Source organism: Citrobacter sp. Cpo100, assembly GCF_030332595.1.
Lineage (GTDB): Bacteria > Pseudomonadota > Gammaproteobacteria > Enterobacterales > Enterobacteriaceae > Citrobacter > Citrobacter portucalensis.
Genome location: NZ_JAOWHM010000025.1, coordinates 56,642 through 114,312, shown reverse-complemented (window position 1 = coordinate 114,312; position 57,671 = coordinate 56,642). Strand labels below are relative to the sequence as shown.

The 57,671-nt window shown below is 52.2% G+C and carries 54 protein-coding genes and 1 other annotated feature (1 of these 55 cut by a window edge); of the genes, 35 read left to right on the top strand and 19 right to left on the bottom strand.

Features of this window, described 5'->3' with window-relative positions; all coding sequences use genetic code 11:
* From rbsB to kup, 5 genes are all read right to left on the bottom strand, one after another.
* Window positions 1-673, bottom strand: partial view of a ribose ABC transporter substrate-binding protein RbsB gene (gene rbsB / locus OGX96_RS03480; RefSeq protein WP_003023760.1) — the 5' portion only. Its footprint begins 218 nt before the window's first position; only the first 673 of its 891 coding nucleotides appear in the window; it begins with the start codon at window positions 671-673; its stop codon lies beyond the left edge, outside the window.
* A gap of 24 nt (window positions 674-697) precedes the next feature.
* Window positions 698-1,663 carry a ribose ABC transporter permease gene (gene rbsC / locus OGX96_RS03475; protein ID WP_045449027.1) on the bottom strand — a complete coding sequence of 322 codons (966 nt, stop codon included), beginning with the start codon at window positions 1,661-1,663 and terminating at the stop codon, window positions 698-700.
* Between the two features lie 5 nt (window positions 1,664-1,668).
* A complete protein-coding gene (gene rbsA / locus OGX96_RS03470; protein WP_003023764.1) occupies window positions 1,669-3,174 on the bottom strand; it encodes a ribose ABC transporter ATP-binding protein RbsA in 1,506 nt (501 codons plus the stop codon).
* A gap of 7 nt (window positions 3,175-3,181) precedes the next feature.
* On the bottom strand, window positions 3,182-3,601 hold the full coding sequence (rbsD, locus tag OGX96_RS03465; protein WP_003827001.1) for a D-ribose pyranase: 420 nt from the start codon (window positions 3,599-3,601) through the stop codon (window positions 3,182-3,184).
* Window positions 3,602-3,793: 192 nt separating this feature from the next.
* The gene (gene kup, locus OGX96_RS03460; RefSeq protein WP_003827003.1) at window positions 3,794-5,662 is read right to left on the bottom strand and encodes a low affinity potassium transporter Kup; all 1,869 of its coding nucleotides are present in this window, start codon (window positions 5,660-5,662) and stop codon (window positions 3,794-3,796) included.
* Between the two features lie 329 nt (window positions 5,663-5,991).
* On the opposite strand from kup, the gene ravA reads away from it, so the two are divergent.
* A complete protein-coding gene (gene ravA / locus OGX96_RS03455; protein ID WP_020996042.1) occupies window positions 5,992-7,488 on the top strand; it encodes an ATPase RavA in 1,497 nt (498 codons plus the stop codon).
* Entirely contained in the window at window positions 7,482-8,933 is a 1,452-nt protein-coding gene (gene viaA / locus OGX96_RS03450; RefSeq protein ID WP_008786554.1) for an ATPase RavA stimulator ViaA, read from the top strand. Before ravA ends, viaA begins: the two co-directional genes overlap by 7 nt.
* 3 nt (window positions 8,934-8,936) lie before the next feature.
* On the opposite strand, the gene asnA is transcribed toward viaA, so the two are convergent.
* Window positions 8,937-9,929 carry an aspartate--ammonia ligase gene (asnA, locus tag OGX96_RS03445; RefSeq protein ID WP_003827009.1) on the bottom strand — a complete coding sequence of 331 codons (993 nt, stop codon included), beginning with the start codon at window positions 9,927-9,929 and terminating at the stop codon, window positions 8,937-8,939.
* A 151-nt stretch (window positions 9,930-10,080) separates the two neighbouring features.
* Here asnA and asnC point away from each other — a divergent pair, with 151 nt between their 5' ends.
* From asnC to phoU, 20 genes are all read left to right on the top strand, one after another.
* Window positions 10,081-10,539, top strand: coding sequence for a transcriptional regulator AsnC (asnC, locus tag OGX96_RS03440; protein WP_198802952.1), 459 nt, complete (start codon window positions 10,081-10,083; stop codon window positions 10,537-10,539).
* An 88-nt stretch (window positions 10,540-10,627) separates the two neighbouring features.
* Window positions 10,628-11,077, top strand: coding sequence for an FMN-binding protein MioC (gene mioC / locus OGX96_RS03435; protein ID WP_003827013.1), 450 nt, complete (start codon window positions 10,628-10,630; stop codon window positions 11,075-11,077).
* 372 nt (window positions 11,078-11,449) lie between these two features.
* A complete protein-coding gene (mnmG, locus tag OGX96_RS03430) occupies window positions 11,450-13,339 on the top strand; it encodes a tRNA uridine-5-carboxymethylaminomethyl(34) synthesis enzyme MnmG (RefSeq protein WP_003827014.1) in 1,890 nt (629 codons plus the stop codon).
* A 102-nt stretch (window positions 13,340-13,441) separates the two neighbouring features.
* On the top strand, window positions 13,442-14,065 hold the full coding sequence (gene rsmG, locus OGX96_RS03425) for a 16S rRNA (guanine(527)-N(7))-methyltransferase RsmG (RefSeq protein WP_003827017.1): 624 nt from the start codon (window positions 13,442-13,444) through the stop codon (window positions 14,063-14,065).
* A gap of 614 nt (window positions 14,066-14,679) precedes the next feature.
* A complete protein-coding gene (gene atpI, locus OGX96_RS03420) occupies window positions 14,680-15,060 on the top strand; it encodes a F0F1 ATP synthase subunit I (protein ID WP_003827019.1) in 381 nt (126 codons plus the stop codon).
* A gap of 7 nt (window positions 15,061-15,067) precedes the next feature.
* Entirely contained in the window at window positions 15,068-15,883 is an 816-nt protein-coding gene (gene atpB, locus OGX96_RS03415) for a F0F1 ATP synthase subunit A (protein ID WP_003023792.1), read from the top strand.
* A 46-nt stretch (window positions 15,884-15,929) separates the two neighbouring features.
* The gene (gene atpE / locus OGX96_RS03410; protein WP_003023794.1) at window positions 15,930-16,169 is read left to right on the top strand and encodes a F0F1 ATP synthase subunit C; all 240 of its coding nucleotides are present in this window, start codon (window positions 15,930-15,932) and stop codon (window positions 16,167-16,169) included.
* 59 nt (window positions 16,170-16,228) lie between these two features.
* The gene (atpF, locus tag OGX96_RS03405) at window positions 16,229-16,699 is read left to right on the top strand and encodes a F0F1 ATP synthase subunit B (RefSeq protein WP_003827022.1); all 471 of its coding nucleotides are present in this window, start codon (window positions 16,229-16,231) and stop codon (window positions 16,697-16,699) included.
* A gap of 14 nt (window positions 16,700-16,713) precedes the next feature.
* On the top strand, window positions 16,714-17,247 hold the full coding sequence (gene atpH / locus OGX96_RS03400) for a F0F1 ATP synthase subunit delta (protein WP_003827024.1): 534 nt from the start codon (window positions 16,714-16,716) through the stop codon (window positions 17,245-17,247).
* 12 nt (window positions 17,248-17,259) lie between these two features.
* A complete protein-coding gene (atpA, locus tag OGX96_RS03395) occupies window positions 17,260-18,801 on the top strand; it encodes a F0F1 ATP synthase subunit alpha (RefSeq protein WP_003023802.1) in 1,542 nt (513 codons plus the stop codon).
* 50 nt (window positions 18,802-18,851) lie between these two features.
* Complete coding sequence (gene atpG / locus OGX96_RS03390; RefSeq protein ID WP_006687765.1) at window positions 18,852-19,715, top strand: F0F1 ATP synthase subunit gamma; 864 nt, start codon at window positions 18,852-18,854, stop codon at window positions 19,713-19,715.
* 26 nt (window positions 19,716-19,741) lie between these two features.
* On the top strand, window positions 19,742-21,124 hold the full coding sequence (atpD, locus tag OGX96_RS03385; RefSeq protein ID WP_003023806.1) for a F0F1 ATP synthase subunit beta: 1,383 nt from the start codon (window positions 19,742-19,744) through the stop codon (window positions 21,122-21,124).
* A 20-nt stretch (window positions 21,125-21,144) separates the two neighbouring features.
* Complete coding sequence (locus OGX96_RS03380) at window positions 21,145-21,564, top strand: F0F1 ATP synthase subunit epsilon (RefSeq protein WP_286582263.1); 420 nt, start codon at window positions 21,145-21,147, stop codon at window positions 21,562-21,564.
* A gap of 675 nt (window positions 21,565-22,239) precedes the next feature.
* Window positions 22,240-23,610, top strand: a complete 1,371-nt coding sequence (gene glmU / locus OGX96_RS03375) for a bifunctional UDP-N-acetylglucosamine diphosphorylase/glucosamine-1-phosphate N-acetyltransferase GlmU (protein WP_286582260.1) — start codon at window positions 22,240-22,242, stop codon at window positions 23,608-23,610.
* Between the two features lie 225 nt (window positions 23,611-23,835).
* A complete protein-coding gene (glmS, locus tag OGX96_RS03370) occupies window positions 23,836-25,665 on the top strand; it encodes a glutamine--fructose-6-phosphate transaminase (isomerizing) (protein WP_167820546.1) in 1,830 nt (609 codons plus the stop codon).
* 333 nt (window positions 25,666-25,998) lie between these two features.
* Window positions 25,999-27,039, top strand: a complete 1,041-nt coding sequence (pstS, locus tag OGX96_RS03365; protein WP_003827033.1) for a phosphate ABC transporter substrate-binding protein PstS — start codon at window positions 25,999-26,001, stop codon at window positions 27,037-27,039.
* 143 nt (window positions 27,040-27,182) lie between these two features.
* Entirely contained in the window at window positions 27,183-28,142 is a 960-nt protein-coding gene (gene pstC, locus OGX96_RS03360; RefSeq protein WP_008786549.1) for a phosphate ABC transporter permease PstC, read from the top strand.
* Window positions 28,142-29,032, top strand: coding sequence for a phosphate ABC transporter permease PstA (pstA, locus tag OGX96_RS03355; protein ID WP_003827037.1), 891 nt, complete (start codon window positions 28,142-28,144; stop codon window positions 29,030-29,032). Before pstC ends, pstA begins: the two co-directional genes overlap by 1 nt.
* Window positions 29,033-29,078: 46 nt before the next feature.
* Window positions 29,079-29,852, top strand: a complete 774-nt coding sequence (gene pstB / locus OGX96_RS03350; RefSeq protein WP_003023821.1) for a phosphate ABC transporter ATP-binding protein PstB — start codon at window positions 29,079-29,081, stop codon at window positions 29,850-29,852.
* Between the two features lie 14 nt (window positions 29,853-29,866).
* Window positions 29,867-30,592 carry a phosphate signaling complex protein PhoU gene (gene phoU, locus OGX96_RS03345; RefSeq protein WP_003023824.1) on the top strand — a complete coding sequence of 242 codons (726 nt, stop codon included), beginning with the start codon at window positions 29,867-29,869 and terminating at the stop codon, window positions 30,590-30,592.
* Between the two features lie 121 nt (window positions 30,593-30,713).
* Here phoU and yieH read toward each other — a convergent pair whose 3' ends face one another.
* Window positions 30,714-31,379: a 6-phosphogluconate phosphatase gene (gene yieH / locus OGX96_RS03340; RefSeq protein WP_198802954.1), complete on the bottom strand. Its 666-nt coding sequence runs from the start codon at window positions 31,377-31,379 to the stop codon at window positions 30,714-30,716.
* Window positions 31,380-31,546: 167 nt separating this feature from the next.
* Here yieH and adeP point away from each other — a divergent pair, with 167 nt between their 5' ends.
* The gene (gene adeP, locus OGX96_RS03335; RefSeq protein ID WP_003827042.1) at window positions 31,547-32,884 is read left to right on the top strand and encodes an adenine permease AdeP; all 1,338 of its coding nucleotides are present in this window, start codon (window positions 31,547-31,549) and stop codon (window positions 32,882-32,884) included.
* Between the two features lie 56 nt (window positions 32,885-32,940).
* Here adeP and OGX96_RS03330 read toward each other — a convergent pair whose 3' ends face one another.
* The 10 genes from OGX96_RS03330 to OGX96_RS22650 all read right to left on the bottom strand — a co-directional run bounded on the left by OGX96_RS03330 (window position 32,941) and on the right by OGX96_RS22650 (window position 40,909).
* Window positions 32,941-33,507 carry an NADPH-dependent FMN reductase gene (locus tag OGX96_RS03330; RefSeq protein ID WP_003827046.1) on the bottom strand — a complete coding sequence of 189 codons (567 nt, stop codon included), beginning with the start codon at window positions 33,505-33,507 and terminating at the stop codon, window positions 32,941-32,943.
* A 30-nt stretch (window positions 33,508-33,537) separates the two neighbouring features.
* Window positions 33,538-34,284, bottom strand: coding sequence for a 4'-phosphopantetheinyl transferase family protein (locus OGX96_RS03325; protein ID WP_198802956.1), 747 nt, complete (start codon window positions 34,282-34,284; stop codon window positions 33,538-33,540).
* 166 nt (window positions 34,285-34,450) lie between these two features.
* Complete coding sequence (yidZ, locus tag OGX96_RS03320) at window positions 34,451-35,410, bottom strand: HTH-type transcriptional regulator YidZ (protein WP_003827051.1); 960 nt, start codon at window positions 35,408-35,410, stop codon at window positions 34,451-34,453.
* Complete coding sequence (locus tag OGX96_RS03315) at window positions 35,379-36,560, bottom strand: MFS transporter (protein WP_048215234.1); 1,182 nt, start codon at window positions 36,558-36,560, stop codon at window positions 35,379-35,381. The genes yidZ and OGX96_RS03315 overlap by 32 nt, the downstream gene beginning before the upstream one ends.
* Before the next feature lie 182 nt (window positions 36,561-36,742).
* Window positions 36,743-38,107 (bottom strand): tRNA uridine-5-carboxymethylaminomethyl(34) synthesis GTPase MnmE, encoded by a 1,365-nt coding sequence (gene mnmE, locus OGX96_RS03310; RefSeq protein ID WP_032945460.1) that lies wholly within the window; start codon window positions 38,105-38,107, stop codon window positions 36,743-36,745.
* A 105-nt stretch (window positions 38,108-38,212) separates the two neighbouring features.
* On the bottom strand, window positions 38,213-39,859 hold the full coding sequence (gene yidC, locus OGX96_RS03305; protein ID WP_003827058.1) for a membrane protein insertase YidC: 1,647 nt from the start codon (window positions 39,857-39,859) through the stop codon (window positions 38,213-38,215).
* A gap of 2 nt (window positions 39,860-39,861) precedes the next feature.
* On the bottom strand, window positions 39,862-40,119 hold the full coding sequence (gene yidD / locus OGX96_RS03300; protein ID WP_003023846.1) for a membrane protein insertion efficiency factor YidD: 258 nt from the start codon (window positions 40,117-40,119) through the stop codon (window positions 39,862-39,864).
* Entirely contained in the window at window positions 40,083-40,442 is a 360-nt protein-coding gene (rnpA, locus tag OGX96_RS03295) for a ribonuclease P protein component (protein WP_003844432.1), read from the bottom strand. Before rnpA ends, yidD begins: the two co-directional genes overlap by 37 nt.
* 17 nt (window positions 40,443-40,459) lie before the next feature.
* The gene (rpmH, locus tag OGX96_RS03290; RefSeq protein ID WP_003023858.1) at window positions 40,460-40,600 is read right to left on the bottom strand and encodes a 50S ribosomal protein L34; all 141 of its coding nucleotides are present in this window, start codon (window positions 40,598-40,600) and stop codon (window positions 40,460-40,462) included.
* Between the two features lie 228 nt (window positions 40,601-40,828).
* Window positions 40,829-40,909 (bottom strand): hypothetical protein, encoded by an 81-nt coding sequence (locus tag OGX96_RS22650; protein WP_418221920.1) that lies wholly within the window; start codon window positions 40,907-40,909, stop codon window positions 40,829-40,831.
* 297 nt (window positions 40,910-41,206) lie between these two features.
* Between OGX96_RS22650 and dnaA the strand changes: the two genes are divergently transcribed.
* The 8 genes from dnaA to OGX96_RS03250 all read left to right on the top strand — a co-directional run bounded on the left by dnaA (window position 41,207) and on the right by OGX96_RS03250 (window position 51,687).
* A complete protein-coding gene (dnaA, locus tag OGX96_RS03285; RefSeq protein ID WP_003827078.1) occupies window positions 41,207-42,610 on the top strand; it encodes a chromosomal replication initiator protein DnaA in 1,404 nt (467 codons plus the stop codon).
* A gap of 4 nt (window positions 42,611-42,614) precedes the next feature.
* Window positions 42,615-43,715 carry a DNA polymerase III subunit beta gene (dnaN, locus tag OGX96_RS03280; protein ID WP_003023863.1) on the top strand — a complete coding sequence of 367 codons (1,101 nt, stop codon included), beginning with the start codon at window positions 42,615-42,617 and terminating at the stop codon, window positions 43,713-43,715.
* Window positions 43,715-44,788, top strand: a complete 1,074-nt coding sequence (gene recF, locus OGX96_RS03275; protein ID WP_103284540.1) for a DNA replication/repair protein RecF — start codon at window positions 43,715-43,717, stop codon at window positions 44,786-44,788. The genes dnaN and recF overlap by 1 nt, the downstream gene beginning before the upstream one ends.
* Before the next feature lie 28 nt (window positions 44,789-44,816).
* Window positions 44,817-47,231 carry a DNA topoisomerase (ATP-hydrolyzing) subunit B gene (gene gyrB, locus OGX96_RS03270; protein WP_008786542.1) on the top strand — a complete coding sequence of 805 codons (2,415 nt, stop codon included), beginning with the start codon at window positions 44,817-44,819 and terminating at the stop codon, window positions 47,229-47,231.
* A gap of 210 nt (window positions 47,232-47,441) precedes the next feature.
* The gene (gene yidA, locus OGX96_RS03265) at window positions 47,442-48,254 is read left to right on the top strand and encodes a sugar-phosphatase (protein ID WP_008786541.1); all 813 of its coding nucleotides are present in this window, start codon (window positions 47,442-47,444) and stop codon (window positions 48,252-48,254) included.
* 171 nt (window positions 48,255-48,425) lie between these two features.
* The gene (locus tag OGX96_RS03260; protein WP_286582253.1) at window positions 48,426-49,436 is read left to right on the top strand and encodes a hypothetical protein; all 1,011 of its coding nucleotides are present in this window, start codon (window positions 48,426-48,428) and stop codon (window positions 49,434-49,436) included.
* Window positions 49,433-50,563, top strand: a complete 1,131-nt coding sequence (locus OGX96_RS03255; protein WP_374214046.1) for a BamA/TamA family outer membrane protein — start codon at window positions 49,433-49,435, stop codon at window positions 50,561-50,563. The genes OGX96_RS03260 and OGX96_RS03255 overlap by 4 nt, the downstream gene beginning before the upstream one ends.
* Window positions 50,560-51,687 carry a DUF4056 domain-containing protein gene (locus OGX96_RS03250; RefSeq protein WP_286582252.1) on the top strand — a complete coding sequence of 376 codons (1,128 nt, stop codon included), beginning with the start codon at window positions 50,560-50,562 and terminating at the stop codon, window positions 51,685-51,687. The genes OGX96_RS03255 and OGX96_RS03250 overlap by 4 nt, the downstream gene beginning before the upstream one ends.
* Here the strand turns inward: OGX96_RS03250 and cbrA are convergent.
* Window positions 51,676-52,821: a colicin M resistance lipid reductase CbrA gene (gene cbrA, locus OGX96_RS03245; RefSeq protein ID WP_032945448.1), complete on the bottom strand. Its 1,146-nt coding sequence runs from the start codon at window positions 52,819-52,821 to the stop codon at window positions 51,676-51,678. The genes OGX96_RS03250 and cbrA overlap by 12 nt on opposite strands.
* Before the next feature lie 99 nt (window positions 52,822-52,920).
* Between cbrA and OGX96_RS03240 the strand changes: the two genes are divergently transcribed.
* Entirely contained in the window at window positions 52,921-54,147 is a 1,227-nt protein-coding gene (locus OGX96_RS03240; RefSeq protein ID WP_286582249.1) for a YidR family protein, read from the top strand.
* Between the two features lies 1 nt (window position 54,148).
* On the opposite strand, the gene OGX96_RS03235 is transcribed toward OGX96_RS03240, so the two are convergent.
* The gene (locus OGX96_RS03235; protein ID WP_003023879.1) at window positions 54,149-54,481 is read right to left on the bottom strand and encodes a YceK/YidQ family lipoprotein; all 333 of its coding nucleotides are present in this window, start codon (window positions 54,479-54,481) and stop codon (window positions 54,149-54,151) included.
* 238 nt (window positions 54,482-54,719) lie between these two features.
* Window positions 54,720-54,792: a sequence feature (ROSE (Repression Of Heat Shock gene Expression) occurs in the 5'-region of heat shock genes and acts as an RNA thermometer to modulate expression.), on the top strand.
* Between OGX96_RS03235 and ibpA the strand changes: the two genes are divergently transcribed.
* The 3 genes from ibpA (at window position 54,786) to OGX96_RS03220 (ending at window position 57,505) form a co-directional block, all read left to right on the top strand.
* Window positions 54,786-55,199, top strand: coding sequence for a small heat shock chaperone IbpA (ibpA, locus tag OGX96_RS03230; protein ID WP_003023882.1), 414 nt, complete (start codon window positions 54,786-54,788; stop codon window positions 55,197-55,199). It overlaps the preceding feature by 7 nt.
* A 92-nt stretch (window positions 55,200-55,291) precedes the next feature.
* Window positions 55,292-55,720 (top strand): small heat shock chaperone IbpB, encoded by a 429-nt coding sequence (ibpB, locus tag OGX96_RS03225; RefSeq protein ID WP_003827096.1) that lies wholly within the window; start codon window positions 55,292-55,294, stop codon window positions 55,718-55,720.
* Window positions 55,721-55,843: 123 nt separating this feature from the next.
* Complete coding sequence (locus OGX96_RS03220; RefSeq protein WP_071444544.1) at window positions 55,844-57,505, top strand: putative transporter; 1,662 nt, start codon at window positions 55,844-55,846, stop codon at window positions 57,503-57,505.
* Window positions 57,506-57,671 lie beyond the last annotated feature (166 nt).

Sequence of the window (57,671 nt, the reverse complement as noted above, 5' to 3'; positions counted from 1 at the left end):
CGCGCAGCGCACCCAGCGCCATTTCATCGTTCTGGGCAAATACGGCCTGCACATCAGGATGCGCGGTCAGCAGGTTCTGCATGACGTTCAGACCTTTGGTGCGGTCGAAGTCTGCCGGCTGGCTGGCCAGTACGTTAAATTTGTGTGCCGCAACGGCCTGCTGGAAACCTTCGCCACGCTCACGCGCCGCTGAAGTTCCGGCAATCCCCTGCAGTTCGATAACTTTCGCGCCTTCACCTGCTTTCTTCGCGATGTAATCACCCGCAATTTTGCCACCCAACACGTTATCAGACGCGATGTGGCTTACCACTTCGCCTTTGGAGGCAACACGGTCAAGGGTAATAACCGGAATTTTTGCTTGGTTAGCCATCTTCACAGCATTACCAACGGCATCAGAGTCAGTCGGGTTGATCAGCAGAATTTTAGTTCCACGAACCGTTAAGTCCTGAACGTTAGCCAGCTCTTTCGCCGGGTTGTTCTGCGAGTCCAGAATCACCAGGTTGTAACCCAGCTTATCCGCCTCTTTTTGCGCCCCATCCTTCAGAGAAACAAAGAACGGGTTGTTGAGGGTGGAGACCACCAGCGCAATGGTATCTTTCGCCATCGCATTCGCGCTCACGGTGGCGCTCAGCGCAACAGCAGAAACCAGGGTAGCCAGTTTTTTCATGTTCATATTTAAGATGTCCTGTAATCGTTGTTACTGCTTTTTGTTGTCTACCAGTACCGCCAGCAAAATCACCACCGCTTTGACGATCATCTGGTAATAGGAGGATACACCTAACAAATTCAAACCATTATTGAGGAAACCAAGAATCAATGCGCCGATCAGCGTCCCAACAATACGTCCTTTACCACCCGCCAGGCTGGTACCGCCTAACACCACCGCTGCGATAGCATCCAGCTCATAGCCAGTACCTGCCGTCGGTTGTGCGGAGGAGAGTCGCGCGACTTCAATGATGCCCGCCAGCGATGCCAGCAGACCGCACAGTGAGTAAACGATAATTTTGATTTTACTGACGCTGATACCAGACAAACGCGTTGCCGCTTCGTTACCGCCCAGCGCGTAGATATAACGGCCCAGACGAGTGTGGTGCAGCATGTACCACGCCGCGAGGAAGACAATCCCCATGATCCACACTGGCGTAGGGATGCCTAACGGACGACCAATACCAAACCAGCCAAACACATCGGCATTGTCAGTAAACCCGGTATTAACCGGACTGCCGTTGGTGTACACCATGGTCACGCCGCGCAGCAGCAGCATCATCACCAGCGTTGCAATAAACGCCTGCACCCGGCCTTTCGCAACAATCACCCCGGTGACTGCGCCAATGGCAGCGCCGAGCGCCAGGGCTGCAGCAACAGCCACCAGCGCATTGACCTCAATCCCTACAATTGAAGCTGCAACCGCGCCGGTAAGCGCCAGCAAGGAACCGACTGACAGATCGATACCCGACGTCAGGATAACCAGCGTCATGCCGACGGCCATGATGGCGTTCACCGACGTTTGCTGGAGAATGTTGAACAGGTTATTAACGGTAAAAAAGTTAGGGCTCATGGTAGAAACAATCGCGATCAGCACTAGCAGAGCGATGAGCGACTTTTGCTCCAGAAGCCATGCTTTAGTGAAATAACGGCGACCAGAAACAGCCTGGGTAGTCATCTTTTTTACTCCTGATTCACGCGATTAAGCTTGCCCACAGCGGCAGCCATTAATACTTCCTGAGTGGCCTGCTCGCGAGTGAACTCACCGCCGAGATGCCCTTCATGCATAACGATAATTCGATCGCTCATGCCCAATACTTCTGGCATCTCAGAGGAGACCAGAATGATACTCAGCCCGTCAGCCTTAAACTGGTTGATAAGCTGATAGATTTCTTTCTTGGCTCCAACGTCAACGCCGCGCGTTGGTTCATCAAGGATCAGCACTTTTGGCCGGGTCATCAGACCGCGCGCAATCGCCACTTTCTGCTGGTTACCACCGGAAAGCAGGCCGATAGCCTGTTCCATTGATGGTGTTTTAACATTGAACAGACGAATAAAATCACCCACCGCCTGCTGCTCATCTTTATGTTTCAGGCTTCCACCGGCGCGGCTGAAATAACGCAGCGCGGTCAGTGACATGTTCTCTTTCACCGACATGCCCAGCACTAAGCCATCGCGTTTACGGTCTTCAGAAATATAGACGATGCCGTTAGCCAACCCATCCTGCGGCGAACGGGTAACCACTTCATGGCCATCAAGCGTGACGTAACCGCTGGTGCGCGGCAATGCGCCGTACAACACTTTCATCAGTTCGGTACGTCCGGCCCCCATCAGCCCGGATACGCCAAGGATCTCGCCTTTACGCAGCGTGAACGAAACATCGTTTACGCCAGGACCGCACAGGTTATCGACCTTCAGGCGAATATCACCCGGCGCTTTTTCCAGGCGCGGGTACTGATCTTCCAGCTTACGTCCCACCATCATTTCAATCAGCGAGTCTTCAGTCAGCGAGGCAACTTCACGTTCGGCAATAAACTGCCCGTCGCGGAAGACGGTTACGTCGTCGCAAATCTCGAAGATCTCTTTCATACGGTGAGAAATATAGACAATGCCGCGTCCCTGGGATTTCAGTTCGCGGATGACGCGGAACAGGGATTCGGTTTCAGTGTCGGTGAGGGCATCCGTCGGTTCATCCATAATGATGACCTTCGATTCAAAGCTCAGCACTTTGGCAATTTCGACCATCTGCTGATCGCCAATCGACAGCTCACCAACCAGTCTGTCGCTTTTAAAGCGCAGATTCAGTTTGGCGAGCAGCAGATCGGCTTCGGCGTACATCTTCTTCCAGTCAATTTTGCCAAAGCGATTCACAAACTCACGGCCAAGAAAAATGTTCTCGGCGATAGTGAGTTGCGGGATCAGGTTCAGCTCCTGGTGGATGATACCGATTCCGGCTTCCTGGGAGGATTTCGGGCCGTTAAAGGTGGTCTCTTTCCCCAGCCACAATAAAGAACCGGCATCACGGGTATAGATCCCGGTCAGCACTTTCATCATGGTGGATTTGCCCGCGCCGTTTTCGCCCACCAGCGCCATTACGCGGCCAGGGTAGACATTCAGCGCGGCGCCGGATAGCGCTTTTACGCCCGGGAACGCTTTATCGATCCCTTTGAGTTGCAGTAATGCGTTCATGATGGCCTCAGAACGTGACGCCAGCACAGAGAATGATATTCGCATACGGAGAACATTCTCCGCTGCGAATTACCGCCTGACTGTCTGCGGTTTGTTTTTTGAATTGTTCATGCGTGGTGTAACGAATTTCTATGGTGTTTCCCTGGTGTTGTTGCAGTTGCTCAATGTGGCTGAGCAACGTTTCGTGGAGTTGCGGATTATGTTGTTTAATTTCCGACGCGAGAATGGCTGCCTCGACCTGCATTTCACGTGTGACCACATCCAGTACCTGCATAAAAGAAGGTACGCCCTGGGTTAATGCCATATCAATACGCGTTGTGCTGTTCGGGATGGGTAAACCTGCATCACACACCACCAGCGTATCGGTATGCCCCAGACGGGAGATCACCGTTGAAATTTCAGAGTTGAGTACCGTGCCTTTCTTCATTTTCTTTCCCCACTAGCGAAACGTTTCGCTGGAGATAAGTGTAGTGCGAAGAGTGGACAGAAAACCACCGCGACGTTACGAAAATGTGATCGCCATCGAAACGTTTCGCAAGGATTATCATTTGATGAAATGAAAACTGAGAGGGGCAAAACAAAACGCCCCCTTTCGCGATGAAAGAGGGCGTCGATGAGATTAAATCTCTACCTGAGTACCAAGCTCAATAACCCGGTTCGGTGGGATTTCAAACTGGTCCGGCGCGCGCAGCGCGTTGCGCTGTAGCAGCAGATACAGCTTGCCGCGCAGACGCAGGTACCATGGCCGCTTGCCTACAATCAACGACTCATGCGACATGAAGAAGGACGTTTCCATCATCCTACAGCTTAAGCCTTCCAGACCGCAGCGATGGAACACTTCCTCCACGTTCGGCGTTTCGCGCCAACCGTAGCTGGCCACCACGCGCCAGAAGGTGGGCGATAACTGCTCAATCTGCACTCTACGCACGTTGTGAACATAGGGCGCATCTTCCGTACGCAGCGTCAGCAGAATAACGCGCTCATGCAGCACCTTGTTATGCTTGAGGTTATGCAGAAGCGCAAACGGGATGACGTTCAGTGCGCGGGACATATACACCGCAGTTCCCGGCACGCGTACCGGTGGCGATTTCTCCAGAGAAGCAATCATCGCCTCCAGAGAGTTACCGTGCTCATGCATGCGACGCAGCAGACGGAAGCGTTCGCTTTTCCAGGTGGTCATGATGGTGAACATCACCAGACCCAGCGTCAGAGGCAGCCAACCGCCGGAAATAAGCTTATCGAGGTTCGCGGAGAACAGCGGAACATCGACGCACAAGAACGCCACCAGGATCAGGAAGACGAAGTATTTATTCCAGTGCCAGTTTTTGCGCGCCACGGTGGTCGACAGAATTGAAGTCAGTACCATCGTCCCCGTTACCGCAATCCCATACGCCGCGGCAAGGTTACTGGAGTGTTCAAAGCTCACTATCACGATAACTACCGCAAAATAAAGCATCCAGTTAACGAAAGGAATGTAAATCTGGCCCGATTCCATTTCCGAGGTATGGATGATACGCATCGGCGATAAATACCCCAGACGTACGGCCTGACGCGTCAGCGAGAAGACGCCGGAGATAACCGCCTGAGAGGCGATGACCGTTGCCAGCGCGGCGAGGATCAACAATGGAATTAATGCCCAGTCCGGCGCCAGCAGGAAAAACGGGTTTTTGATCGCTTCAGGATGCTTTAACAGCAACGCGCCCTGCCCAAAATAGTTCAGCACCAGTGAAGGCAATACCACGGAGAACCATGCCAGACGAATCGGCAATTTACCGAAGTGGCCCATATCCGCATACAGCGCTTCAACACCGGTAATCGACAGCACCACCGCACCCAGCGCGATAAAGGACAGCGTTTTGAATTCGAGGAAGAAATGCACCGCCCAATACGGATTGAGCGCCTGCAGCACTTCCGGATTGCCAATAATACTGCGCACACCTAATACCGCGAGCGTCAGGAACCATAGCAGCATAATCGGCGCAAACAGCTTACCGACCATGCCGGTACCGTGTTTTTGAATCAAAAACAGCAGGGTCAGCACAATTATTGAGAGCGGAACAATCCAGGTATCCAGTTGCGGGGCAACTATCTCCAGACCTTCAATTGCAGACATCACCGAAATGGCTGGCGTAATCACCACTTCACCATAGAAGAAGCTGCCGCCTATCAATCCCATAATGACCAGCATGGAGGTTGTTCGCGCCGAGGTATTGCGCCCGGCCAATGACATCAGCGTCAGGATCCCGCCTTCTCCGGCGTTATCTGCGCGCATGACAAACGTCAGGTATTTAATGGAGACAACAAAGATCAGCAGCCAGAAAATCAGCGAGAGAAAACCAAATACGGCATCACGTTCAACGCCAAAACCAAACTGGCCGGACAAACATTCACGAAGCGTATAAAGTGGGCTGGTACCAATATCACCGTAGACAACCCCAATGGCCGCAAGGGTAATCGCAGACAATGATTGTTTATTATCAGTGCTCATAGACTCGTCTTTCGTTTATACACATCATCTTTCAAGTCACTCCGTGTGGGCTGCATTCGTTATTCCCCCCATCCCAGAAGAAAACTCCATTGCCGCCTTGGTGCAGCTTGATTGATTTGGTGTATATATAAGAAATGTGTGCGTCGTCCCTTGGCCCACAAAAAGGCGCACAGTATGCACGATTAATCACAAAATCGTACCCCTAAATGAGACCAGATTAATCTGGCTCAAAGAAAAATAAGCGCACCTTCAGTCTATTACTGCAATGGTGTGAAGCATCTATACTCGCAGTTTATGCAGTACATTTGGCGAAAGGACGCCACTTCATTATGGCTCACCCACATTTATTAGCGGAAAGAATTTCCCGTCTGAGCAATGCGCTGGAAAAGGGACTTTATGAACGTAGCCACGCCATTCGTCTGTGTCTGCTGGCAGCACTCAGCGGCGAGAGCGTTTTCTTATTAGGCCCCCCTGGGATCGCAAAAAGCTTAATTGCCCGCCGACTGAAGTTTGCCTTCCAAAACGCACGCGCTTTTGAATACCTGATGACGCGCTTCTCTACGCCCGAAGAGGTGTTTGGTCCGCTGTCCATTCAGGCGTTAAAAGACGAAGGTCGCTATGAACGCTTAACGGCGGGCTATCTTCCTGAAGCTGAAATCGTTTTTCTCGATGAAATCTGGAAAGCAGGCCCGGCAATTCTTAACACCCTGTTGACCGCCATTAACGAACGTCACTTCCGTAACGGCGCGTATGAAGAAAAAATTCCGATGCGTCTGCTGGTGGCGGCTTCCAACGAACTGCCTGAAGCCGACAGCAGCCTGGAAGCGCTGTACGACCGTATGCTGATTCGTCTGTGGCTGGATAAAGTTCAGGACAAGGCCAATTTCCGCTCCATGCTGTTAAGTCAGCAGGATGAAAGCGACAATCCGGTCCCGGCATCATTGCAGGTGACGGATGAAGAGTATCACCAGTGGCAAAAAGACATTGGTGCGATCAAGCTTCCCGATCGCGTGTTTGAGCTCATTTTCACGCTGCGCCAACAGTTGGACGTGTTACCGAATGCTCCTTATGTGTCCGATCGTCGCTGGAAAAAAGCGATCCGCTTACTCCAGGCCAGCGCTTTCTTTAGCGGACGCGATGCGGTAGTACCTATCGACCTGATCCTGCTGAAAGATTGCCTGTGGTACGACGCACAAAGCCTGAATCTGATGCAACAGCAGCTTGAAATATTGATGACCGGACACGCCTGGCAACAGCAAGCCATGCTGACGCGCCTGGGCAGCATTGTGCAGCGCCGCATTCAGCTCCAGCAGCAGCAAAGCGATAAAACGGCGTTCACGGTGATCCGCCAGGGCGGAATGTTCAGCCGTCGTCCTCATTATGATTTACCGCCAGAAGCCTCGTCTTCTGTCGTGACATTACTGCTGCAAAAGCCTTTAAAACTGCATGATATGGAGGTTATCCATATTGCTTTCGAACGTGGCGCGCTGGAACTGTGGCTAACAAAAGGCGGGGAGATCCGCGGAAAACTAAACGGGATCGGCTTTGCCCAAACGCTGAATATGGAAGTCGATAGCGCACAGCATCTGGTTGTACGCGATGTCAGTTTACAAGGTTCTCGCCTGGCGCTGCCGGGTGCTTCGCAAGAGAGTATGCCCGCAGAGATAAAACAGGAGCTTGAAGCGCTCGATAATGAGTGGCATCAGCAGCACAGCGCATTCAGCGAACAGCAAAAATGCCTGTTTATTCATAGCGACTGGTTAGGCCGCATTGAGGCCAGCCTGCAGGATGTCGGGGCGCAAATCCGCCAGGCGCAACAATGCTGACCCTTGATACGCTCAACATCATGCTGGCAGTCAGCGAAGAGGCGATGATCGAAGAGATGATCGTCGCCCTGCTGGCTTCCCCAAAGATGGTGGTATTTTTTAAAAAATTTCCTCGCCTTAAAAAAGCGATCACTGACGACATTCCCCGCTGGCGTGAATCATTGCGTAGCCGCCTCAAAGATACCCATGTACCGCCGGAGCTGATGGAGGAGGTTATGTGCTATCAACAAAGCCAGCTCCTCTCTCATGCGCAGTTTATCGTTCAGCTACCGCAAATATTATCCCTATTGCACCGCCTCCATTCGCCTTGGGCCGGACAAGCGCAGCAACTGGTCAATGACAACAGCACCTTTACGCCCGCCCTACATACGCTTTTTCTCCAGCGCTGGCGCCTGAGCCTGGTGGTGCAAACCACAACGCTGAATCAGCAACTGCTGGAAGAAGAGCGCGAGCATTTGCTCAGTGAAGTACAGGAACGTATGACCCTTAGCGGACAACTGGAACCTGTACTGGCAGAAAATGACAACGCAGCAGGCCGGTTGTGGGACATGAGCGCGGGCCAAATCAAGCGCGGTGATTATCAGTTGATGGTGAAATACGGCGAATTTCTGACGCAGCAACCCGAACTCCAGCGCCTGGCCGAGCAGTTAGGTCGTTCCAGAGAGGCGAAATCCGTGCCGCGTAAAGATGCGCCAATGGAAACCTTCCGTACGCTGGTGCGCGAACCTGCAACCGTCCCGGAGCAGGTGGATGGCATCCAGCAAAGTGACGATATCCTGCGCCTGCTACCGCCAGAGCTGGCCACGCTGGGCATTACCGAACTGGAATACGAGTTCTACCGACGGCTGGTGGAAAAACAACTGCTCACCTACCGCCTGCACGGCGAAGCATGGCGTGAAAAAGTAACGGAACGTCCGGTGGTGCATCAGGATTTTGACGAGCAGCCGCGCGGGCCTTTTATCGTCTGCGTTGATACCTCGGGATCGATGGGCGGGTTTAATGAGCAGTGTGCGAAAGCCTTTTGCCTGGCGCTAATGCGCGTCGCCCTTGCCGATAACCGGCGCTGTTTCATTATGCTGTTTTCAACAGAAGTGGTGCGCTATGAGCTTTCCGGTCCGGAGGGCATCGAACAGGCGATCCGCTTTTTAAGTCAGCGCTTTCGTGGCGGCACTGATATTGCCAGCTGTTTTCGCGCCATAATTGAGCGCATGCAGGGTCGGGAATGGTTTGATGCAGATGCGGTGGTAATCTCAGATTTTATCGCTCAGCGATTGCCCGATGAGGTCGTCAATAAAGTGGGTGAATTACAGCGGGTGCACCAGCACCGTTTTCACGCGGTGGCGATGTCAGCACATGGCAAACCCGGCATCATGCGCATTTTCGATCATATCTGGCGCTTTGATACCGGGATGCGAAGCCGCCTGCTCAGACGCTGGCGGCGTTAATTGTTACAGCAGAGATGCGACGCTTTCACGTACCTGGGCTGGCCATACGCCACACTGAACCTGACCAATGTGAGGTAATTGCAGCAACAGCATGGTCAGACGCGACTGCCCAATGCCGCCACCAATTGTCTGCGGCATTTCACCGCGCAGCAGCGCCTGGTGCCACTCCAGACTCAGGCGATCTTCATCACCGGTCAGAGACAACTGGTGTTTCAGGGCGTCAGCATCCACACGAATCCCCATAGAAGACAGCTCAAACGCATCTTCCAGAACCGGGTTCCAGACCAGAATATCACCGTTCAGACCGGCATGACCCAGCTCGGACGCTGAACTCCAGTCATCATAATCGGGCGCACGTACGTCATGACGGTGACCGTCACTGAGCTTACCGCCGATCCCCACCAGGAATACCGCACCCAGCTCTTTAGCGATCGCACGTTCACGACCTTTTGCATCAAGATCCGGATAACGAGATAACAGCTCCTGGCTATGAACAAAGTGGATCTGCTCTGGCAGGAACGGTGCCAGACCAAACTCTTTGCTAACCGCAGCTTCGGTGGCCTTAATTCCCGCCCAGATAGCCTCTACCGTGCTTTTCAGAGTGGAGAATTGACGCTCACCGTCACCCATCACGCGCTCCCAGTCCCACTGGTCAACGTACACTGAGTGCAGCGGGGAGAGGCGATCTTCATCGGGACGCAGGGCTTTCATGTGCGTGTACAGCCCCTCGCCTGCGCTAAAGTCGTGTTGTCCTAACGTTTGACGCTTCCACTTCGCCAGTGAATGAACCACTTCGAATTGAGCGTCTGGCAATGCTTTAACCTTCACCTGCACCGCTTTTTCACAGCCCGACAAGTTATCCTGCGTACCATCTCCAACGCGGCTGAGGATCGGCGCCTGAACTTCGATCAGGCCTAAACGCTCTTCCAGCTGGCGAGAAAAATGAGATTTTACGAAGCTAATTTGACGTTGTTTGGCAATGTAAGCGGTTTTCATTATGTGTACTCCTTTGTCCTGTTGCCTATGATTAAGCAACAGAATGGAGGTAATATTCAATAATCAATAAATAAAAAGCCGACTTCGATTTTGATTCGTTAAAAATTACGTCTAAAATAGAGGGAATCATTAATCTACATAAGAAAAACCTATGGAAAATTATCAGATCGACAATCTGGACCGCGGCATTCTTGACGCCTTAATGGAAAATGCTCGTACCGCCTACGCAGAATTAGCCAAACAGTTCGGCGTCAGCCCAGGAACAATTCACGTTCGCGTAGAAAAGATGAAGCAGGCGGGGATCATTACCGGCGCGCGGATTGATGTCAGTCCCAAACAATTGGGTTATGACGTCGGCTGCTTTATCGGCATCATCCTGAAAAGTGCGAAAGACTATCCGTCAGCGCTGGCCAGACTGGAAAGCCTCAATGAAGTGACCGAAGCGTATTACACCACCGGGCACTACAGCATCTTTATTAAGGTGATGTGTAAGTCGATCGACGCATTGCAGCAGGTACTTATCAACAAGATCCAAACAATTGACGAAATTCAGTCCACTGAAACCCTGATCGTCCTGCAAAACCCGATCATGCGTACCATCAAGCCGTGATCGCTTTTTTTAATACCCTGGTTTTCCACAGGTAGATCCCAGCTCGCTCACAGCGTACAATACGCCCTCTTTATAAAGGTGGGCGATCATGGCAGACATCACTCTTATCAGCGGTAGTACGCTTGGCAGTGCGGAATATGTAGCAGAGCATCTGGCTGAAAAGCTGGATGACGCGGGTTTTTCCAGCGAAATACTGCATGGGCCAATGCTTGAAGAGGTTCCGACTGACGGGATCTGGCTGATTATCAGCTCCACGCACGGTGCGGGAGATATTCCTGACAACCTGCAGCCTTTATATGATGCGTTACGCGAGCAAAAGCCGGACCTGTCACAAGTGCGCTTTGGTGCAATCGGGATCGGCAGTCGTGAATATGACACCTTTTGCGGCGCAATCGACAAGCTGGAAGCCGAATTGAAGGCCTGTGGGGCAAAACAGATCGGCGAAACACTCAGGATCAACGTACTGGAACATGAAATTCCGGAAGATCCGGCTGAAATTTGGCTGGGATCGTGGCATCCGTTGCTCAGAGATTTGTAAAGATCGTACTTTTTTGTGTGGATAACTCTGGTTAAAAGCTTGGATCAACCGGTAGTTATCCCAAGAACAACCGTTGTTCAGTTTTTGAGTTGTGTATAACCCTTCATTCTGATCCCAGCTTATACGGACCAGGATCACCGATCATTCACAGCTAATGATCCTCAGCAACCTGTTGATCTTACTTAAAGGATCGTCCTTATCCACAGAAAGGTGCGATCCTAATAAGAGATCACAATAAAACAGATCTCTAAATAAAAAGATCTTCTTTTTAATACCCAGGATCCCAGGTCTTTCTCCATCGACTAAAGTTGAGTAGAATCCACGGCCCGGGCTTCAATCCATTTTCACACCGCGTTATGCGAGGCAATCACCATGTTTTATCAGGATCCTTTTGACGTCATCATCATTGGCGGGGGTCATGCAGGCACCGAGGCCGCAATGGCCGCGGCGCGAATGGGTCAACAGACTCTGCTTTTGACACACAATATCGATACCCTGGGGCAGATGAGCTGCAACCCGGCGATTGGCGGTATTGGGAAGGGACACCTGGTAAAAGAAGTGGATGCGCTTGGTGGGTTGATGGCAAAAGCGATCGACCACGCGGGTATCCAGTTTAGGATACTAAACGCAAGCAAAGGGCCAGCCGTTCGCGCTACCCGAGCTCAGGCCGATCGTGTGCTCTATCGCCAGGCGGTACGCACTGCGCTGGAGAATCAACCTAACCTGATGATCTTCCAGCAGGCGGTTGAAGATCTGATTGTCGAAAACGATCGCGTTGTGGGAGCAGTAACCCAAATGGGACTGAAGTTCCGTGCCAAAGCGGTCGTATTAACCGTGGGGACTTTCCTCGACGGCAAAATTCATATTGGCCTGGATAACTACAGCGGTGGCCGCGCTGGCGATCCGCCGTCCATCCCGCTGTCACGCCGTCTGCGTGAACTGCCGCTGCGCGTCAGCCGCCTGAAAACCGGTACACCGCCGCGTATCGATGCGCGCACGATTGATTTCAGCGTGCTCGGCCAGCAAAACAGCGATAACCCGATGCCGGTCTTCTCATTCCTGGGCGATGCTTCTCAGCATCCGCGCCAGATGCCGTGTTACATCACGCATACCAATGAGAAAACCCATGACGTGATCCGCAACAACCTAGATCGTAGCCCAATGTACGCTGGCGTGATCGAAGGTATCGGCCCACGCTACTGCCCGTCGATCGAAGACAAAGTGATGCGCTTTGCCGATCGTAACCAGCATCAGATCTTCCTCGAACCGGAAGGACTGACCTCTAACGAAATTTACCCGAATGGCATCTCCACCAGCTTGCCGTTCGATGTGCAGATGCAAATTGTCCGCTCCATGCAGGGGATGGAAAATGCCAGAATCGTCCGCCCAGGCTACGCGATTGAGTATGATTTCTTCGATCCGCGTGACCTGAAACCTACTCTGGAAAGCAAATTCATCCAGGGTCTGTTCTTTGCGGGCCAGATTAACGGTACAACCGGTTATGAAGAAGCCGCTGCACAAGGCATGTTGGCAGGTCTGAACGCCGCACGCTTGTCTGCCGAAAAAGAGGGTTGGGCACCGCGTCGCGATCAGGCTTATCTTGGCGTGCTGGTGGACGACCTGTGTACGCTGGGTACCAAAGAACCGTACCGTATGTTCACATCTCGCGCTGAATATCGTCTGATGCTGCGTGAAGATAACGCCGACCTGCGTCTGACCGAAATTGGTCGTGAACTGGGTCTGGTGGACGATGAGCGCTGGGCTCGCTTCAACGAGAAACTGGAGCGTATCGAACAGGAACGCCAACGTCTTAAATCAACCTGGGTGAATCCGTTAGCGGAGTCCGCAGCAGAAGTGAATGCTCACCTGGCTACACCTCTGTCACGTGAAGCGAGCGGTGAAGATCTGCTGCGTCGCCCGGATATGACCTATGCTCAGTTGACCTCTTTATCTGCGTTCGCACCCGCGCTTGATGATGCTCAGGCCGCAGAGCAGGTTGAGATTCAGGTGAAATACGAAGGGTATATTGCCCGTCAGCTGGAAGAAATTGAAAGACAACAGCGCAATGAAAACACCCTGTTGCCTGCAACGCTGGATTATCGTCAGGTCTCTGGCTTGTCGAATGAAGTTATCGCTAAGCTGAACGATCACAAACCCGTTTCGATCGGTCAGGCATCGCGTATTTCCGGCATAACGCCTGCCGCCATCTCCATTCTGCTGGTATGGCTGAAAAAACAAGGTATGCTGCGCCGCAGCGCTTGATAACACTATTTTGGCGGGAGCGCTTCGCTTACCCGCCGTACAAATTTGTTGGCCCGATAAGCGAAAGCGCATCGGGCATTTGATTATTAACAGGTAACGACCGTGCTCAACAAACTCTCTCGTCTGCTGGCTGATGCCGGTATTTCTCTTACCGATCACCAGAAAAATCAGCTGATTGCGTATGTCGATATGCTGCACAAATGGAACAAAGCGTACAACCTGACGTCGGTGCGGGATCCCAACGAAATGCTGGTACGCCATATTCTGGACAGCATTGTCGTTGCACCGTATCTGAAGGGTGAGCGTTTTATCGATGTAGGTACGGGACCGGGCCTGCCGGGAATTCCGCTCTCTATCGTGCGCCCTGAAGCGCATTTCACACTGCTCGATAGCCTGGGAAAACGTGTTCGTTTCTTGCGTCAGGTGCAGCATGAGCTTGCGCTTACTAACATCACTCCAGTGCAAAGCCGTGTTGAAGAATTTCCTTCAGAACCTCCGTTTGATGGGGTGATTAGCCGTGCTTTCGCTTCACTCAATGATATGGTGAGCTGGTGTCACCATTTGCCGGGCCAGAATGGGCGTTTTTATGCGCTAAAAGGGCAGTTGCCTGCAGATGAAATTGATTCGCTGCCAGCAGAATTCAGCGTTGAGTCCGTCGAAAAATTACGCGTTCCGCAGTTGGATGGTGAACGTCATTTGGTGGTTATTAAGCCAAACAAAATTTAATTTTTATCAAAAAAAATAGAGAAAAAACGGCTTTTCAGGTGTTAAAAGTCATAGGTAATAGTGTGGTTAAATGTCGTTACATTTCACTAGTGCCTTACGGTTTTGCATCATAACTATAACGTACCGTTTTTTGTTAAAAGCGAAACAAGTCAGCTGTGAAAATATCAGTCTGCTAAAAATAGAACGTAAGAATCACCGTTTGTGTTAATTTTTTATTATAAATGTCAATGAGCAGTTTTTTTGTTGTTAGGCGTTGTTTTTGAAATAGTGGCTATTTTTACGCTTAAATATCAAAAAGATGAAAAGGCATCAATTGCCACGTAAATAAATTATGCGAAGGTGAATATGTTCAATATGTGATCTGGTGCACGCTTTGGCGCCAGTGTTTTCGCGGCATTTGCAGTTTTGCATGATCGTTCACAGTTTGCCTAAAAGTAATAAATGTGGGGCAGAGAAAAATATTTAAACATTTATTCACTTTTTAGCTACTTATTGTTTGAAATCACGAAGGCGCACCGTATAATTTGTCCGCTTTTTGATGCTTGACTCTAAGCCATAAAGAACGTTTTATACGACACGCGGCATACCTCGAAGGGAGCAGGAGTAAAAACGTGATGTCTATGTCGCTCTTGAGTCGAAACGTTGCTCGTAAGCTTTTGCTCACACAGCTTCTGGTTGTAATAGCAAGTGGATTGCTGTTTAGCCTCAAAGACCCTTTCTGGGGCATCTCCGCGTTGTGTGGAGGATTGGCAGTGTTACTGCCTAATGTGTTGTTTATGATATTTGCCTGGCGTCACCAGGTACATACACCAGCGAAAGGCCGAGTAGCCTGGTCGTTCGCTTTCGGCGAAGCCTTCAAGGTATTAGCGATGCTGGTGTTGTTGGTGGTGGCGTTGGCTGTTTTGAAAGCGGTATTCATGCCGCTGATCGTTACGTGGGTTTTGGTGCTGGTGGTTCAGATACTGGCGCCGGCTGTAATTAACAACAAAGGGTAAAGGCATCATGGCTTCAGAAAATATGACGCCGCAGGATTACATAGGACACCATCTGAATAACCTTCAGTTGGACCTACGTACATTCTCGCTGGTGGATCCGCACAACCCCCCAGCCACCTTCTGGACGCTCAATATTGACTCCATTTTCTTCTCGGTGGTTCTGGGTCTGTTGTTCCTGCTTATGTTCCGTAGCGTAGCCAAAAAGGCGACCAGCGGCGTACCAGGTAAATTTCAGACCGCGATTGAGCTGGTAATCGGCTTTGTGCATGGTAGCGTGAAAGACATGTACCATGGCAAAAGCAAGCTGATTGCTCCGCTGGCCCTGACGATTTTCGTCTGGGTATTCCTGATGAACTTGATGGATTTGCTGCCTATCGACCTGCTGCCGTACATCGGTGAGCATATCTTTGGCCTACCGGCTCTGCGTGTGGTTCCGTCTGCTGACGTGAACATCACCCTGTCGATGGCGCTGGGCGTATTTATCCTCATTCTGTTCTACAGCATCAAAATGAAAGGCATCGGTGGCTTCGCGAAAGAGTTGACGCTGCAGCCGTTCAATCACTGGGCGTTCATCCCTGTCAACTTAATCCTTGAAGGGGTAAGCCTGCTGTCCAAACCAATCTCTCTTGGTCTGCGACTGTTCGGCAACATGTATGCCGGTGAGCTGATTTTCATTCTGATTGCTGGTCTGTTGCCGTGGTGGTCACAGTGGATCCTGAATGTGCCTTGGGCCATTTTCCACATACTGATTATCACGCTGCAAGCCTTCATATTTATGGTTCTGACGATTGTCTATCTGTCGATGGCATCTGAAGAGCATTAATTTACCAACACTACTACGTTTTAACTGAAACAAACTGGAGACTGTCATGGAAAACCTGAATATGGATCTGCTGTACATTGCTGCCGCTGTGATGATGGGTCTGGCGGCAATCGGTGCTGCGATCGGTATCGGCATCCTCGGGGGTAAATTCCTGGAAGGCGCAGCGCGTCAACCGGATCTGATTCCTCTGCTGCGTACTCAGTTCTTTATCGTTATGGGTCTGGTGGATGCAATCCCAATGATCGCTGTAGGTCTGGGTCTGTACGTGATGTTTGCTGTCGCGTAGTAAGCGTTGCTTGAATTAAGAGCAATATCAGAACGTTAACTAGATAGAGGCATTGTGCTGTGAATCTTAACGCAACAATCCTCGGCCAGGCCATCGCGTTTGTCCTGTTCGTTCTGTTCTGCATGAAGTACGTATGGCCGCCATTAATGGCTGCCATCGAAAAACGTCAAAAAGAAATTGCTGACGGCCTTGCTTCTGCAGAACGAGCACATAAGGATCTTGACCTTGCAAAGGCCAGCGCGACCGACCAGCTGAAAAAAGCGAAGGCGGAAGCTCAGGTAATCATCGAGCAGGCGAACAAACGCCGTGCTCAGATCCTGGACGAAGCTAAAACTGAAGCAGAGCAGGAACGTACTAAAATCGTTGCACAGGCGCAGGCGGAAATTGACGCCGAGCGTAAACGTGCTCGCGAAGAGCTGCGTAAGCAAGTTGCTATCCTGGCTGTTGCTGGCGCCGAGAAGATCATCGAACGTTCCGTGGATGAAGCTGCTAATAGCGACATCGTGGACAAACTTGTCGCTGAACTGTAAGGAGGGAGGGGCTGATGTCTGAATTTATTACGGTAGCTCGCCCCTACGCCAAAGCAGCTTTTGACTTTGCCGTTGAGCACCAAAGCATTGACCGTTGGCAGGATATGTTGACGTTCGCCGCTGAGGTGACAAAAAACGAACAAATGGCAGAGCTTCTCTCTGGCGCGCTGGCGCCGGAAACGCTCGCTGAGTCGTTTATCGCCGTGTGCGGTGAGCAGTTGGACGAAAGCGGCCAAAACCTGATTAGGGTTATGGCTGAAAATAACCGTCTGAATGCGCTCCCGGATGTTCTTGAGCAGTTTATTCACCTGCGTGCAGCCAGTGAGGCTATCTCTGAGGTAGAAGTCACTTCTGCCAATGCACTGAGTGATGAACAGCTTACGAAGATTAGTGCTGCGATGGAAAAACGTCTGTCACGCAAAGTTAAGCTGAATTGCAAAATCGATAAGTCTGTAATGGCAGGCGTAATCATCCGAGCGGGTGATATGGTCATTGATGGCAGCGTACGCGGCCGTCTTGAGCGCCTTGCAGACGTCTTGCAGTCTTAAGGGGACTGGAGCATGCAACTGAATTCCACCGAAATCAGCGAACTGATCAAGCAGCGCATTGCTCAGTTCAATGTTGTGAGCGAAGCTCACAACGAAGGTACTATTGTTTCTGTAAGTGACGGTGTTATCCGCATTCACGGCCTGGCCGATTGTATGCAGGGTGAGATGATTTCCCTGCCGGGTAACCGTTACGCTATCGCACTGAACCTGGAGCGCGACTCCGTAGGTGCTGTTGTGATGGGGCCATACGCTGACCTCGCCGAAGGCATGAAGGTTAAGTGTACGGGTCGTATTCTGGAAGTTCCGGTTGGCCGTGGCCTGCTGGGTCGTGTGGTGAACACTCTGGGTTCCCCGATTGACGGTAAAGGTCCGGTTGATAACGATGGCTTCTCGCCAATCGAAGTTATCGCACCAGGCGTAATCGAACGTCAGTCCGTCGATCAGCCAGTACAGACCGGTTATAAATCTGTTGATGCCATGATCCCAATCGGTCGTGGCCAGCGTGAGCTGATCATCGGTGACCGTCAGACAGGTAAAACTGCGATGGCAATCGATGCCATCATCAACCAGCGTGATTCCGGCATCAAATGTGTGTACGTGGCTATCGGCCAGAAAGCGTCCACCATTTCCAACGTTGTTCGTAAACTGGAAGAACACGGCGCACTGTCCAACACCATCGTTGTTGTGGCGACCGCGTCTGAATCTGCTGCACTGCAATACCTGGCACCATATGCCGGTTGCGCAATGGGCGAATACTTCCGTGACCGCGGTGAAGATGCACTGATCGTTTACGATGACCTGTCTAAACAGGCTGTTGCTTACCGTCAGGTTTCCCTGCTGCTGCGTCGTCCGCCAGGACGTGAAGCATTCCCGGGCGACGTATTTTACCTCCACTCCCGTCTGCTGGAACGCGCATCCCGCGTAAACGCGGAATACGTTGAGAAGTTCACCAATGGTGAAGTTAAAGGTAAAACCGGCTCCCTGACCGCTCTGCCGATTATCGAAACCCAGGCGGGTGACGTTTCTGCGTTCGTTCCGACCAACGTAATTTCCATTACCGATGGTCAGATCTTCCTGGAAACCAACCTGTTTAACTCCGGTATTCGTCCGGCAGTTAACCCGGGTATCTCCGTATCTCGTGTTGGTGGTGCAGCGCAGACCAAGATCATCAAGAAACTGTCCGGTGGTATTCGTACCGCTCTGGCACAGTATCGTGAACTGGCAGCGTTTTCTCAGTTCGCTTCCGACCTGGATGAAGCTACTCGTAAGCAGCTGAGCCATGGTCAGAAAGTAACTGAACTGCTGAAGCAGAAACAGTATGCGCCAATGTCTGTTGCACAGCAGGGTGTGGTGCTGTTTGCGGCTGAACGCGGTTACCTCGAAGATGTGGAACTGGCGAAAATCGGTAGCTTCGAAGCCGCTCTGCTGGCTTACGTTGACCGTGACCACGCTCCGCTGATGCAAGAGATCAACCAGTCCGGTGGCTATAACGATGAAATCGAAGGCAAGCTGAAAGCTATCCTCGATTCCTTCAAGGCAACCCAGTCCTGGTAACGTCTGGCGGTCTGCTTTAGGGCGGACCGCAAGGCATTGAGGAGAAGCTCATGGCCGGCGCAAAAGAGATACGTAGTAAGATCGCAAGCGTCCAGAACACGCAGAAGATCACTAAAGCGATGGAGATGGTCGCCGCTTCCAAAATGCGTAAATCGCAGGATCGCATGGCGGCCAGCCGTCCTTATGCAGAGACCATGCGCAAAGTGATTGGTCACCTTGCGAATGGTAATCTGGAATATAAGCACCCTTACCTGGAAGAACGCGACGTTAAACGCGTGGGCTACCTGGTGGTGTCGACCGACCGTGGTCTGTGCGGTGGCTTGAACATTAACCTGTTCAAAAAGCTGCTGGCGGATATGAAAACATGGTCCGATAAAGGCGTTCAGTGCGATATCGCAATGATCGGCTCTAAGGGCGTGTCTTTCTTTAACTCCGTTGGCGGAAACGTGATCGCTCAGGTAACCGGCATGGGGGATAACCCTTCCCTGTCCGAACTGATCGGTCCGGTTAAAGTGATGCTGCAGGCCTACGACGAAGGTCGTCTGGACAAACTGTACGTTGTCAGCAACAAATTTATTAACACCATGTCTCAGACGCCAACCATCACTCAATTGCTGCCTCTGCCGGCATCAGATGATGATGAATTGAAGCGTAAATCCTGGGATTACCTGTATGAGCCAGACCCGAAAGCGCTGCTGGATACCTTGCTGCGTCGTTATGTCGAGTCTCAGGTTTATCAGGGCGTGGTAGAAAACCTGGCCAGCGAGCAGGCCGCACGTATGGTGGCGATGAAAGCCGCGACCGACAATGGCGGCAGCCTGATTAAAGAGCTGCAGTTGGTATACAACAAAGCTCGTCAGGCCAGCATTACTCAGGAACTCACCGAGATCGTCGGTGGTGCATCCGCGGTATAACCAGGTTAATTCGTAGAGGATTCAAGATGGCTACTGGAAAAATTGTCCAGGTAATCGGCGCCGTGGTTGACGTCGAATTCCCTCAGGATGCCGTACCGCGCGTGTACGATGCTCTTGAGGTTATGAATGGTAAAGAGAGCCTGGTGCTGGAAGTTCAGCAGCAGCTCGGCGGCGGTATCGTACGTACCATCGCCATGGGTTCTTCCGACGGTCTGCGTCGTGGTCTGGAAGTTAAAGACCTCGAACACCCGATCGAAGTCCCGGTAGGTAAAGCAACCCTGGGTCGTATCATGAACGTCCTGGGTCACCCGATCGACATGAAAGGCGATATCGGTGAAGAAGAGCGTTGGGCTATCCACCGCGCAGCACCTTCCTACGAAGAGCTGTCCAGCTCTCAGGAACTGCTGGAAACCGGCATCAAAGTTATCGACCTGATGTGTCCGTTCGCTAAGGGCGGTAAAGTCGGTCTGTTCGGTGGTGCGGGTGTAGGTAAAACCGTAAACATGATGGAGCTGATCCGTAACATCGCGATCGAACACTCCGGTTACTCCGTGTTTGCGGGCGTAGGTGAACGTACTCGTGAGGGTAACGACTTCTACCACGAAATGACCGACTCCAACGTACTGGACAAAGTGTCCCTGGTATATGGCCAGATGAACGAGCCGCCGGGAAACCGTCTGCGCGTTGCACTGACCGGTCTGACCATGGCTGAGAAGTTCCGTGACGAAGGTCGTGACGTTCTGCTGTTCGTTGATAACATCTACCGTTACACCCTGGCCGGTACAGAAGTATCTGCACTGCTGGGTCGTATGCCATCAGCGGTAGGCTACCAGCCGACCCTGGCGGAAGAGATGGGTGTTCTTCAGGAACGTATCACCTCTACCAAAACCGGTTCTATCACCTCCGTTCAGGCGGTATACGTACCTGCGGATGACTTGACTGACCCGTCCCCAGCAACCACCTTTGCTCACTTAGATGCAACCGTGGTACTGAGCCGTCAGATCGCTTCTCTGGGTATCTACCCGGCAGTTGACCCGCTGGACTCCACCAGCCGTCAGTTGGATCCGCTGGTTGTTGGTCAGGAACACTACGACACCGCGCGTGGCGTACAGTCCCTGCTGCAGCGTTATCAGGAACTGAAAGACATCATCGCCATCCTGGGTATGGATGAACTGTCTGAAGAAGATAAACTGGTGGTAGCACGTGCGCGTAAGATCCAGCGCTTCCTGTCCCAGCCGTTCTTCGTTGCGGAAGTATTCACCGGTTCTCCGGGTAAATACGTTTCCCTGAAAGACACCATCCGTGGCTTTAAAGGCATCATGGAAGGCGAATACGACCACCTGCCAGAGCAGGCGTTCTACATGGTTGGTTCTATCGACGAAGCCGTGGAAAAAGCCAAAAAACTTTAACGCCTTAATCGGAGGGTGATATGGCAATGACTTACCACCTGGACGTCGTCAGCGCAGAGCAACAAATGTTCTCTGGTCTGGTCGAGAAAATCCAGGTAACGGGTAGTGAAGGTGAACTGGGTATTTTCCCGGGTCACGCCCCGCTGCTCACCGCCATTAAGCCTGGTATGATCCGCATCGTTAAACAGTTCGGTCATGAAGAGTTTATCTATCTGTCCGGCGGCATTCTTGAAGTGCAGCCTGGCAGCGTGACCGTACTGGCTGATACCGCGATTCGCGGACAGGATCTCGATGAAGCGAGAGCCCTGGAAGCGAAGCGTAAGGCTGAAGAGCATATCAAGAGCTCTCATGGTGACGTGGATTACGCTCAGGCATCTGCGGAACTGGCCAAAGCGCTCGCGAAACTGCGCGTTATCGAGTTGACCAAAAAAGCGATGTAACACCGGCTTGAAAAGCACAAAGGCCAGTCTGGTTTCCAGGCTGGCTTTTTTTATGGCTTGGTTACAGGAAATATGTAAATAAAAAGCAGCTTTATTATTTCGTGATTTAGATCATAAAAATATTGATTGGTTAAAAAATGAGGCGTAGACTCTTTTTTATGTGATGTATGTCACATAATGAACTCAGGTAAAAAAAGAGATACCAACATGAAATTGATCAACAAAATCATCGCCCTGTTCAGCAATATGAGTTTTTAGTCTTTCCCCGCCAGCTCTGTGGCGCGAAGCTTAATGCGGTTTATCAGCTAGCGTCATCGTCATTAAATCCCCCCTCCTTCGCTGTATCATTTGTTCTCTATCATTCCTCCCCTCAATTTTCCCAACCCGTTTTTCTGCTTCTCACTGAATTACATAAATAAAATCGTACTATGCTGATGTAATGCTTTATTCATGCGGTAAAAAAATAGCAAAAACATTAACCTAAGGCTTTAATAAGAGCAGACTCCTGGTTTTTGGGAGACAAAAGACGCAGATATAGACGAAAATAGTGAGTTATCAGATGGGGAATCCCCCCTGTTGAACGTTTTATCTTCGGTCCATTTCACGCTGAAAAAAATGTAGTATTTTCAATGTGAAACGGTATAAATTCGTTCTCAAATTACAGTCAGGACGTGTATGTTGAATAATGCTATGAGCGTTGTGATCCTTGCCGCAGGCAAAGGCACGCGTATGTATTCCGATCTTCCTAAAGTGCTGCACACCCTCGCAGGAAAGCCGATGGTTCAGCATGTCATTGATGCAGCTAATGAATTAGGTGCGACTCATGTGCACCTTGTCTACGGACACGGTGGCGATCTGCTTAAGCAAACGCTGAAAGATGGCAATCTGAATTGGGTTCTGCAGGCTGAGCAGTTGGGTACCGGCCATGCAATGCAGCAGGCGGCGCCATTCTTTAGTGATGACGAAGACATTTTAATGCTCTATGGAGATGTGCCGCTGATCTCTACCGATACCTTACGTCGCCTGCGTGAAGCCAAACCGCAGGGTGGTATCGGTTTGTTAACGGTAAAACTGGACGACCCATCCGGCTATGGGCGTATTACCCGTGATAACGGCAAAGTTACTGGCATTGTTGAGCATAAAGATGCAACCGACGAGCAGCGTCAAATCCAGGAAATCAACACTGGTATTCTGATTGCCAACGGCGCTGACATGAAGCGTTGGCTGTCTAAACTGACCAACAACAACGTGCAGGGTGAATACTACATCACTGATATCATCGCGATGGCGTATCAGGAAGGACGTGAAATTGCGGCAGTACATCCGGCACGAGTCAGTGAAACGGAAGGGGTAAATAACCGCCTTCAGTTATCCCGTCTGGAACGTGTGTATCAGTCCGAGCAGGCAGAAAAACTGCTGCTGGCGGGCGTGATGCTGCGCGATCCTGCACGTTTTGATCTTCGCGGTACGCTGATTCACGGGCGCGATGTTGAAATTGATACTAACGTTATCATTGAAGGTAACGTAACCGTTGGAGATCGCGTCAAGATTGGTGCTGGCTGCATCATCAAAAACAGCGTGATTGGTGAGGGTTGTGAGCTTAGCCCGTACAGTGTGGTGGAAGATGCCCATCTGGAAGCCGCTTGCACCATCGGTCCATTCGCGCGTCTGCGCCCGGGTGCTGAGCTGCAGGAAGGCGCACACGTGGGTAACTTCGTCGAAATGAAAAAAGCGCGTCTGGGTAAAGGCTCTAAAGCTGGTCATTTGACCTATCTGGGCGATGCGGAAATTGGCGATAATGTGAATATCGGCGCGGGTACGATCACCTGCAACTACGATGGTGCCAATAAGTTTAAAACCATTATTGGTGATGATGTGTTTGTGGGTTCTGATACTCAACTGGTGGCACCTGTCACCGTGGGTAAAGGTGCGACGATTGCCGCAGGAACCACCGTAACGCGTAATGTCGCCGATAACGAATTGGTATTAAGCCGTGTACCTCAGGTCCATAAACAGGGCTGGCAGCGTCCGGTGAAGAAGAAGTAATTTATTTTTGCCGGATGGCGGCCTACGTGCGGTGACGTTCTGTAGGCCTGATAAGCGTGAGCGCCATCAGGCAGACAAGAGATGAGGGGATAATATAATCCTCCGCTCAACAAGCAGTACCTATAAAAATAACCCCACTCTCTACAAGGCTCGGGGCGCCCGAAATACGGGTATCAGGTTGACCGACAACGACAGGCACAATGCCTAAATTCGGAATCAAAAAATATGTGTGGAATTGTTGGCGCTATCGCGCAGCGTGATGTAGCTGAAATCCTTCTCGAAGGTTTACGTCGTCTGGAATATCGTGGTTATGACTCTGCTGGTCTGGCCGTTGTCGATGCTGAAGGCAACATGACCCGTCTGCGTCGTCTGGGTAAAGTGCAGATGCTGACTGCTGCTGCGGAAGAACATCCGCTGCATGGTGGTACTGGTATTGCTCACACCCGCTGGGCGACACACGGCGAACCTTCAGAAGCGAACGCGCATCCCCATGTTTCTGAAAACATTGTTGTGGTGCATAACGGCATCATTGAAAACCATGAACCACTGCGTGAGCTGTTGAAAACGCGTGGCTACACTTTTGTTTCTGAAACCGACACCGAAGTGATTGCTCACCTGGTGCACTGGGAGCTGGAACAGGGTGGTACGTTACGTGAAGCCGTGCTGCGTACTATTCCGCAGCTGCGCGGTGCCTACGGCACGGTGATCATGGATACCCGTAACCCGGAAACCCTGCTGGCGGCCCGTTCTGGCAGCCCGCTGGTGATTGGTCTGGGTATGGGTGAGAACTTTATCGCTTCCGATCAGCTGGCACTGCTGCCGGTAACCCGTCGCTTCATCTTCCTGGAAGAGGGCGACATCGCGGAAGTAACCCGTCGTTCGGTCTCTATTTTCGACAAGTCTGGCGCGGAAGTTAAACGTCAGGATATCGAATCTAATCTGCAATACGATGCGGGCGAAAAAGGTATTTATCGCCACTACATGCAGAAAGAGATTTACGAACAACCGAACGCAATTAAAAACACGCTGACCGGCCGTATCAGCCACGGTGAAGTGGATTTAAGCGAGCTGGGTTCGCATGCCAACGAGTTGCTGTCTCAGGTTGAGCATATCCAGATTATCGCCTGCGGTACGTCGTACAACTCCGGTATGGTGTCCCGCTACTGGTTTGAATCGCTGGCTGGCATTCCTTGTGATGTCGAAATTGCTTCCGAATTCCGCTATCGCAAATCCGCCGTGCGTCGTAACAGCCTGATGATCACCCTTTCCCAGTCTGGTGAAACGGCAGATACCCTGGCGGGTCTGCGCTTATCCAAAGAGTTGGGCTATCTGGGTTCGCTGGCTATTTGTAACGTACCGGGCTCTTCTCTGGTGCGCGAATCCGACCTGGCGATGATGACCAATGCCGGTACCGAAATCGGCGTGGCCTCCACGAAAGCATTTACCACTCAGCTGACCGTTCTGCTGATGCTGGTGGCGAAACTGTCTCGTCTGAAAGGCCTGGATGTGGCTATTGAGCAGGAAATCGTTCACGGTCTGCAGGCGCTGCCGAGCCGTATTGAGCAGATGCTGTCTCAGGACAAACGCATTGCCGCTCTGGCTGAAGGTTTCTCTGATAAACACCATGCGCTGTTCCTGGGCCGTGGCGATCAGTACCCGATTGCGCTGGAAGGCGCGCTGAAGCTGAAAGAGATCTCGTATATTCACGCTGAAGCTTATGCCGCAGGCGAACTGAAACACGGTCCGCTGGCGCTGATTGATGCCGATATGCCGGTTATCGTAGTCGCGCCGAACAACGAACTGCTGGAAAAACTGAAATCCAACATTGAGGAAGTTCGCGCCCGTGGTGGTCAGCTGTACGTCTTTGCTGACCAGGATGCTGGCTTTACCAGCAGCGAAAACATGCACATCATTGAGATGCCGCATGTGGAAGAGGTGATTGCACCGATCTTCTATACCGTTCCGCTGCAGCTGCTGGCGTATCATGTGGCGCTGATTAAAGGCACCGACGTGGATCAGCCGCGTAACCTGGCGAAGTCGGTTACCGTAGAGTAATCCGTACCTAACTGAACTGAAAATGCCCTGCTATGAGCGGGGCATTTTTTAAACTTGTTCTGTTTTTAATCAATTATCCCGCCTGTTTTATGTGACAAACCGTCATCTTCAGCTACTGTTTGCAGTGTCATAAAAAGAAAATTTTAGCGAAATGTTATTGTCATGGTAATAGATAACATTTTGTTTTAAATGAATTTTTAGACAAATAACTTTCCGTATTTTTCATTGTCATAAAACTGTCATATTTCGTACATTTAACTGTCACCTGTTTGTCCTATTTTGCTCACAGTAGCAACTCAAACAACGATTTACGAAAACCGTGCAGGAGACATTATGAAAGTTATGCGTACCACTGTCGCAACTGTTGTCGCCGCGACCTTATCCATGAGCGCGTTCTCTGCGTTTGCAGCAGCGAGCCTGACAGGTGCAGGTGCAACCTTCCCTGCGCCAGTGTATGCCAAATGGGCAGATACCTATCAGAAAGAGACCGGTAGCAAAGTAAACTACCAGGGTATCGGCTCCTCCGGTGGTGTAAAACAAATTACGGCCAATACCGTTGATTTCGGCGCTTCTGATGCCCCGCTGTCTGACGAGAAACTGGCACAAGAAGGCCTGTTCCAGTTCCCGACCGTTATCGGCGGTGTGGTGCTGGCGGTGAATATCCCTGGACTGAAATCCGGCGAGCTGGTGCTTGATGGTAAAACGCTGGGCGACATCTACCTCGGTAAAATTAAGAAGTGGGATGACGAAGCCATCACCAAACTGAACCCAGGTCTGAAGCTGCCTTCGCAAAATATCGCCGTTGTGCGTCGTGCTGATGGTTCTGGTACTTCCTTCGTCTTCACTAGCTACCTGGCGAAAGTGAACGAAGAGTGGAAATCTAAAATTGGTTCCGGCTCTACCGTTAACTGGCCGACCGGTCTGGGCGGTAAAGGTAACGACGGTATCGCCGCATTCGTACAGCGTCTGCCAGGTTCTATCGGTTACGTTGAGTACGCTTACGCTAAGCAGAACAACCTGGCGTACACCAAGCTGGTCTCTGCTGATGGTAAACCGGTAAGCCCGACCGAAGAAAACTTTGCCAACGCCGCTAAAGGCGCTGACTGGAGCAAAACCTTCGCTCAGGATCTGACTAACCAGAAAGGTGACGATGCGTGGCCAATCACTTCCACCACCTTCATCCTGGTCCATAAAGAGCAGAAGAAGCCTGAGCAGGGCGTTGAAGTGCTGAAATTCTTCGACTGGGCATACAAAAATGGTGGCAAACAGGCTAATGACCTGGATTACGCCAGCCTGCCGGACAGCGTGGTTGAGCAGATTCGTGCTGCATGGAAGACCAACGTGAAAGACAGCAGCGGTAAAGCGCTGTACTAATAGAATATCTTTAACGAGTTGGCGGATGGCGCTACGCTTATCCGCCCTACAGTTCCGACTGTAGGCCCAATTTGTAGGCTGGATAAGCGTAGCGCCATCCGGCAGGGCAATTTCGTAAACGCGTTTAACTTAAAGAGTGATTTATGGCTGCAACCAAGCCTGCTTTTAACCCACCGGGTAAAAAGGGTGACATGATATTCAGCGCGCTGGTAAAACTGGCTGCGCTGATTGTGCTATTGATGTTGGGTGGCATTATTGTCTCTCTGGTTATCTCCTCCTGGCCAAGCATACAGAAATTTGGTTTCTCCTTTTTGTGGACCAAAGACTGGGATGCGCCGAACGATATCTACGGCGCGCTGGTACCGATTTACGGTACGCTGGTCACCTCGTTTATTGCATTGCTGATTGCCGTTCCGGTGAGTTTCGGCATTGCGCTGTTCCTGACTGAACTTGCACCTGGCTGGCTGCGTCGCCCGTTGGGTATCGCTATTGAACTGCTGGCAGCAATTCCGAGTATCGTATACGGCATGTGGGGCCTGTTTATCTTTGCCCCGCTGTTTGCGACGTACTTCCAGGAGCCGGTCGGAAACATCCTTTCCAACATTCCGTTTGTTGGCGCACTGTTTGCTGGCCCGGCGTTTGGTATCGGTATTCTGGCGGCTGGTGTGATCCTCGCTATCATGATCATTCCGTACATTGCTGCGGTTATGCGTGATGTGTTCGAACAAACGCCGGTACTGATGAAAGAGTCAGCCTACGGCATCGGCTGTACCACCTGGGAAGTTATCTGGCGTATCGTCCTGCCGTTCACCAAAAATGGTGTGATCGGCGGTGTGATGCTGGGTCTGGGCCGCGCGCTGGGTGAAACCATGGCGGTCACCTTTATCATTGGTAACACCTACCAGCTCGATAGTGCCTCGCTGTACATGCCGGGCAACAGTATTACCTCTGCGCTGGCGAATGAATTTGCCGAAGCGGAATCTGGCCTGCACGTTGCTGCGTTGATGGAACTGGGTCTGATTCTGTTTGTGATCACCTTCATCGTACTGGCGGCGTCTAAGTTCATGATCATGCGCCTTGCGAAGAACGAGGGGGCACGCTAATGGCTACGCTTGAAATGCAAAACACCACTGCGCTGGCGGAGTCCCGCCGTAAAATGCAGGCCCGTCGCCGTCTGAAGAACCGCATCGCGCTGACGCTCTCTATGGCGACCATGGCGTTCGGTCTGTTCTGGCTCATTTGGATCCTGATGTCCACGATCACCCGTGGTATTGACGGTATGTCGCTGGCGCTGTTCACCGAAATGACGCCTCCGCCGAATACAGCGGGTGGTGGTCTGGCGAACGCCCTGGCCGGTAGCGGACTGTTAATTCTGTGGGCGACCGTGTTTGGTACACCGCTTGGCATTATGGCGGGTATCTACTTGGCAGAGTACGGACGTAAGTCCTGGCTGGCTGAGGTTATCCGCTTTATCAATGACATTCTGCTGTCTGCGCCATCAATCGTGGTCGGTCTGTTCGTTTACACCATTGTGGTAGCAAAAATGGAACACTTCTCTGGCTGGGCGGGCGTTATCGCGCTGGCGCTGCTGCAGGTGCCCATTGTTATTCGTACCACGGAGAACATGCTCAAGCTGGTGCCGGATAGCCTGCGTGAAGCCGCCTATGCACTGGGTACGCCGAAATGGAAGATGATTTCTGCGATCACCCTGAAGGCGTCTGTCTCGGGGATCATTACAGGCGTTCTGTTAGCGATTGCTCGTATCGCAGGTGAAACGGCTCCGCTGCTGTTTACGTCGCTCTCCAATCAGTTCTGGAGCACCGACATGATGCAGCCTATCGCCAACCTGCCGGTCACTATCTTTAAGTTTGCGATGAGCCCGTTTGCTGAGTGGCAGCAACTGGCCTGGGCCGGGGTACTGATTATTACCTTGTGCGTACTGCTGCTGAACATTCTGGCGCGCGTCATTTTCGCGAAGAAGAAACACGGTTAATTTTTACGGCGTGGCTGATGCGGCGCCGGATGAGGAAGAGATTGAAATGAGTATGGTTGATACTGCCCCGGGTAAGATTCAGGTTCGTGATTTGAACTTCTACTATGGCAAATTCCATGCCCTGAAGAACATCAACCTGGATATTGCTAAAAACCAGGTAACGGCGTTTATCGGGCCGTCAGGCTGTGGTAAATCAACGCTGCTGCGTACGTTCAACAAAATGTTTGAACTGTACCCGGAGCAGCGTGCGGAAGGTGAAATCCTGCTGGATGGCGACAATATTCTCACCAATACCCAGGATATCGCTCTGCTGCGTGCCAAAGTGGGCATGGTATTCCAGAAGCCGACGCCGTTCCCGATGTCCATCTACGACAACATTGCTTTTGGCGTACGTCTGTTTGAGAAACTCTCGCGTGCGGATATGGACGAGCGTGTGCAGTGGGCATTGACCAAGGCCGCATTGTGGAACGAAACCAAAGATAAATTACACCAGAGCGGGTACTCTCTCTCGGGTGGTCAGCAGCAGCGTCTGTGTATTGCGCGTGGTATCGCCATTCGCCCGGAAGTGCTTCTGCTTGATGAGCCATGTTCAGCGCTCGACCCTATTTCTACCGGGCGTATCGAAGAGCTGATCACTGAGCTGAAAGAGGATTACACCGTCGTTATCGTTACCCACAACATGCAGCAGGCTGCGCGTTGTTCCGATCACACGGCATTTATGTACCTGGGCGAGTTGATTGAGTTCAGCAACACGGACGATCTGTTCACCAAGCCCGCGAAGAAACAAACTGAAGATTACATCACCGGTCGTTACGGCTGATTCAGGAGCTTGTTGTGGATAACCTTAACCTTAATAAACATATTTCCGGCCAGTTCAATGCAGAGCTGGAAAGCATCCGTACCCAGGTGATGACCATGGGCGGCATGGTCGAGCAGCAGCTTTCTGATGCAATCACGGCGATGCACAACCAGGACAGCGAGCTGGCGAAGCGCGTCATTGAAGGCGATAAGAACGTTAACATGATGGAAGTGGCGATCGACGAAGCCTGCGTGCGTATCATCGCCAAGCGTCAACCGACAGCGAGCGACCTGCGTCTGGTGATGGCTATTATCAAAACCATCGCTGAGCTGGAACGTATTGGCGACGTGGCGGACAAAATTTGCCGTACCGCGCTGGAGAAGTTTTCGCAACAGCACCAGCCGCTGCTGGTAAGCCTGGAATCACTGGGCCGCCACACCGTACAAATGCTGCATGACGTGCTGGATGCGTTTGCGCGTATGGATCTGGACGAAGCAGTGCGTATTTATCGCGAAGATAAGAAAGTTGACCAGGAATATGAAGGCATCGTGCGTCAGTTGATGACTTATATGATGGAAGACCCACGTACCATTCCAAGTGTGCTGACCGCGCTGTTCTGCGCACGTTCCATCGAACGTATCGGTGACCGCTGCCAGAATATCTGCGAATACATCTTCTACTTCGTGAAGGGACAAGACTTCCGTCACGTGGGCGGGGATGAGCTGGATAAGCTGCTGGCGGGCAAAGATCCGAAGGAATAAGCAGCTTGTTGCGTTCGCCGGGATCCCCCGGCGTCGCTATTGTAGGCCGGATAAGGTGTTACGCCGCATCCGGCATTCTGCGCCATTCGCCTGATGGCGCTTTGCTTATCGGGCCTACTGTTTATTCGACGATATTCCAACCCCGCGCTTTCCACAATTCCGGCAACTGTGCCAGATCGGTAAACGTCGTCACTTTTGGATGATCGATCGGTTTGTTATGCGGATCGGCGCAGAAGTAGAACACTTCCATCCCGGCGGCAATCCCCGCCTGCGCACCTGCGCTGGAATCATCAACCAGAATGCAGTTCTCAACATTAACATCCATCGCTTTCGCCGCATGGAACATCAGGGCCGGATCGGGCTTCCAACGCTGAATATCGTAGCCGCTGAACAGTAAATCAGGGAAATGGTGCAACATGCCCAGCTTACCCAGCGAATGCTGCATTTTGCTGACCGGACCGTTAGAGACCACACACATTGGTACGGCCATGCTGTCCAGTAGCGCATTGGCACCGGCAATCACCTCCAGTTCCGTATCGAACAGACGTGCGACCTCAGCGCGGTAAACCGGTTCTAAATCGGTTTTTGCCAGTTCGACACCGTGCTCTTCGTTGATAATGTCGATGATCTCGTACAGCTTTACCCCCTTGAAGCGTTTGAAAATTTCTTCAAGATCGAGCGTAATGCCAAACGCCTGGAACATGCTGACATACGCGCGAGAACAAATCACTTCACTGTCGACAAGGGTACCGTCACAGTCAAAAAATACGGCTTCTATCTGGGACATGTCATTTCCGTTTTAACAAGTTTAACGTTTTCGTAATGCATTATTGGGCGACGCAATCGTTGCCGTATAAGCAAAATCAATGAAAAAAGTTGCTCATAACCCAACCCTATTGTCGCATTTTGGTATAGGATAGCGACGAATTTTCCCTCCTTGTTCGGAAATTGATAATGAGTCAACAACACACAACCCAGGCTTCTGGCCAGGGGATGCTGGAACGCGTGTTCAAACTGCGCGAACATGGCACGACGGCACGGACCGAAGTGATCGCCGGTTTAACGACCTTCCTGACGATGGTGTATATCGTTTTTGTTAACCCGCAAATTCTTGGCGTGGCTGGCATGGATACCAGCGCTGTCTTTGTTACCACCTGCCTTATTGCTGCATTTGGTAGCATCCTGATGGGCCTGTTTGCCAACCTGCCGGTCGCACTTGCGCCTGCTATGGGCCTGAACGCATTCTTCGCTTTCGTGGTCGTTGGCGCGATGGGGCTGTCATGGCAGATTGGTATGGGCGCTATCTTCTGGGGCGCTGTTGGTCTGCTGCTGCTGACGATTTTCCGCGTTCGTTACTGGATGATTGCCAATATCCCGGTTAGCCTGCGTGTGGGGATCACCAGTGGTATTGGTCTGTTCATCGGCATGATGGGGCTGAAAAACGCCGGTGTTATCGTCGCCAACAAAGACACGCTGGTGTCTATCGGTAACCTGACGTCCCACAGCGTACTGCTCGGTATCCTGGGCTTCTTTATCATCGCGATTCTGGCGTCACGTAACATTCACGCGGCGGTGCTGATTTCTATCATCGTAACCACGCTGCTGGGCTGGATGCTGGGCGATGTTCATTACAACGGTATCGTTTCTGCGCCACCGAGCGTGATGTCTGTTATCGGACATGTCGACCTGGCCGGTTCATTTAACATTGGCCTGGCGGGTGTGATTTTCTCGTTCATGCTGGTTAATCTGTTCGACTCCTCCGGTACGCTGATTGGCGTTACGGATAAAGCCGGTCTGGCGGATGCGAAGGGCAAGTTCCCGCGCATGAAGCAAGCGCTGTATGTGGATAGCGTGTCGTCGGTTACCGGGGCGTTTATCGGGACTTCTTCCGTTACTGCGTATATCGAATCTTCTTCCGGGGTTTCGGTCGGTGGACGTACCGGTCTGACCGCCGTGGTCGTTGGCCTGCTGTTCCTGCTGGTTATCTTCCTATCGCCGCTGGCGGGGATGGTACCGGGTTATGCAGCCGCTGGTGCGCTGATTTACGTTGGCGTCCTGATGACATCAAGCCTGTCGCGCGTGAAGTGGGATGACCTGACAGAAGCGGTTCCGGCGTTTATTACCGCCGTGATGATGCCCTTTAGCTTCTCAATTACCGAAGGTATTGCGCTGGGCTTTATTTCTTACTGCGTGATGAAGATTGGTACCGGACGTTTCCGCGATCTCAGCCCGTGCGTCATCATTGTCGCGCTGCTGTTTGTGCTGAAGATTGTGTTTATCGACGCGCACTAATCGCTGTTTATTTGCCCATATATCAACAAGCCCGGCATATCGCCGGGCTTTTTCTTTTACGCTTTCACGCGCTGAATGTAGTCGCCAAATGCGGTCAGTTGACCGGTCAGATGGTCCAGCGTGCTTTGGTCGATCACTTCACCTGTCTGCGGGTCTACTTTATTCTGAATGACGCCGCCCATAAATTCCGGCTTGTTCATTACCATGGCGTCGAGGAATACCAGGATCTGACGCAGATGATACTGGCAGCGCGCGCCGCCAATAGCGCCCATAGAACTGGTCTGGATCAGCACCGGCTTACCCGATAATGGCTGATCGGGCAGGCGGGACAGCCAGTCGATGGCGTTCTTCAGTCCGCCCGGAACAGAATAGTTATATTCAGGTGTGACGATGACGACACCGTCAGCCTTTCTGATTTGCTCAGCCAGTGCTTCTACGCTGGCCGGAAAACCCTCTTCCTGTTGGAGGTCGGCATCGTACAGAGGGATATCACCAATCGACGGCAGCGCGTTCACTTCCATTCCCGCTGGAGCAATCTTGGGCAGCGTACGGGCAACCATTCCATTAAACGAACCTTTGCGCAGACTTCCCAGTAACGTAACAACATTCAATGTTTCAGACATGGTGGCTCCTGTTTCATCATGAAGGTTAAATCAAAGCGTATGGCTCTTCGCTGCACATAATTGAGAGAACCGGATCAGACGACCCGTTGGCTCATTGGCGCGAGTCTGGATATCAGGCAAAATTTTCCAGTCCTGTTTACCATCAAACTCCCAAACTTTGAGTTTTTCAATGGTTGGCGTAACCGCAACTGACCACACCAGTACATCTTCCGCATCGCAAATGGCTTCAACCTGCGCCACATGGGCACATTTCAGGCGCCCTGCGCCGGGTAAAAGCTGGAGCTCACGCGGATCGTCATTGCACACATCGCCAGTGAGTTTGAGTACGCTCTGGCGCAATGTAATGAGCTGCGCGCGTGCTTCGTTGGGGTCGTTTTGGTTATTGATCCACAGGTTTTCGTTACTGGAGAAGCGCCACGTTTCCGCTGAATTTGGATTGTGAAACCCGCGGGTGGCCCGCTGAAGTTCCATATCCAGGCCGCACGTTCCTTCAGTTGTTAGCACAACGCCGACGATATTCCCGGCATAGGAAATCGAAAAACCCGGCAGGGTCTTATCGCGAAAAACGGGCTTACCTTTGGCCTGAGTAACAATTTCGGGCAGCGTGCTGGTGCCGTAAAGCATAAACATCAGTTCAGCGAGAAGACTTCGGGAAGCCAGGAAACGTGTCCGGCGATGAGCGGGTAGATCTCTTGCTTCGATATGACATGGAGAAGGGAGGCGAGCTGAAACCAGGTGTCCCTCCGTAAGAATCCCTCTGGCAAAATGTGTCGCCATTTGTCGCTCCGTGATTAATGGTCCGTGATTATTACCAGAGTAACATTTACACGGCTTCCGGGCAGGCTTTGCTGCCCAAAAACTAAGCGAAAATGGGAGACATTACGCGATATTTACATTTCTGTTGCCAGAATGGTCGATTTAGCAACACCAAAATGACGGATTGTCAGGATATATCGCGATAAAGCGCCTTGATCGTGTCTTTTAGCCAGACGATCTTAGGATTGTGGCTGTTGCGTTTATGCCAAAGAAGAGTGAACGGTACGCGCATTTTTTCCAGTTGCGCCGTATCAAATGGCATCGGTCGTGCCACGAGTGGAAGCTGGTGGAGTTGGTTATAACGCTGGCAATAGACCGGTGCGGTGGCTATCAGCGCGTGATCCGGCTGCGCGGCCATAAACAGCGATTGCTCAAAACCGGGCAGACATAACGCGATATTGCGTGCGCGTCCCATTTCTTGCAGGACTTCATCCAGCGCCCATGTATCGCTTTGCTCCCAGCTAATGCTGATGTGCGGATAGCGCAGAAAGGTGTCCAGATTCCACTCTTCCTGCAGTGCGGGATGATCTTCACGTAGCCAGACGCAGGGCAGATCGGAAAACAGCACTTCATGGTCGATCGACAATGGCAACAAACTCAGCAGTTCGCGCGAACGCGGATGACTTTCGCGCCCGGTAAAGCCAATATCCACTTCACCGCGAATAATGGCATCCAGCGAGTCATAGTCCCAGTTGCGTATTTTGATTGTTGCCTGGGGATAGCGCTGATAAATCTGCTGGGAGAGCGCATTGAACATGATCATCACTAACGGCGTTTCGGCCGCCAGATCAAACTTCAGCCCGCGTGGAGACTCATGGTGCGGCTTATCGAGCAACTGATTGCCCATCTGCATCCATTCAGCAAGGCTCTGCTCCATGCTGACCATCAGCGGCGTCGGTGATAGCCCCAGCGGGGTGTTCACAAACAAGGGATCGTCAAACCAGGTCCGCAGCTTCGACAGCGACTTACTGACCGCCGACGGTGTGACGTTCATCCGTTTGGCGGTTTTAGTGACGCTGCGTTCCTGCATCAACAGCTGCAGGCAGAGCAATAAATTAAGATCGAGACTGCTGAGGGATTTCTTCATGAGTTGGCGCGGACCGGTTAGGTGCAACAGTGATAATCAGCATGATACTCACTATGCTACAGCCAATCAGAATCCCGATCAGCATATTCAGCGCATCAAGGCCAAGAACCGCCGCCAGCCAAATCCACAGCGAGGAACCGCAAACCTGGGCAATACCTAATGCCGAGCTGGCGACGCCCGCGCGCAGCGAGAACGGCCCAAGCGCCTGGCTCATCGCAACACCGAAGCCGACCGAGAATCCGGCGCAGATTAACGTCAGCCCGAAAAGCGTTACTGCGTGTGAAGTGGCAAGGGTTAACACCACGCCGGCACACAGAAACAGCACCTGTGAGGTCAGCATCAGAACGCGAGGCTTAAATACGCTCAGAGCAAATGGCGTAGAGAAAGAGACCGCCATACTGATGCCTGCGGTCATGGCCATCGTGGTGGCGTACTCACCACGGTCGAAGCCCATCACTTCCATCAGCAGCACCGGAGACGTATTCACGAAGGTCAGGATCACCGACACGCTGAGGGTGGTAATGGCCAGACGGCTTAAGAAAAAGCGGTTTACCAGTGATTCGGTTGTGTGGCTCTTTTCCGTCGTCGCCATAAGCGTTGCTGGGCGCGATTCTCGCAGGACAAACACCGACAGCAGGCAAACAGCCACACCCATTCCCATCATCGTGTAGAACAGGCTCTGCCACGGGTATTTGAGCATGATCAGATGCCCCATCACTGGAGCCAACACCGGCACAATACAGGTAATACCGTTCAACAACGACAGCACCTTCGCCCGGCGGCGATCGTCGAGCGTATCGCGCAGGATAGCGAAAGCCACCACGTAGCAACAGCCCGCACCTACGCCCTGAATAAAACGACCTATGAGGAATGGCGTACCGCTTTCGGCGAAAGAACATAGCGCAGAGGCGAAAATAAAGATGAGTGCGCCGACTATGGCGACCGGTTTGCGACCTGACTGGTCGGCAATTTTACCGGCGAACAGCATCGCCGTCGCCATTCCTGCCAGATATACCGAAAACGCGATATGCAGTTGCGCCTCGCTGGCCTGTAAATCGGCAGCAATACGGGGCAGCCCCACCAGATACATATCAATACCGGCAGGATAAAGAAGAACCAGGGCGAAACTGCAGATTAGAAAGCGTGTCATAGCGACCTCATAAGAAATGTGGCGCTAAGCATACGGTCAGAGAGTCAACTGCACGAGTTGCCATTTGGACAACAGTGATTTCCACATGGGAAATAGTTGTTGCCGGATGGCGGCGTAAACGCCTTATCCGGCCTACGAGGCCTGTAGGCCCGGTTAGCATCACGCCACCGGGCAACACAACGTTACTTACCGATACAGAAGCTGGAGAAAATCCGTCCCAGCAGATCGTCGGAGGTAAACTCTCCTGTGATCTCACTGAGGTTCTGCTGCGCAAGGCGTAGCTCCTCAGCCAGCAATTCTCCGGCCCATGCTCCGAGCAGTTGGGCTTTACCCTGCTCGAGATGCTCTGCAGCTTCTGCCAGCGCCTGCAGGTGACGACGACGGGCCAGGAAACCGCCTTCCATATTGGTTTCAAAGCCCATGCTCTGTTTGAGATGATTACGCAGTACGTCAACGCCTTCACCGGTACGCGCAGAGAGGCGAACCAGTGAGTGGCCATTTACTTCGCTAAGGCCCAGCGTCTCACCGGTAATATCCGCTTTGTTACGCACCACGGTGATCGGCAGTTTGGCTGGCAGACGGGCAATAAAGTCTGGCCAGATATCTGCCGGGTCCACGGCGTCGGTGGTGGTGCCATCAACCATAAACAGTACACGGTCGGCCTGTTCAATTTCCTGCCAGGCACGTTCGATACCGATGCGTTCAACTTCGTCGCTGGCATCGCGCAAACCGGCGGTGTCGATGATGTGTAGCGGCATGCCGTCGATGTGAATATGCTCACGCAGCACGTCGCGAGTAGTCCCGGCGATATCGGTGACAATGGCCGCCTCACGGCCAGCCAGCGCGTTCAGCAGGCTTGATTTCCCGGCGTTTGGCCGACCGGCAATCACCACCTTCATCCCTTCGCGCAGCAGGCTGCCCTGACGCGCTTCCGCACGCACGGCATCAAGATCGCTGATAACGCTGTTGAGTTGCGCTTCAATCTTGCCGTCAGACAGGAAGTCGATTTCTTCATCCGGGAAGTCGATCGCTGCTTCAACATAGATGCGCAGGTGAGTGAGCGCTTCCACAAGATGATTTACCCGTGCGGAAAATGCGCCCTGCAACGAGTTCAGCGCCGAGCGAGCGGCTTGCTCTGAGCTGGCATCGATCAGGTCGGCAATCGCCTCGGCCTGGGCTAAATCGAGCTTATCATTGAGAAACGCTCGCTCGGAGAATTCACCCGGTCTGGCAATGCGCAGCCCGGGAATGGTCAGAATACGTTTGAGCAGCAGGTCAAGAATCACCGGACCGCCGTGGCCCTGAAGCTCTAAAACGTCTTCGCCGGTAAAGGAGTTTGGGCCGGGGAACCACAAGGCAATCCCCTGATCCAGCGCGCTGCCATCCGCGTCTTTAAACGGCAGATAATCGGCATAACGCGGTTTGGGCAGTTTCCCCAGTACGGTTTCTGCGACCTCACGCGCCTTCAGGCCGGAGATACGCAGGATACCCACGCCACCACGTCCCGGTGGGGTGGCCTGAGCGACGATGGTGTCGTTATGGCTCATGGTTTGTCTCTTCTTAATGCAATAAAAAAGGCGGTCTAATGACCGCCCTTTACTTTATGTTCCGTTTGCCGGATGGCGGCTTCGCCTAATCCGGCCTACACCGAATCAGGAGTTTTTCTTCTCGCGGCTATGCAGGCCACGTTTCTCCAGACCACGGTAAATCAGCTGCTGCTGAATAATGGTTACCAGGTTGCTGACGATATAGTACAGCACCAGACCTGACGGGAACCACAGGAAGAACACGGTGAAGATGACCGGCATGAAGGTCATGATCTTCTGCTGCATCGGGTCGGTTACGGTGGTCGGAGACATCTTCTGAATGAAGAACATCGTCACGCCCATCAGAATCGGCAGGATGTAGTATGGGTCCTGTGCCGACAGGTCATGGATCCACAGGGCGAACGGTGCATGACGCAGTTCAATGGAGCCCATCAGCATGTAGTACAACGCCAGGAAGATTGGCATCTGGATGATCAGCGGGAAGCAGCCGCCCAGCGGGTTTACCTTCTCAGCTTTGTACAGGGCCATCATTTCCTGGCTCTGACGCTGTTTGTCATCGCCCAGACGTTCACGCATAGCCTGAATCTTCGGCTGCAGCATACGCATCTTCGCCATGGAGGTGTACTGCGCTTTGGTCAGCGGGTACATGATGCCACGAACGATAAAGGTGATAACGATGATGGAGAAGCCCCAGTTACCCAGGAAGCTATGGATCCACTTCAGCAGTTTAAACAGCGGCTGAGAAATGAACCACAACCAGCCGTAGTCCACGGTCAGATCCAGGTGCGGTGCAACGGCCGCCATTTTATCCTGAATTTCCGGGCCGACCCACAGGGTGCTGGTCATCGCGCCAGTCTGGCCAGGCTGTACCAGTACCGGCTGTGATTTATAGCCGATAGCGGCAATGCCGTTACCCAGGTTAGCGGTATAGAAGTTGTTGGTGCCGTCGTTACGCGGAACCCATGCCGTTGCGAAATACTGTTGCAGCATTGCGACCCAGCCGTCTTTAGCATTGACGTTCAGGTTTTCGTTTTCAGCAATGGTGTCGAATTTGTATTTCTCATACTTCTCATCCGGCGTGGAGTACGCCGCGCCACGGAAAGTGTGCAGCGCAAAGTTGCTGCTACCGGTGTCACGATGAGATGGCAGATTGATGGATTGCTTCAGCTGACCAAAGGTGGAGATTTCCAGCGGTTTTTCGCCGGCGTTCTGCACGCTGTAGTTAACGTTGACAGCATATTCACCACGCTTAAGAACAAACGTTTTAGTGAATGTGTTACCCGCTGCGTCAGTATAGGTCATCGGGATCTGCAGTTCGTTCTGACCGTCAGCCAGTACAAACGCGTCTTTATCGACGTTGTACAGCGGACGTGGGCCGTTAGCCGGGTTATCCGGGCCGTCACGACCTGTCAGGCCACTCTGTGCCTGGTAGATGAACTGTGGCGTAGTTTCCAGTAACTGGAACGGTTCGGTAGAACCGAGTTCTTTCGGGTAAGCTGGCAGTGAAGCCTGTTCCACATCACCACCACGGGTGTTGATGGTCAGATCAAGCACGTCAGTTTTAACCGTAATCAGTTTCCCCTGGCCACTGGCCGGTACGCCCTGGTCTGCGGCGCTACCCGCTGCGGTGGTCGTTGTCTGCGTGGTCTGTTGGGCCTGAGGTTGCGGGTTTTTATCCTGCTCCCAGGCTTGCCAGATCATGAAAGACACGAACAGCAAAGCGATGACTAAAAGATTGCGTTGCGAATCCATCGTTAGTGTTCTCTGGTATCAAATGGTCCGGGCGGGACGGGATCGTCACCACCAGGGTGTAAAGGGTGGCATTTTAATACGCGTTTCACCGTCAACCAACTGCCTTTTATCACTCCAAACCTGCGCAATGCCTCAATTCCGTAGCTCGAACAGGTTGGAGTGAAACGGCAATGCGGCCCAAGCAGCGGACTGATCAGGCGTTGATAGACCCGAATGAGGGCTATCAGGACCCGCGAGCCAGGCGACAATGGCGACGCCATAATTTTTCCAACGCTTCCGAGAGAGCACGGTTATCGAGGTCAGCAACCCCTTTTTTCGCCACCACCACGAAATCCATTGCTGGAAGCTCGTGCTGACGTAAACGGAAGCTTTCACGCGTCAGACGTTTAATCCGATTGCGTTCATGCGCACGTTTAACATTTTTCTTGGCGACTGTAAGACCGATACGGGGATGCCCCAGCGAATTCAGGCGGCCGAGGATGGTGATTTGCGGCGTGCCAGCCCGTTGTGGCTGCTGGAAGACGAATGTGAAATGAGTGGGAGTTAACAAACGTAACTCCCTGGGAAATGCGAGCTTAACCACTCAGGGGCTAGCTTTTATTACTTAGAAACGGTCAGACGAGAACGGCCTTTAGCACGACGACGTGCCAGAACCTGACGACCATTTTTATTAGCCATACGAGCACGGAAGCCGTGAGAACGGTTGCGCTTCAGTACAGACGGTTGAAAAGTGCGTTTCATGGCGATTTCTACCTAAACTTGAATAAATTCACTGACTTTTGCGTATACCCGAACGAATTTCGAACGACTTACGCCACAGTGTGGGTGATTAAAGAGGCCGGATTGTAATAATTGTACACTCCGGAGTCAATTCTCTTTCCTTATTTCCCGCTTTTTTCCGCATGGTTTCGCGTAAAAAACAGGCAGCGTTGACGCCGTAAGGCGACCGTTACTCGCTGGGGGTAAGAATTATACGGGCTGGTGGATAAAGCGCAAGGATCGCACGGGATCTTTATTAGATCGTTTAAGCAGTAAAGCATCTTTACTCATTAATTTTTTCAATATGCGCGCTAAAACCTGCAGCACTTCTCCATGATCGTTTACACTTAGCCGATTCTGGATCATCCTGTGGATAAATCGGGAAGAATCTGTGAGAAACAGAAGATCTCTTTCTCAGTTTACGCTATGATCCGCGGTCCTGATCGTTTCAATGGATCCTGATCGGGTAAAAATTGCAGATAGCAATTCGCACGTCACCCTTTGCATAGGGTCTTGTCGATGTGCGTCAACAATCATGAATGTTTCAGCCTTTGTCATTTATCGACTTTTGTTCGAGTGGAGTCCGCCGTGTCACTTTCGCTTTGGCAGCAGTGTCTTGCCCGATTGCAGGATGAGTTACCAGCCACAGAGTTCAGTATGTGGATACGCCCGTTGCAGGCGGAACTGAGCGATAACACGCTGGCTTTGTATGCGCCAAACCGTTTCGTGCTCGATTGGGTAAGGGATAAATACCTTAATAATATTAATGGATTACTCAATAATTTCTGTGGCGCGGATGCCCCACAGCTGCGCTTTGAAGTCGGCACTAAACCCGTCACGCAAACGCTGAAAACGCCGGTCAACAATGTTGTTGCGCCCGCCCACGTGGCTCAGCAAGTGCAACCACAACGTGCTGCTCCGGCGGCGCGTCCAGGCTGGGATAACGTCCCGGCTCCGGCAGAACCTACCTATCGTTCTAACGTCAACGTCAAACACACGTTTGATAACTTCGTTGAAGGTAAATCTAACCAGCTGGCGCGCGCGGCGGCACGTCAGGTGGCGGACAATCCTGGCGGCGCCTACAATCCGTTATTCCTTTATGGCGGTACGGGTCTGGGTAAAACCCACCTGTTGCACGCTGTCGGTAACGGCATTATGGCGCGTAAGCCGAACGCCAAAGTGGTGTATATGCACTCCGAGCGTTTTGTGCAGGACATGGTCAAAGCCCTGCAAAACAACGCGATCGAAGAGTTTAAACGCTACTACCGTTCCGTTGACGCGCTGCTGATTGACGATATCCAATTCTTCGCGAATAAAGAGCGATCGCAGGAAGAGTTTTTCCACACCTTTAACGCCCTGCTGGAAGGCAATCAGCAGATCATCCTGACCTCGGATCGCTATCCGAAGGAGATCAACGGCGTTGAAGATCGTCTGAAATCCCGCTTTGGCTGGGGACTGACTGTCGCGATCGAACCGCCTGAACTGGAAACGCGTGTTGCGATCCTGATGAAAAAAGCCGACGAAAACGACATTCGTCTGCCGGGTGAAGTAGCGTTCTTTATTGCCAAGCGTCTACGCTCTAACGTACGTGAGCTGGAAGGCGCACTGAACCGAGTGATCGCCAACGCCAATTTTACCGGCCGGGCGATTACTATCGATTTCGTGCGCGAAGCGCTGCGCGATCTGCTGGCTTTGCAGGAAAAGCTGGTCACCATCGACAATATCCAGAAGACGGTGGCGGAGTATTACAAAATCAAAATTGCGGATCTGCTTTCTAAGCGTCGATCTCGCTCGGTAGCTCGCCCGCGCCAGATGGCGATGGCGCTGGCAAAAGAGCTCACTAACCACAGTCTGCCGGAAATTGGCGACGCGTTTGGTGGGCGTGACCATACTACCGTGCTTCATGCCTGCCGCAAGATTGAGCAGTTGCGTGAAGAAAGCCATGATATTAAAGAAGATTTCTCCAATTTAATCAGAACATTATCTTCGTGACGCTATGAAATTTACCGTTGAACGTGAACATTTATTAAAACCGCTTCAGCAGGTCAGCGGCCCGCTGGGTGGACGTCCTACACTGCCTATTCTCGGAAACCTGCTGCTGCAGGTTGCTGACGGCACGCTTTCGCTGACCGGTACCGATCTCGAAATGGAGATGGTGGCGCGCGTGGCGCTGATCCAGCCTCATGAACCTGGCGCGACCACCGTTCCGGCGCGTAAATTCTTCGATATTTGCCGTGGATTGCCGGAAGGCGCGGAAATTGCCGTTCAACTGGAAGGCGACCGTATGCTGGTGCGTTCTGGTCGCAGCCGTTTCTCGCTGTCTACGCTGCCTGCTGCCGACTTCCCGAATCTGGACGACTGGCAGAGCGAAGTCGAATTCACCCTGCCGCAGGCGACGATGAAGCGCCTGATTGAAGCCACGCAGTTTTCGATGGCGCATCAGGACGTACGTTACTACTTAAACGGCATGCTGTTTGAAACCGAAGGGGAAGAGCTGCGTACCGTGGCGACCGACGGTCACCGCCTGGCGGTCTGTTCAATGCCTGTTGGTCAGCCGTTGCCAAGCCATTCGGTGATCGTACCGCGTAAAGGCGTGATTGAACTGATGCGTATGCTCGACGGCGGCGATAACCCGCTGCGCGTGCAGATTGGCAGCAACAACATTCGTGCGCACGTTGGTGACTTCATCTTCACCTCTAAGCTGGTTGATGGCCGTTTCCCGGATTATCGCCGCGTATTGCCGAAGAATCCGGACAAACATCTGGAAGCCGGTTGCGATATCCTCAAACAGGCGTTTGCGCGTGCGGCGATCCTCTCGAACGAGAAATTCCGCGGCGTGCGTCTGTATGTCAGCGAAAACCAGCTCAAAATCACCGCCAACAACCCGGAGCAGGAAGAAGCGGAAGAAATTCTGGATGTCTCCTATCCTGGTACAGAACTGGAAATCGGCTTTAACGTGAGCTACGTACTGGACGTTCTGAACGCGCTGAAGTGCGAGAACGTGCGTATTCTGCTGACCGATTCCGTATCGAGCGTACAGATTGAAGATGCCGCATCACAGTCGGCTGCCTATGTTGTTATGCCAATGAGACTGTAATGTCGCTCACCCGCCTGTTGATCCGCGATTTTCGCAATATCGAAAGCGCGGATCTCGCTTTATCCCCTGGCTTTAACTTCCTGGTTGGCGCGAACGGCAGCGGCAAAACCAGCGTACTGGAAGCTATCTATACGCTCGGCCACGGTCGGGCGTTTCGCAGTTTGCAGATTGGCCGCGTGATTCGCCACGAGCAGGAGTCGTTTGTTTTACACGGGCGTTTGCAGGGTGAAGAACGTGAAACGTCGATTGGCCTGACGAAAGACAAACTGGGCGACAGCAAAGTGCGCATTGACGGCACTGACGGGCACAAGGTCGCAGAACTGGCGCACCTGATGCCGATGCAGCTGATCACGCCTGAGGGGTTTACTTTACTCAACGGCGGCCCCAAATACAGAAGAGCATTCCTTGACTGGGGATGCTTTCACAATGAAGTCGGTTTTTTCACCGCCTGGAGCAACCTGAAGCGACTGCTCAAGCAGCGCAATGCAGCGCTGCGCCAGGTGAGTCGTTATGAGCAACTGCGCCCGTGGGATAAAGAACTGATCCCACTGGCGGAACAAATCAGCACCTGGCGCGCGGAGTACAGCGCCGGTATCGCGCAGGATATGGCGGATACCTGCCAGCAGTTTCTTCCCGAGTTTTCGCTCTCCTTCTCATTCCAGCGCGGCTGGGAGAAAGAGACTGATTATGCCGAAGTGCTGGAACGCAGTTTTGAACGCGATCGCATGTTGACCTACACTGCGCACGGCCCGCATAAGGCGGATTTCCGCATTCGCGCCGACGGTGCGCCGGTGGAAGATACGTTGTCGCGTGGGCAGCTAAAGCTGCTGATGTGCGCCTTACGTCTGGCGCAAGGGGAGTTCCTGACCCGTGAAAGCGGGCGGCGCTGCCTGTACCTGATAGATGATTTTGCCTCTGAACTGGATGACGCGCGTCGCGGACTGCTGGCCAGCCGCTTAAAAGCCACGCAATCTCAGGTCTTTGTCAGCGCAATCAGCGCTGAACACGTTATAGACATGTCCGATGAAAATTCGAAGATGTTTACCGTGGAAAAGGGTAAAATAACGGATTAACCCAAGATAAAATGAGCGAGAAACGTTGATGTCGAATTCTTATGACTCCTCCAGTATCAAAGTCCTGAAAGGACTGGATGCGGTGCGTAAGCGCCCGGGTATGTATATCGGCGACACGGATGACGGCACCGGTCTGCACCACATGGTATTCGAGGTGGTAGATAACGCTATCGACGAAGCGCTCGCGGGTCACTGTAAAGATATCGTGGTAACGATTCACGCTGACAACTCCGTGTCCGTTACCGATGATGGCCGTGGTATCCCAACCGGTATTCACCCGGAAGAGGGCGTTTCGGCAGCGGAAGTTATCATGACCGTTTTGCACGCAGGCGGTAAATTCGATGATAACTCCTATAAAGTTTCCGGCGGTCTGCACGGCGTGGGTGTTTCCGTCGTTAACGCCCTGTCACAGAAGCTGGAACTGGTGATTCGTCGTGAAGGCAAAGTGCATCAGCAAACTTACGTGCACGGTGTGCCGCAGGCGCCGCTGGCAGTAACCGGCGAAACAGAATTGACCGGGACTCAGGTCCGTTTCTGGCCAAGCCACGAAACCTTTACCAATGTTGTTGAATTTGAATACGACATTCTGGCGAAACGTCTGCGTGAGCTGTCATTCCTGAACTCCGGCGTCTCTATTCGTCTGCGCGACAAGCGTGACGGCAAAGAAGACCATTTCCACTACGAAGGTGGCATCAAGGCGTTTGTTGAATACCTCAACAAAAACAAAACGCCGATCCACCCGAATATCTTCTACTTCTCCACCGAAAAAGACGGTATCGGCGTTGAAGTTGCGCTGCAGTGGAACGATGGTTTCCAGGAAAACATCTACTGCTTCACCAACAACATTCCACAGCGTGACGGCGGTACTCACCTTGCAGGCTTCCGTGCGGCGATGACCCGTACCCTGAACGCCTACATGGACAAAGAAGGCTACAGCAAAAAAGCGAAAGTCAGCGCTACTGGTGACGATGCCCGTGAAGGCCTGATTGCCGTTGTTTCCGTGAAAGTACCGGATCCGAAGTTCTCCTCACAGACCAAAGACAAGCTGGTCTCCTCTGAGGTGAAATCGGCGGTAGAACAGCAGATGAACGAACTGCTGAGCGAATATCTGCTGGAAAACCCGTCTGACGCGAAAATCGTTGTTGGCAAAATTATTGATGCTGCACGTGCTCGTGAAGCTGCACGTCGTGCGCGTGAAATGACCCGTCGTAAAGGCGCGCTCGACTTAGCCGGTCTGCCGGGCAAGCTGGCGGATTGTCAGGAACGTGACCCGGCGCTGTCCGAACTGTACCTTGTGGAAGGGGACTCCGCGGGCGGTTCTGCGAAGCAGGGCCGTAACCGTAAAAACCAGGCGATTCTGCCGCTGAAGGGTAAAATCCTCAACGTCGAGAAAGCGCGCTTTGACAAGATGCTCTCCTCTCAGGAAGTTGCGACGCTGATCACCGCGCTCGGCTGTGGCATCGGTCGTGACGAGTACAACCCGGACAAACTGCGTTATCACAGCATCATCATCATGACCGATGCGGACGTCGATGGCTCGCACATTCGTACGCTGCTGTTGACCTTCTTCTATCGTCAAATGCCGGAAATCGTTGAACGCGGTCACGTTTACATTGCACAGCCACCGCTGTACAAAGTGAAAAAAGGCAAGCAGGAACAGTACATTAAAGATGACGAAGCGATGGATCAGTATCAGATCTCTATCGCTCTGGATGGCGCAACGCTGCACACCAACGCCAGCGCACCAGCCCTTTCAGGTGAGTCGTTAGAGAAACTGGTTTCAGAATACAACGCGACGCAGAAAATGATTGGCCGTATGGAACGTCGTTTCCCGAAAGCGCTGCTGAAAGAGCTGGTTTATCAACCGACGCTGCCAGAAGCTGATTTGGCTGATGAAGCGAAAGTTACGGCCTGGGTTTCCCAGTTGGTTAACGTGCTTAATGAAAACGAAATGCACGGCAGCACCTGGAATAGCTTCGTGCGTAAAGACGCTGAACTGAACCTGTTCGAACCGGTGATCCGGGTGCGTACCCACGGTGTCGATACTGACTATCCATTGGAACATGAATTTGTGACCGGTGGCGAGTACCATCGTATTTGTACGCTTGGCGAGAAGCTGCGTGGGCTGATCGAAGACGATGCGTTTATCGAACGTGGCGAGCGTCGCCAGCCGGTTGCCAGCTTTGAGCAGGCGCTGGAATGGCTGCAGAAAGAGTCTCGTCGTGGCCTCGCTATCCAGCGTTATAAAGGTCTGGGCGAGATGAACCCGGAACAGCTGTGGGAAACCACCATGGATCCGGAAAGCCGTCGTATGCTGCGCGTTACCGTGAAGGATGCGATTGCTGCCGACCAGCTGTTCACCACGCTGATGGGCGATGCCGTTGAACCACGTCGCGCATTTATCGAAGAGAACGCCCTGAAAGCGGCGAACATCGATATTTAAGCCAATCTGTAGGCCGGATAAGGCGGTTTACGCCGCCATCCGGCAAGACGTTGTATTGTGCCTGATGGCGCGTTGCTTATCAGGCCTTCAAACGACAACCAATCTACAAAAAGGGGAATCTCGATTCCCCTTTCTATCCCCCTTTTCGTAGCTGTTTTTTGAGCGGAATCGCGTTAGCATGAGGACGGACTCATTTAATCCGGGGAACTCATGGCTATCAAACTTATTGCTATCGACATGGATGGCACACTTCTGCTACCCGATCACACCATTTCACCAGCGGTCAAAACGGCGATTGCCGCGGCACGCGCGCGTGGCGTGAATGTGGTGCTGACCACGGGACGCCCGTATGCCGGCGTTCACAGCTATCTGAAAGAACTACATATGGAACAACCCGGTGACTACTGCATTACCTACAACGGTGCGCTGGTGCAGAAAGCAGGGGATGGCAGTACCGTGGCGCAAACCGCGCTGAGCTATGATGATTATCGTTACCTGGAGCAGCTCTCCCGGGAAGTCGGCTCGCATTTCCATGCCCTCGATCGCAATACGCTGTATACCGCGAACCGTGATATCAGCTACTACACGGTGCACGAATCGTTTGTCGCGACCATCCCGCTAGTGTTCTGTGAAGCCGAGAAAATGGATCCCGCAACCCAGTTCCTGAAAGTGATGATGATTGACGAGCCGGAGATCCTCGATAAAGCTATCTCTCGTCTACCTGCGGAAGTAAAAGAGAAGTACACCGTGCTGAAAAGTGCGCCGTACTTCCTCGAAATCCTCGATAAACGCGTCAATAAAGGGACGGGCGTTAAATCGCTGGCCGATGCGTTAGGCATTAAAGCCGAAGAGGTGATGGCGATTGGCGATCAGGAAAACGACATTGCGATGATTGAATACGCAGGCGTGGGCGTTGCCATGGATAACGCTATTCCATCAGTCAAAGAAATCGCCAACTTCGTGACGAAATCTAACCTTGAAGATGGCGTCGCCTGGGCGATAGAGAAATACGTCCTTTCCTGATGCGTGTTATGCCTGGCCTCGGCTGGGCATTAACATTAAAATGTTATAAAACATATATTTATATTATCAGATGTGAAACCGCACATTAATACCTCCACATAGTACGTAACTTCTATACTCTCCCTTCTTCTTTTATATCTGGGCAATTCCTGCCTGCTACTAAACTTTCTTATGACAAACACAAGCATCCGCGTGGTGTTGATAACGTCTTCCTGTCTGGTTTTTCATGCCAGTGCCGCGACGGATTCCAGCTCAACTATTACACCTCTCTTTGGCTATCAGGATGACGGTCTGTCTGCGCCTGTACCGGAAAAAACGACGGTTAAACCTGCCGAAAACCACACTATTTTGCCCTTTTTAGGCGATGAAGCGCGTAAGCGCGGATATGAACTACCGGCACCGTTTGGCGTGAATATTAACTACATGAATATCCGACAAAATATTAATGTGGATAGTATTAACTTCAACGGTCTTTCCCTCGGTGGTCGCTCACTGGATAACGCGTTTAAAATTAGCGTCGGCAATACGCGTGAACGCAGTAAAACCGAAACGCTGAAGCTGGATGCCTGGCTGCTGCCGTTTATGAATGTCTATGGCCTGATTGGCTATACCGATGGCCACTCCGTTTCGCAAATAGGCGTCGGGATAAAAGGCCCCCTTAAAGACCGCACACCAAGCAGTTTGCAGAATCTGGCGTTTCAGCTCGATTTTAAAGGCACCACCTACGGCGTAGGGACGACGCTGGTCGGCGGTGTAGGCAACTGGTTTACTGCTTTTGATGCCAACTACACCCAGACGCGGTTCGATATTCTGGATGGGAGTATTGACGCCTTAACTCTTTCTCCGCGCATCGGATATCGCTTTACCACCCCCGGTGTGGATGCGCTGCACCTGCCATCCGGAAAGTTGAATCTATGGGTTGGCAGTATGTACCAGGACGTGCAGCAAGAATTTAGCGGTAGCCTTAACGACCTCACCATGCCGTCTGAAACGCTGCAAAGACTCGTTGATATTGCCAACAAAGACGGTAATGGTCGCTTTGACGTTAAACAGCATCTGCAATCCCCCTGGAACGTGCTGGTGGGCGCACAGTATGAAATTACCCGGAACTTCAACGTCACGACCGAAATCGGCTTTGCTGAACGTAACAGTTTCTTCATGGCGGGAGAGTATCGCTTTTGAGCCGTCTTACCCTCTTCCTGCTGTTCAACATGCTCTCCTGTACAGTGCGGGCAGCGTTGCCAAGCCGAGGCGAAGTTGACGGTTGGCTAAATAAGTTGGGTGCCAGTGATAGCTTTGACGCCAGCAAAGGCATTGACTGGGGCGTAATGCCGGGACCGTTTTATACCCCGGAGCTAGGGTTAGGGATCGGTACAGCGGTGGTGGGGATGTATCGCCCTGACCCGAATGATACGGTAAGCCAAAACTCGACGCTGACGCTCAGCGGCTATTTTAGCTCAACTGGCGCATTCGGTATCACGATGCAAAATTACGCATTTTTTGCCGACGATCGGTGGCGATTTTTTCTCAATGGCGCATTAACGGATACTCCAACCTACTACTGGGGGCAAGGTTTTAGCTCTGGGGATAAAGATAACCAAAAACAGCAATACACCGCTCAGGTTCTGGAGTTGCGTCCAACGTTGTATCGCCAGTTGGCACCCAATGTTTATCTGGGGCTTGGCTGGTCGCTGAACGCCCAGCACGCTACCCAAATGGACGATAACGATCCGCCCAACATTGAGCATACCGGGCAGGGGGCGTCGGTTCTCAGCTCCGGAAGTAGTGTCGAACTCAGCTGGGACGATCGTGATTTCGTTCCCAACCCGCGTAAAGGACAGTATGCCGATGTGCGCTATACCCGATTCACACCAGAGGTGGGAAGCGATACGCGATTTGATGAATATCAACTGCACTACAGCCGCTATCACTCGCTGGACGAGAACAATGTGCTTGCCTGGGAGATGGACGGCGCGTTTACCCAGGGCGATGTGCCGTGGAGCATGATGCCGCTGCTTGGCAGCAATCAGCGTATGCGCGGTTATTACGAAGGGCGCTACCGGGATAAAAACGCCGTCAGCGGGCAACTGGAGTATCGGCGGAAACTTGACTGGCGGCATGGTGTGGTTGGTTGGCTCGGTGCGGGCACGATGGGACCCTCTTTTCATGCGCTGGACGATGGACGCTGGTTACCGTCTGCCGGTGTGGGCTACCGCTTTGAATTTAAGCCCCGGGTGAATGTGCGTCTTGATTATGGGATTGGCAAAGGGAGCAGCGGTTTTTATTTTCAGGTTGGAGAGGCATTTTGATCAATAAGGTGGTGTTAATAGCGCTCTTATGGCTGGCAACGGCGATAGCCCGTGCGGCAATACCTGTAACTTTGCAGCTTGTTTCTACAGAGGATAAGGCCCAGGGTACTGCCTGGCCGGTATTTTCGCCCCTCCCTGCACCTCAGGGATTACGTCCGTGCTGCGCGTTTGGCTACGACCTGCACGCACAGGTACTGCATATGCCGGTGCCATTTTATGAACTTGATAATGTTGTCATGATCGATAGCATCGGCGAGCACCGCTATAACGATAGCCTACTGTTAGGGCTAGCGAATCTGGCAGGGATCGGGCATGAGAATAACGGCATAGTGTATACCGCTCGCGGTGGCTTCATTGATACCGCACATGTCCGTGATACCGCAGACATGACGGCCTGGCTCTTTAGCCATCTTCTTCCACGGCTTGGTCAATCATTTACGCTGCGTCTGGATGATGAGCTTGCGCAACGGCATGTCGTATTTAACGCTTTCACACCCCCCACAGAGCCTGCTGATCGTTACGCGCTGGCGGCATGGATGGCCGCGCATCTGGCGTTTCAGCTCGCTGCCTGGCATGAAATTGCGCAATGGTATGGTTTTGAGTCTGTTCCAGGATTTTCGGAGGAGGTTTCTGCATTTTCCCCGGAAGATCTCTACTCAAATTTGTTGGGTGCCAGAATTGCGGTATCGCTGATCCTCAATGGGCAACTGGCAACAACGGAAATGTACGATGCGGCGATGAACAACGCGCTGCGCCAGGCGTTGATGCAATTGGGGGCAAAACCGGAAAAAATCACCCGCTTTCAGTTTGATATGCTGGATGGCAAATGGTGGAACAGCCAGCGTCGGGTACCAGAGAAATATTTGGTTCTGCACAGAAACTATGATGTGAGTGACTCGCGTTTACCGACGCCGGTACCGGGTGAACAAGCCTCGCCATTGAGACTGATGTTGCCACATCACTGGCGAGAATATTCCCTTGATGCGTTGGCACAACTCGAACTTTGGCCTGGCCGTACAATGGAGCGGCTGCCTACGCCTGGTTCCTGGTACACCGCCGCCAACTTTCCCGCGCTGGCTACGGTGGCACAAGGCCGTGACAGCGAGGTGAACTCAGTCCCTTAAAAAAACGCGCCATAATGTCATAGCCATACTACGCGATTTCTCACGCTTTGCTTTTGCTGGCGGGTGACTTTCAGATTTTGCCAAGGGAATATGCGCCACGCCGCTGCGCATTATCCATTTACGGGAAAACGCTGACGTCAGGGCCCGGCTTTTCAGGATTTTGCCATACAGTTTGAGACGTAACTTGTGGGTGGCTTTACGGTAAGCGTGATTCATATCTGGCGTATCCCGCAGCAGTACCGATTTGAGGATCTCCGCGCTGTCCAGCGCATAGCTAATCCCTTCCAGCGAGCTGGCGCTGATAAAACCGGCCGCTTCACCAATCAAAAATGCGTTGTCCTCGCCGCAGACGAAGTCTTTCCAGCGTGAGGGGAATAGCACCGTACATTTTTCACTTTTCACCGGTTTGCCGAACTGGAAATGGAACGCTTCCAGCTTCTCTTTCAGCGCGTCAAAGCGTGCCTGTCCGTCCTTCATGGGGTAGGCGCCACCAAAGATAAAATAGCCATCTTTGCTGATACTCCAGGAATAACAGTCAGTTGCATCGTTATCAAAAATACAGGAATAGAACGGTACGGGATGCTTTTCCGCAAACCATTGTTGAATAGCGACATATTTACGGATTTGGTGCTGTGGATAGAGATGACGGCGCACCAGTGAGTTCGCACCGTCTGCCCCCACCAGATAACGTGCAGTTATCTGCTGCTCCCAACCGTCGGCGCGGAAGATAACATGCCATTTATCGCCCTCGCGCCAGATTTTCCGACACAGGCTGTCGTGATACACCTGCACATCATCAGGGATGAGAGATTTAAGCCATAAATCAAAAGCATGGCGGTTGATATTAATGTAGCTGCGCTGGTAGTTACGCGTCAAAGAAGCGGCAACATCAACCGTTTTAACGCTAAAAATCTGCGGGTTGGCGATGACATCAACGGGTAAGGTTATCCCGTCGCGGATAAACGAACGCTGGGCGTCCGGGGCCAGCAGACCGCCGCAGGGTTTAGTGAAACCTTCGTTGCCGCACTGGCGTTTTTTATCCAACGCAATCACGCGCATTTTTCCGCTCAACTGTCGCGCCAGCGCTGCGCCTGCCGGACCTAAACCGATAATCGCTACGTCAAAATGTTCCATCTATCTGTCCGCAAAAATGAAGATGGCGATACGCTAAAGCCTGAAAGTGAAGTGCTTGTGAAGTATGATTGTTTTAATCGTCTTGTATCAGGGCATCTCATGAAGCAAATCACCTTTACGCCGCGTAATCATCAGCTTACCAATATCAACACCTGGACATCGGACAGCCAGTGGCTGGTCTTTGATGTGCGCCCTTCCGGCGCCTCTTTTACCGGTGAAACAATTGAGCGCGTCAATATCCATACTGGCGAGCTGGAGGTGATTTACCGGGCTACTCAGGGATCGCACGTTGGCGTGGTGACCGTTCATCCAAAGTTGGAAAAATATGTATTCATTCACGGGCCTGAAAATCCTGATGAAACATGGCATTACGACTTCCATCATCGTCGTGGGGTGATTGTTACGCAGGCTGGGGTGGAGAATCTGGATGCAATGGATATTACTGCGCCCTATACGCCAGGTGCGCTGCGCGGCGGGAGTCATGTGCATGTTTTTAGCCCGAACGGTGAGTTTGTCAGTTTCACCTATAACGACCATGTTCTGCATGAGCGCTCTCCGGCGCTCGATTTACGCAACGTCGGTGTGGCTGCACCGTATGGTCCGGTGAAGGTCTCCGCGCAGCATCCGCGTGAATACAGTGGCAGCCATTGGTGCGTGCTGGTGAGCCAGACGACACCAACGCCAAAACCGGGTAGCGATGAGATTAACCGCGCCTATGAAGAGGGCTGGGTTGGAGAAAACAGGCTGGCGTTTATCGGTGATACGCTATCAGCCACTGGCGAGAAAGTACCGGAGCTGTTTATTGTTGATTTGCCACAGGATGAAAGCGGCTGGAAACAGCCGGGGGACGCGCCTCTGGAGGGGACTGACATGATCATGGCTGCGCCGCCATCCGGTATTCGCCAACGCCGTCTGACGTTTACCCATGAGCGCGCCTTTCCGGGGCTGGTGAATCAGCCTCGCCACTGGGTACGCAGTAATCCAAAGGCATCTGAGATTGCGTTTTTAATGCGTGATGACAACGGTATTGTACAGCTATGGCTGATTTCTCCACAGGGTGGATCGCTGCGTCAGCTTACCCAGTGCGCTACGAATATTCAGTCAGCCTTTAACTGGCACCCATCGGGGAAATGGCTGGGATTTGTACTGGAGAACAGAATTGCCTGTTGTGATGTTCAAACGGGCGAGATTGATTTTTTAACGGAACGTCATGATAACCCGCCGTCGGCCGATGCGATCGTCTTCTCCCCTGATGGTCGACAGGTTGCGTGGATGGAAGACGTCGAGGGTTTCCGCCAGCTGTGGGTGACTGAAACCGGGCGTTAATTTATGGAGCAGACATTTCTGCCGGGGGAATAACGGCGTTCGTGGCCTGAGTTCTCTCCTCGCTTTTTTCTACGCGGGATCTCACCGAGTTATCTTTGCGAAAGAGATCCCAAGGTAGCAATACCGTATCGAGCACCGCGGTAAAAGGCATATCCAGAATCGCCAGCGACTTGGTTCCCCAGTTTGTATCACTTTCGCTAATCATTGTGGCACTGGCTCGCGTGCCAGGATACGTTCCTTCTTTACCACCTGTATGCGACATGATGCTGGAACAACCGCTTACAAACGCCATCCCACTACACATCGTCAGTGTTACCAACATTTTTTTAATCATCATTTATTCATCTGTATTTATCGTGTTTGCATGGTGAGTTAAAGCGATCCGTTGCGAAAATAACATCACCATTTCGTCGCACTGTGGCGGCCATCGCGATTTAACGAGAACAACTGCTCCCCCCAGTGTATGCAATAGACAACAAACTGCAAAAAAAGTCAGATGAATACGCTTGAAAAGTTTGTATTAAGACCCATTTTTAGAGTGTAGACAAATGAAGGGCATGCCTGATGGGTGTCCTGGCTACCTGACCTGTCCATGATGGAAGGTCAATTATTCTCGCTGATTTCAGGAGCTATTGATTATGCGTAACTTTGATTTATCCCCGCTGTACCGTTCTGCTATTGGTTTTGACCGTCTGTTTAACCTGCTGGAAAACAATCAGGGCCAGAGCAATGGCGGCTACCCTCCGTACAACGTTGAGCTGGTAGACGAAAACCATTACCGCATTGCAATTGCTGTTGCCGGTTTTGCTGAAAGCGAACTGGAAATTACTGCCCAGGACAATCTGCTGGTGGTAAAAGGCGCCCATGCGGACGATCAAAAAGAACGTACTTACCTGTATCAGGGTATTGCCGAGCGCAACTTTGAACGCAAGTTCCAGTTAGCGGAGAACATTCATGTTCGCGGCGCAAACCTGGTAAATGGTCTGCTGTATATCGATCTTGAGCGCGTGATTCCTGAAGCGAACAAACCGCGCCGCATCGAAATCAACTAATTCTGTAGGCCGCTTCAGGCGGCCTTGCTAAGTCATCGGCTTGCCGTCAGGGAGCCGAAAGGTACCTACTCGCTTCTTAGAAGGAGATTATTATGCGTAACTACGATTTATCCCCACTGCTGCGTCAATGGATCGGTTTTGACAAACTGGCCAATGCCTTGCAAAACACCGGTGAAAGCCAGAGCTTCCCGCCTTATAACATCGAAAAAAGCGATGATAACCACTACCGCATTACCCTTGCGTTAGCCGGTTTCCGTCAGGAAGATCTGGATATTCAACTGGAAGGCACGCGCCTGACCGTGAAAGGTACGCCGCAGCAGCCGGAAAAAGAGACCAAATGGTTGCATCAGGGGCTGGTCACTCAGCCGTTCAGCCTGAGCTTTACGCTGGCTGAAAATATGGAGGTCTCCGGCGCAAGCTTCACTAACGGCTTGCTGCATATTGATTTGACCCGGAATGAACCTGAAACCATTGCTCCACAACGTATCGCCATCAGCGAACGTCCTGCATTAGATAGTTAAATAGCTCCATGCCTTTGCCCCGCCAGAAATGACGGGGCTTTTTTGTGCTTTACCACCCATACATTGCGACTGTACTCTGCGAGAATCCATTTACTTAATGATGTTATTCACAGGGAACAGGATATGAGTGATATAGCATTGACGGTCAGCGTTCTGGCATTAGTGGCAGTTGTCGGGTTATGGATCGGCAACATAAAAATACGTGGCGTGGGTTTTGGCATTGGAGGCGTGCTGTTCGGCGGTATTATCGTCGGGCATTTTGTCGATCAGGCAGGGATGACCCTGAGCGGCGACATGCTGCATTTTATTCAGGAATTTGGCCTGATTCTTTTCGTCTACACCATTGGTATTCAGGTGGGGCCGGGCTTTTTTGCTTCTCTGCGCGTTTCGGGCCTGCGGCTGAATCTGTTTGCTGTGCTGATTGTCATCATGGGTGGCCTGGTCACCGCGATCCTGCATAAGATTTTTGCCATTCCTCTCCCTGTGGTGCTGGGAATATTCTCTGGAGCGGTCACCAATACCCCGGCGTTAGGTGCGGGGCAGCAAATTCTGCGCGATTTAGGTACGCCTGGCGATGTGGTTGACCAGATGGGGATGAGCTATGCCATGGCTTATCCTTTCGGCATCTGCGGAATTTTACTCACCATGTGGCTGATGCGCCTTATTTTCCGCGTTAACGTCGATGCTGAAGCCCAGCAGCATGAATCCACGCTGACCAACGGGCACGCACTGATTCAGACGATGAACATCCGCGTGGAAAACCCAAACATCAACAATATGGCGATTCAGGATGTCCCGATTCTGAACAGCGACAAAATCATCTGCTCGCGTCTGAAACGTGACGAGACATTGATGGTGCCGTCGCCAGGGACGATTATCCAGATGGGCGACCTGCTACACCTGGTCGGACAGCCTGCTGACCTGCATAACGCGCAGGTGGTGATTGGGCAGGAGGTAGACACATCGCTGTCTACGCGAGGTACCGATTTACGCGTCGAACGCGTGGTGGTGACCAACGAACAGGTACTGGGTAAACGAATCCGCGACCTGCATTTCAAAGAGCGTTACGACGTGGTGATTTCCCGCCTGAACCGCGCGGGTGTTGAGCTGGTAGCCAGCAGTGACGCCAGCCTGCAATTCGGGGATATCCTCAATCTGGTGGGACGTCCTTCGTCCATTGATGCCGTTGCCAATGTTGTGGGTAACGCGCAGCAAAAACTGCAGCAGGTGCAGATGCTGCCGGTATTTATCGGTATCGGGCTGGGTGTTCTACTGGGTTCAATCCCGCTGTTCATCCCGGGGTTCCCGGTAGCGTTGAAACTGGGGTTGGCCGGCGGGCCGCTGATTATGGCCCTGATCCTGGGGCGTATTGGTAGCATCGGTAAGCTGTACTGGTTTATGCCTCCCAGCGCTAACCTGGCGTTGCGAGAGTTGGGTATCGTGCTGTTTCTTGCAGTGGTGGGGCTGAAGTCAGGCGGTGATTTTGTCGATACCCTAACACAGGGAGATGGTCTGAGCTGGGTGGGTTACGGTATTTTCATTACCGCGATTCCGCTCATTACCGTGGGCTTGCTGGCGCGAATCTTTGCCAAAATGAACTATCTGACGCTGTGCGGCATGTTGGCTGGCTCAATGACCGATCCCCCGGCTTTGGCGTTTGCTAATAACCTGCATGCCACCAGCGGGGCAGCAGCGCTCTCCTACGCTACCGTTTATCCACTGGTCATGTTCTTGAGGATTATCACCCCGCAACTGTTGGCGGTGCTCTTCTGGGGATTAGGTTAAAACTGACTTATCCGGCCTGCATCTCCTGTCGGCCGGATAAAACGCAACTCTCCATCCGGCATTACAAACACCCTCTCTCTTTCCCATTGTCTCATCACCCGACTCGCCCTCTCGTTTGAGAATCAGGTTCATACTCCTTAACTGTTCCGGTATAACGACCAGACAA

Coding starts and splice junctions, on each gene's coding strand:
- OGX96_RS03315 (WP_048215234.1), bottom strand. CDS start 36,560: ATGACACGCTTTCTAATCTGCAGTTTCGCCCTGGTTCTTCTTTATCCT.
- glmS (WP_167820546.1), top strand. CDS start 23,836: ATGTGTGGAATTGTTGGCGCTATCGCGCAGCGTGATGTAGCTGAAATC.
- rbsA (WP_003023764.1), bottom strand. CDS start 3,174: ATGAACGCATTACTGCAACTCAAAGGGATCGATAAAGCGTTCCCGGGC.
- ibpA (WP_003023882.1), top strand. CDS start 54,786: ATGCGTAACTTTGATTTATCCCCGCTGTACCGTTCTGCTATTGGTTTT.
- OGX96_RS03380 (WP_286582263.1), top strand. CDS start 21,145: ATGGCAATGACTTACCACCTGGACGTCGTCAGCGCAGAGCAACAAATG.
- pstA (WP_003827037.1), top strand. CDS start 28,142: ATGGCTACGCTTGAAATGCAAAACACCACTGCGCTGGCGGAGTCCCGC.
- atpG (WP_006687765.1), top strand. CDS start 18,852: ATGGCCGGCGCAAAAGAGATACGTAGTAAGATCGCAAGCGTCCAGAAC.
- rpmH (WP_003023858.1), bottom strand. CDS start 40,600: ATGAAACGCACTTTTCAACCGTCTGTACTGAAGCGCAACCGTTCTCAC.
- mnmG (WP_003827014.1), top strand. CDS start 11,450: ATGTTTTATCAGGATCCTTTTGACGTCATCATCATTGGCGGGGGTCAT.
- yidC (WP_003827058.1), bottom strand. CDS start 39,859: ATGGATTCGCAACGCAATCTTTTAGTCATCGCTTTGCTGTTCGTGTCT.
- atpA (WP_003023802.1), top strand. CDS start 17,260: ATGCAACTGAATTCCACCGAAATCAGCGAACTGATCAAGCAGCGCATT.
- kup (WP_003827003.1), bottom strand. CDS start 5,662: ATGAGCACTGATAATAAACAATCATTGTCTGCGATTACCCTTGCGGCC.
- yidD (WP_003023846.1), bottom strand. CDS start 40,119: ATGGCGTCGCCATTGTCGCCTGGCTCGCGGGTCCTGATAGCCCTCATT.
- glmU (WP_286582260.1), top strand. CDS start 22,240: ATGTTGAATAATGCTATGAGCGTTGTGATCCTTGCCGCAGGCAAAGGC.
- asnA (WP_003827009.1), bottom strand. CDS start 9,929: ATGAAAACCGCTTACATTGCCAAACAACGTCAAATTAGCTTCGTAAAA.
- ibpB (WP_003827096.1), top strand. CDS start 55,292: ATGCGTAACTACGATTTATCCCCACTGCTGCGTCAATGGATCGGTTTT.
- mioC (WP_003827013.1), top strand. CDS start 10,628: ATGGCAGACATCACTCTTATCAGCGGTAGTACGCTTGGCAGTGCGGAA.
- OGX96_RS03325 (WP_198802956.1), bottom strand. CDS start 34,284: ATGGCGACACATTTTGCCAGAGGGATTCTTACGGAGGGACACCTGGTT.
- OGX96_RS22650 (WP_418221920.1), bottom strand. CDS start 40,909: ATGAGTAAAGATGCTTTACTGCTTAAACGATCTAATAAAGATCCCGTG.
- yidA (WP_008786541.1), top strand. CDS start 47,442: ATGGCTATCAAACTTATTGCTATCGACATGGATGGCACACTTCTGCTA.
- mnmE (WP_032945460.1), bottom strand. CDS start 38,107: ATGAGCCATAACGACACCATCGTCGCTCAGGCCACCCCACCGGGACGT.
- rbsC (WP_045449027.1), bottom strand. CDS start 1,663: ATGACTACCCAGGCTGTTTCTGGTCGCCGTTATTTCACTAAAGCATGG.
- OGX96_RS03240 (WP_286582249.1), top strand. CDS start 52,921: ATGAAGCAAATCACCTTTACGCCGCGTAATCATCAGCTTACCAATATC.
- yidZ (WP_003827051.1), bottom strand. CDS start 35,410: ATGAAGAAATCCCTCAGCAGTCTCGATCTTAATTTATTGCTCTGCCTG.
- OGX96_RS03260 (WP_286582253.1), top strand. CDS start 48,426: ATGACAAACACAAGCATCCGCGTGGTGTTGATAACGTCTTCCTGTCTG.
- atpB (WP_003023792.1), top strand. CDS start 15,068: ATGGCTTCAGAAAATATGACGCCGCAGGATTACATAGGACACCATCTG.
- yieH (WP_198802954.1), bottom strand. CDS start 31,379: ATGTCCCAGATAGAAGCCGTATTTTTTGACTGTGACGGTACCCTTGTC.
- cbrA (WP_032945448.1), bottom strand. CDS start 52,821: ATGGAACATTTTGACGTAGCGATTATCGGTTTAGGTCCGGCAGGCGCA.
- viaA (WP_008786554.1), top strand. CDS start 7,482: ATGCTGACCCTTGATACGCTCAACATCATGCTGGCAGTCAGCGAAGAG.
- gyrB (WP_008786542.1), top strand. CDS start 44,817: ATGTCGAATTCTTATGACTCCTCCAGTATCAAAGTCCTGAAAGGACTG.
- atpH (WP_003827024.1), top strand. CDS start 16,714: ATGTCTGAATTTATTACGGTAGCTCGCCCCTACGCCAAAGCAGCTTTT.
- pstB (WP_003023821.1), top strand. CDS start 29,079: ATGAGTATGGTTGATACTGCCCCGGGTAAGATTCAGGTTCGTGATTTG.
- pstS (WP_003827033.1), top strand. CDS start 25,999: ATGAAAGTTATGCGTACCACTGTCGCAACTGTTGTCGCCGCGACCTTA.
- atpD (WP_003023806.1), top strand. CDS start 19,742: ATGGCTACTGGAAAAATTGTCCAGGTAATCGGCGCCGTGGTTGACGTC.
- adeP (WP_003827042.1), top strand. CDS start 31,547: ATGAGTCAACAACACACAACCCAGGCTTCTGGCCAGGGGATGCTGGAA.
- recF (WP_103284540.1), top strand. CDS start 43,715: ATGTCGCTCACCCGCCTGTTGATCCGCGATTTTCGCAATATCGAAAGC.
- atpI (WP_003827019.1), top strand. CDS start 14,680: ATGTCTATGTCGCTCTTGAGTCGAAACGTTGCTCGTAAGCTTTTGCTC.
- asnC (WP_198802952.1), top strand. CDS start 10,081: ATGGAAAATTATCAGATCGACAATCTGGACCGCGGCATTCTTGACGCC.
- rbsD (WP_003827001.1), bottom strand. CDS start 3,601: ATGAAGAAAGGCACGGTACTCAACTCTGAAATTTCAACGGTGATCTCC.
- pstC (WP_008786549.1), top strand. CDS start 27,183: ATGGCTGCAACCAAGCCTGCTTTTAACCCACCGGGTAAAAAGGGTGAC.
- ravA (WP_020996042.1), top strand. CDS start 5,992: ATGGCTCACCCACATTTATTAGCGGAAAGAATTTCCCGTCTGAGCAAT.
- OGX96_RS03235 (WP_003023879.1), bottom strand. CDS start 54,481: ATGATTAAAAAAATGTTGGTAACACTGACGATGTGTAGTGGGATGGCG.
- dnaN (WP_003023863.1), top strand. CDS start 42,615: ATGAAATTTACCGTTGAACGTGAACATTTATTAAAACCGCTTCAGCAG.
- atpE (WP_003023794.1), top strand. CDS start 15,930: ATGGAAAACCTGAATATGGATCTGCTGTACATTGCTGCCGCTGTGATG.
- OGX96_RS03220 (WP_071444544.1), top strand. CDS start 55,844: ATGAGTGATATAGCATTGACGGTCAGCGTTCTGGCATTAGTGGCAGTT.
- OGX96_RS03330 (WP_003827046.1), bottom strand. CDS start 33,507: ATGTCTGAAACATTGAATGTTGTTACGTTACTGGGAAGTCTGCGCAAA.